The organism is uncultured Maricaulis sp., assembly GCF_963975345.1.
Taxonomy (GTDB): domain Bacteria; phylum Pseudomonadota; class Alphaproteobacteria; order Caulobacterales; family Maricaulaceae; genus Maricaulis.
This window is the reverse complement of record NZ_CAXBGE010000017.1, coordinates 1-41,405: the sequence shown is the minus strand read 5'-3', so window position 1 is coordinate 41,405 and position 41,405 is coordinate 1. Positions and strand designations below refer to the sequence as shown.

The following is a 41,405-nucleotide window of genomic DNA, read 5'->3' as shown; positions in this document are numbered from 1 at the left end:
TGCGTGTCGACCATGATCTCACGGGCTTTGTCGTAGTTCATCTCGATTCCCTCTCGGGCTTTGTTATAGCGCGCTTTCCCTGCCCTTTAACATGGGTTTTCGGGGGCGCAATGCGCGATAAACGCACGCCGCATGAAAAGGACAGATTGCAAGCTACGAAGTTCGTTGCTAAGTGACGCGCCTTCTGGGACGGCTCTGTGGCGGAGTGGTTACGCAGCGGATTGCAAATCCGTGTACGCCGGTTCGATTCCGGCCGGAGCCTCCAGACTTTCAAATGACCACTCCTATCCGCCACACGCCTGACCAGCGCGCCCCCACAGGTGCGCCAGCACCCCGACGCCCATGATTTCGGAGTCGTAAACGCGATCCGGCAAATTTTCCCTCACACATTTGCAAACCGTTTACAGCCCGTTAACCAATTTGAGGGATTGTGTACCTGTCTTCTCATGGAGACACCCACCATCACCCAACGCCTCGGCGGGAGCTTGTCTCCCGCCTTTTTTTTGCGGAATCTGCAAGTTTTTATGACTTCGCAGCATGTGGGGGCTTGAACGGGTATTCGGGTCTGCTATTCACCCGTCTCCGGCTGTTCCGCGATAGCTCAGTTGGTAGAGCAGGCGACTGTTAATCGCCCGGTCGTAGGTTCGAGTCCTACTCGCGGAGCCACTACACCCTTATAAGCTCTTGTTATTGTTGTATTTTTACGGTGATTGAGCGCACTCACCCACCATAAAACCCACCAACGATTTTAAACGCCGGACGCTGCGAAGGAACAAACTGCATCATACTAGGTGTCAGCCTTTGCGCGGCTGTTCAAAAAAGAAGCGCGCTCGTCAGGCGACGCTTGAACGCGTCTTCGTTCTCCAAATCAGCGGGAAGGACGGAGAAAACCGGTCCAACACTATCACGCAAATGCGCTGCGATAGAAGCATCCTCGTATTGCGCCTCTACAAACAGGGACGTCGTTCGCACTTCTCCGGTTATTGTGGAAGAAACCTCTATCATGATGTCGGGGCGGACAGGACCGCCTGATGTTTCTAGAGCAAATAGCGGCATCTCCAACGAAATGCGCAAATCAGACCTTCGCTTCGCCAGCGACCATCGTATGGAATTCAAGGATTTCACAAGCGATCTGCCGAGCGTCGTCATTACCGGCATGAATTGGGTCGCACTATAAATCGGCTGCGCATACGCCCGCAGCGCGGCTAGACCGCCCTGCCCGGCACGATCCCCAATCACCGCTAGGATCAGGAAGGGGCCATCATCCACCAAGCCAATGCCCGGCGCGGTTACGACCCCGCCTTCAAGCTGAATATCCGCCCCTTCCGCGCCATGTATCGTTTCCTGTGAGGCAGACCGGGCAAACAGCGCCAGAAACCCTTGCAGTGGTGCCTCGTTGCTTGACGCTCTTTGGACCTGGCGGATCTGCGCGAACAACCGATTGCTGGTATACGCTTCCGGATGCGTCCCCAGAACCCGGGCAAGAGGAACACCTTTCGAAACCAGGACGTTCTCAGCGGCCGCGCGCAATCGCGAGAATTCCGCGGAGATGGACGGCGGCGCAGATGATTGTACCGGCGGCAGGTGATTAAGACGGGCCAATCTCATGAGACGCCAAAGCTGGCGCGCAAGCGGCGGCGGTGTGTATTGGCGTACTGAAGTGATCGACCTTAGTTGATCTCTGCCACCTGCAACCTTCCTGGCAGCCTCGTGATCTATGACCGAAAAGAACCCATCCGGTGGCCTGGCTGATGACGGTGCCCCTCGGACGCGACCTAATCCCGGTTCGGGGCGTTCCCTGAAAAACGGGCAGCTCACGGCGTGGAGCGGTCGTTTCGGCCCGACCAGTCGGCGTAAGTAATAAGTCTTGGCCGATGTTAGGTAGGCGGGTGCAATAAGCGGATAGATGTTTTCATCTGCGCGGCAATCGCACGCAAACCACTGATGGCTCTCTCGCGCGCTGCGGACTGCTTCAATGGCGCGCGTCATCTCCTCGTCGCTTGCTATTCCGGCATAGGCAGACCGAAGGGCGTTCGCCGTCTCTGCGGAGATCTCAAGATCGCCAGAAACGAGCGATCCGATATCGCGATCGATCAGACGCATGACCCATGGGCCGCGCGGAAGGAAAAATAAAGTTTCATCTTTTGATCGGCAAGCAACGTGCGCGCCAAATCCTAAGTGGCAGACCTATTTCACCTTGAATCTCGGCTCGTCTTCGTCGTCCGCGTTCTGGTCGGCAACGCGCACACGACCATCTGCGCGCATTTGGAAACATTCAAGTCCAGCCGCATCCTCAACGGTGAGGTCGTAGGTTTCGGCGATATGCCTCAAAAACTGGAGTGCGACCACGACGCCATGATAAACAGTCGGCAGTTGATATCGCTTGGTCAGCTCGGTCACCATGGGATCGGCGAGAACATGTTTCTGCATACTGGTCGCCCAATCAGCGAGCCCATCAACCCGGTTGGCGCTGTCCTGAGCTTGCACGAAATAGTCGATGGCGGCGATCTGGTCCTCAGTCAGCCAAACTTCGATTGGGCGCAGGCCCTTTTGACGCAGATGCTGTCGGCGTTCTTTAGCATGGGTTTTCGCCCGTCTGATTTCTGGCCGTTCTTCGGACATGAGGCACACCAATAGGTCGTGTTCTGCAATGGAATTTCGCCATCACCGCGCATTAACTAAACGCAATAAATGAAAGCGTCCATGCAATCATACTAAAAACTGTATCAGAATATGACATCTTATTGGAGCGCGCCGCGCAGATATCTTACCCCCTACGAAACGCCCCCATGACGGAAGAGACGAAAACCTTCGCGGTAAACACGGCCTCAAGTGCTTGGTTCACCAACCGGCCGCCCATAACCAATGGCGGGCAGCGCCTCGACCCAAGCCTCGACCTCTTCGCTCTTCCAGCGCGTCGCATTCGCACTGAGCGCGATGGGCGCCGGGAATTCACCGGATTTGACCCTTCGCCACAAAGTGGTGCGGCTTTTATATCCGGTCATCACCAGAACTTCTTTCGCGGTCAGTAACTTTACTTGCCCAGTCATCACTCATTCTCCTTGTTTGGACGGGCTCAGTGTGACGCCATGGACAAGGATGTGTCGCGCTAAAACGGAGGTAATTCGGGGGTAATGGTCTATAAACACAGGGTACTGGCAACATTCATAAGATCGCTGGCTCGATCGCTTCCAATAGTTTGTTGAGCGGCGCATATCGACCCTGATCGATTTGGCGAACTTGTTCTTTGCTGACGCCCTGCTGCTCAGCAACATGACTGCGGCGCAGTTCGGCTTTCGGGAAAGCCCGGCGATCCACAGCGCGCAAACTTGCGATTATTTCAAACCAACGCCGGACCCGGGTCTCATCATTGTTGCTTGGATCTAGTGTTTTCAAACAGGCCGCTTCAATGGCTCCTAACGCCATGTCGCTGGCTTCGGTAATGATCCAGACGCCATTGACCGTTTCCTGTGTGCGCAGCTCTGCCATGCCGTCCAGGTCCAGCACCTGTTGAACGGCGCTCATCTCTGCGCGTGTGGACGTGCTGCGCACCTCAGGCTCTTGAACCGCGCACGCCATTGTCTTGGCCTCTACCGCTTTGGGTAAAACAATCTGTCCTCTTTCGCTGGTGCATGCTTGGTGCCCAGAGGAGACGAATTCATCCGAACCATGAGCATGCGGGTCGCTGGCGAGCTCTGGATTTCCGGATACGTATCGTAAAGCCAATGCTGCGATCCCAAGACAGATCGCATAGCCCATAAGCACTGCCCCGCCGCCCGCGCCTATGCCATATAACAGTCCGAGCGCGCCGGCGCTTGCACTCATAATAAGCGAAAGGATGAGGATGCAGCGGATATTCATGCTAGCATTCCGACTAGGCCAATCCCTGCTAGATTGAAGAGGCCATGAGCGATGAGGGCGATCGCAAAGACGAGCCAGACGCCCGCGCCGCGTCGCTGCCGGGCCGCCGTCCAAAAGGTCAGCGCGATATGGAGCGCGGCTCCACTGGTCAAGGCGACAAGCAATAGTATGATCGCCAATTGATCGCCGACTTCAGCCCGTGCCGCAGGAAAGAGTGAGAGATCATACAAGAGCTCTCCAATGACGAACACCGCGGCCAAGGATAGAACAACCCGTCGCCGCCGTCCGCGATCCCCCAAATAGAAGAGATAGCTCGACCGGATGGCTTCCTCACAGAAGGCCGGCACCAAAGCGCTTGCGAGAAATCCGGTCGGCATCAGCTTATCCCCCCTTTCGCCGCTTTCAGCTTTAGGGTTCCGATCACGCCCCAGACAATGGCTGCGGGGAGCGCGATCAGCATGCCTGGAAGAGACACGACGAAAGACAAAGCGCCAGTGATTGGGGTCAACCAGGATGGAACACGGTCAGCCAACCTCCCTTCAGTGAGGAAATCCTGACGCGATGGGACAAGATGAAAAACGCTGAACGCCATCAGAGCCGGCAGGACATAATCATCGGTCATCGTCCAGCTCAGCCAGATCAGAGCCATCAGGGTCGCGAGAATTAGGGTCTGCATGAGCGTGACGAGCCGTAAATCCTCGACTTTGGGCGGGCTTTCACTGTCCATGAAATAGAGCCCATATGTTCGGGCAATGGTTCTTGAACTCACTTCAGTGAGCGAGACTGAGAATCTCTCACGCAGCCAATCTGATCCGTGAACATGGCGAAACGGCCAGCGCGCCACATAGGCCGTCATGGCAGCGATCGCGGCCAAAGGGCGATCTGGCGGATGCGAGGTGTCGGTCATAAGGGGCTCCTTTGCGTGAGCGTTGCGGGAAGGCATGGCGAAGACAGGCGTGGGGAACGGGTCATGAGGCGTCCCCGCTCGAAGCGCTGCGAAGGACGAGCACGCGCGCGACATAGTCCTGTGTTTCAGGATAGCTCGGCACGCAGCGGCATCGATCGACCGCAGGCTCGCCGGCATTATAGGCGGCGAGCGCGAGGCGTTCATCGCCGCGATATTTGCTCAGCAGAACACGTAAGTGCCTGGCGGCGCAGTCAATGTTCTGGACGCGGTGGAAGCGATTTGTGACCCCGCACCAATTGGCGACGACGGGCATCAGCTGACCAAGCCCGATCGCGCCGTCTTCTGAAACCGCGCCTGGATCATAGGCGCTTTCCTGAGCGACGAGCGCGCGCAATAGATCAGCATCAACGCCATGCAAGTCAGCAGCGCGCTGAATAAGCGTGAGCACCGATGGCAATCGTTCTGGCAATGCTGCTGGCTGCGCGCTGGGCCGGGACAATGGCGCAAGGTCAGCAGAGGCGAACGCCCCCTCCACCCACCACGGCCTGATCGGTTCAGCGAATGCCTGAGCGGCGCTCATCCAGAGAGCGAGAGTGATCAAAAGCACTTTCAATCTCCCACCTCCCGATCAGGCTGCAGGTCCGGGGTGACTTCGTCTTCAAGTTCGAGTTCGTGATCGCGGTCGAGATCGGCGGGCCGCTCCTCCGACATGGGCGTCTCAGACGCGCCGCCGCCGGGTGTGCCCTCCGCTCTATCTTCGCGGACACGAGCGCCCATGTCCGGCTCTGCCGGTGATTCGTCGAAATCGGGGTTGGCGTGTTGGCGCGCCGCGTCCATTTCGGTCCGGGCCCGGTCGATAAAGTGTTCGACTTCGAGATGATCCATAGCCGTATGGGCGCTCATCTGGATGCCGGGATTGTGCGCCACGGCGTCCATCGCGCGCTCAAGGCTGTCCGTGATGATACTGAGCGCTTCTTTGGCGCGCGATCCAATGACGTAGAGATTGGCGAAAGAGGTCATGATGGACTGGCTATGAAAGCCCGCCAAAACGCGGAGCGCGCTGAGGCCCTGAGCGGCATAGACGGTGCGCGAATAATCATGATCGATCATCATGGCGGTGGTGGACCCGGCTTGCAGACGCAGCGTCCGGGTCTCTCCAGCGGTGTCCTCGCCCGGCTCGGACACCCGCCCGGTGACTTCCAGGCCGCGCCCGTCTTCGCCAGTGATCGTCAAATCGGTCAGCCCGTCAGCGAGATTGCGGGGATCGCCGGGAAGAATTCGGATACGGTCACCGATTGCGAACGCGGCGCTGGTTTCACGAAAGACTTCAAATCGAGGCAGCTTTGAACGGCCATCCGACAGGGACAGCGTATGAGGCTCGCCCTTCGTATCGCGCAAAGCCAGCTGGTTCGCGTCCCGGTCGACCTGGTCCACGCTGAAGCGGGCGCCAGGCCGCGCCCCGATACGTCTCACCATTTGGGAAAAGACAAGCACATCCCCGCTGGAATAGTTTCCGGCGCGGTCTTTTTCAGCCTGCCCCATGGGTTTGGGCCTTAAGACCTGCCGGTCTTTGTCCTCGCCAATGATTTCGCCTTCTTGCTTGAGCGTTTGGCGAACTTCATCATGAAAGAGCGCCCGCAATTCATGGGTTGGAAACACGACGAGGGTTTCGGCGCGCTCTTGTGGCGACAGCGCCTGCCATTTCCCGGCAACGCTGGCCGCGATGGCTTGAAGCTGCTCCGCGCGGCTGTCTTTATCCCTTGCCCGCTCAAGTCCGAGATCTGTAATCGCATCGGCTTTTGTCCAAGCTGCGACCGCTTTGGAAAGCCGTGTCGTCACATCACGCGGTCCGCCGATTGGCTTATAGGTATTCGGCGCGCCCGAAACGGGCTTCGCCCCAACCAACTGTTCAATCGCCTCGCGAAGATCTGGATTTGTCTGGCGAACAATGTCGGACAGGGTGACGGTAAAGCCATGGCTCAGCTTAGAAATAAGATCGGGCACATTGCCTGCGGGAATGGCGGGTAATTGATCGCGGTCGCCTTGGGCCACAAAGCCGCGCACGCCTAACTTATCAGCGATCGCCATGGCGGCTTCCATGTCGGCGTTCCCGGCAAAGGACGCTTCATCAAACAGCAAGACCGTGTTTTCCCAATCGGCCTTGTCTTCGCCTGTCGGAAGCACGCCGGTATGAAAGTAGCGGGTGAAGCGCGACAGGAAGGAGGCTGTGGTGCGCGCTTCAATCCCCTGCGCGCGGACTTCGTCACGGGCGGATTTGGTATTGGCGACGCCGTAGAGGCGCACATGGCCAGTCGCCTTTGTATTACTTTTCAGGATGCTTTGCGCCGCCCGCAGCGCGGTTGTCTTGCCCGTGCCAGCAACGCCTTGGACCGAGACGAACCGATCTTTGGAGGACAAGATCGCGGTGACCAGCTGGCGCTGCCCATCTGTCAGCTTGTGGGCATCCGCCTCATAGGCATGGATGGCCCGTTGAGCGGGGTCTGGCGCAAGCACCGGAACCGACTGGCCTTTGCCCCTTTCAGTATGTTCGTGAATCCTTTGCTCGCGTTCCAGCTCGAGACCGGTTGCGGTGTAGAGGGATTTACGATCCCGCCCGACGACAAGCAGGCCTTCGGAAACAAAGTCTCGCGCCGCACCTAGAACTTGCGTCTCAGTCACGCCGGGCAAGTCTTCATTCAGGCCCGAGATCAAAGTCGGCAAGACCACATCGTGCAAAGTGAAAGCGGCCTGGCGTTCAGAAACCCTACGGATTTGATAAGCGAGTTCATGGCGCGCCGCGAGGCGTGTGGCAGGATAGTCTTCGGGGGGCCGAAAAACATCGGGGCGCGGTCTGCTATCTGAGAGCTGAGGCGCCGGATAGCCGGTCCGGGCGTATTTGTCGGTGCTGCGCGACTGATCGCTCAGCTGCGCCCAGATCTCGGTGATCGCGGCGCCTGCGAGCCGCACCAAGCGCTTCGCAAAGCCCGGCGCGTCGCCCGGTGGCGTTGATGACGGCTCTCCGGGCGTTTTGCCCGACTGCTCCGCGAGCGTCTTGGCGACAAAACCCAGCAAGGCGCCATCGACGCGGGCGGCCATGGCGTCTTTCAAAGAGAGATGCGTATCTGGCACCAGAGCACGGATTTGATCCGGCCCAAATCCTTTGGCCTCGGCAACGGCTTTGGCATGGGTGAGAAGATCAGCTGTATCGGGCGATTTGGCCTCGCGTGTCGCCCGCACCACAGCGACCTCCCCCTGGCGCGTCGCAACGCCGAGCCGATCGATTTCCGAGCGAACTTCGTCGCGGCGGGTCGACAGGGCCTCGCTGACCGCGCCTAGGCCCTCGGGCGCGTTCTCCAACACGGCCATGCCTTTATCATCAAGTCCAACCTGATACCCGTCGCGCCGCGCCGTATGCGCAAAATTGGCATGCACATATTGGCCAATCAGTTTGGCGTGCTTGTAGGCGTGCTGGAGATCGACCGCGCGCAGCTTGCCCCGCTTGGTCACCCCGATGGCGGACGCCACCATATGGACATGGATGGACGGCTCATTGTTGCGATTGGCATCATGCAGGAACGCTCCTCCAATTAGTCTCGCGCCGACCACATCGCGCGTGACGCCTTTCACGGTCTCTCGATAGGTGGCGAACCGTTCGACATAATCAAAGGCGCGCTTTGCGGCGGTCTGCCAATGGGCGGCAAGACGTTTGTCCTCACCGAGCGTGATCAGAACTGACGCCCATTTTGGCGCTGAAATGGTCATGTCCCAGCCTTTGCGCACGCCGGATAGCACACGGACAGGATCGCTGCCCGGCTTTGGCACCTCGCCATTCATCAACTGTGTGAACGCTGCCGGATCGACCGGCCCTTTCAAACCGATCGCCGCCGCGCCTTGCCCGACCCAATTTGAAGGCGCTTCGCCGCCGAGATAGTAATTGGCCTGGGTGCCATAATAGCCCCCGGCATCATCTCCTTTGACCTGAACGATATTGAACATGCCGATAGCCTTCTCAGAGATCCGGCTCATCAGGCTCAAGCGCGATGTCGATCTGATCGCGCCCCACACTGTCTCGCATATGACGCGCCGCCATCAGCTCGCGTTCACGCTCCAACCTTGCTTCATGGGCTTGGCGTCGCTTCTCTTCAGCCGCTTCATCCTCTTCCAGAATGGATTGAAGGATTTGCGGATCATCCGACAGGGTCAGCGTTTCACCAGCTTCTTGCGCCATGCCGCCGCTCGCAGCTGCGTCGCCCTCGTGTTGCTCCTCAGAGGCGTCCTCAGGGGTCCCGCGCGCGCCCTGTTGAGACAGGCACGCTTCAGGGCCTGAAGCGCTTCCCGCCCGTCTCAGGCGATGTAGACGGCGTTGATGGGCGGCGTCATGGGAAAGCAATGCGGCGGCAGCAGGATCGAGTGGTGCCTGGGCGTCCGACTCTGAGGGTTGCGGCCCGGATGGTCCCTCATCTAACGGAGCCGGACCGACCTCGCTGCCATGCTCGGGGCCCGGGTCTTCTGGCAGCGAAGGGAGCACCAAAGTGCCATCCGATGCCACATCCACACCACCTGGCGGCGTGACCGGCGACGGCGGGGTTTTGCGCAAGAGGAAACCCGGTGCGCAGGGGTCGCCCTGAAAGGGCGCGATCGTGATCGAGGCCACTGGAAAGGCTTCCGGATAGGACAGGAAGCCGTGCAGGTCGGGGAGCTTAAAGATTTGTTCTGGCAGCACGATATGGGTGAGCTCGGTCCGAGAATGCACGCCGATGGCGTCACGGACATCATTGGGGCCATAGGTCATCGATTGTTCGGCGCGCAGGGTTTCGGCCTGACCAATCCAATCTGCACAGTCGCGGGCATTGTGATAATTGCCGGTGCCATAGATCACTTTGGTTCGGCAGAGCCCGGTAATCGCTTGAGTGAGGTCGGCGCCATAACGATCCCGCACCAGAGCCGGGTCCTGCACACCAAGCACGAAGGCGCCGCCATATTGACGCGCTTCCTGAAGGCCCTCGACCAGCGAAGGGATCGCGTGCAACGCGGCGAACTCGTCCAAAATGAACCAGATCGTCCGGCCGGGTTTTCGTTCCTGGCTGAGCAGTGATTTGATCGCGGTATCAAACCAGAGCGTGATCAGACCGCGCATGGCTTTCATCTGATCGGACCGGGCCGAGAGGAAGAGACAATTCTCGGCATGATCATCGCCAATCCATTCGCGGATTGAGAAGGGGTTTTTGTTGGCCACCGGCAAAAGCGTCAGGGGCCGGATGCTGGGCGCGAGTACGGCCATAATGTTGCCGCTGGTCTTGCCAAGATCGCCTGAGATCGAGCGCGCCGCGAGTGTGCCGGCGAAGAAGGCGTTGAGCTGGCGTTGATTGGCCTTGAGCAAAAAGTCGATCACTGTGCGCGTCTCCGTCACGCCTTTCGCCTTGAACTTAGCGAGCGCGGTGGCGAGGACTGAGCGGGCGCTTTCTGGCCAGAACCGGTCTTGCGATTTGTCGTCGGGAATAATGGCATGGGCCATCGTGTCGAAATCGGTATCAACCTCTGCTTCGGCAATCATGGACCAGGGCGCGCAGCGGGCATCCAGCGGGTTTAGAATCCGGTCGTCAGAGCGCTCATTGTAGAAGCGTTCAATGAAGGCGCCGGTCTTGTCAAAGATGATGGCGCGGTCACTATTCGCCCGGATCTGCGCCATTAAGTCGAAAAGGAATTGGCTCTTTCCGGTGCCCGTCGTGCCAGCGACCATGACATGGCGGTGATGTGCCCCGAGCGGCATTGCTACCCCGGCGAGACGATAGGGTTTGTTGCCTGCAAAAAACGGCTTGGTGGCGAGTTTGGCATTCGATCGCGAGACCAGGTGATCCAAGTCCTTGGCGCTGACCACTTCCGCGCCGCGTGTGCGACGTTCCTTGATCAAATCTTGGCCAAACTTTTTGAACCAGATGAAAAGGAAAATCATCGCCGTCACGGCAAGGCCGAGCGACACCCAGAACGCGTCCGTGGCGGCGCTCGCCACCCGTCGCCAGCCGGCGCTGACAGACGGGTCGGCGAGGCACCATTTCAGTTCGATATTGATGCGGCTGCCATCGGGTTTGGGACAGGAGAAAATCTGGTCCGGATTGGCATTCATGGCTTCCAGGATTTTGATATGGGTGAAGCTCAGAAAGCTATTCCGGTCGACGCCATCTGTCGTCCAGAGCACCCAGGCGGTGAACACCACAAAGCCAAGCCCAAGCGAGACCAAGAGCATGATCTTGACCAGATGGATGGTCTCGCGGACTTGTAGATTGATGGTCTGGCCGCCGCGCACAAACCGGTCCATCGGCGTGCGCATCCAATTGTTGGTCGTGTCATGTCTCGGGGAGTGACGGTTACTCATCGGATCAACGCCTCGCCTTGTGCTCAATCGCGCGCAACCTGGCAAAGTGCTCGGCCTCGCCGATCCGCTCCGCTTCGACGTCGGAGAGCATCATACGAACGAGTTCATCCAAGATGAGCAGCCGATCGACGACGAGATCTAAAGTCTCCTCGACCGAACCCTTATGGATCGCCTCGTCGAGGATCCGGCGAGCCACCACAGACGGTGACAGACCTTGCTGGGCGGCATAGCGCGCCAGCACCGAATAGGTCTTCGCCGAGGCGCGAAACATGATGCGATTGGCGTTCCCCGCCGGGATTTCCTGGACCGCCATTACATAGACCGCCCACTGTTTTTATTAAGTTTTTTATTGCTATGCAAAGTCGTCGACAGACCGTCGACACTGCCCAAAACGTCTAATGTTTTGATTTCGCAACAAAAACAGGCCCGAAAGGGCACTGTGTCTTGTGCATTCCTCCAGACACCGCGACGGCGGCAACCCACTCGGCGCTGCAAAACAACGCACTGAGTCGAGGGTTTTTCAAAGCGTTTCAAAGATATTGGAAAGGTAATTGTCTGGGTCATCTACAGTTCTCCTCAAAGGTGAGAACCGGATGGAAAGCCCGCGACGTCAGCCCCCTTAAGATGCCGACGGGGCCGGATTTGTCAACTCTATAGTCAGGGCGCACCCGGCGAGCGACCGAAAAAGAAAAGCGCGGCGCAGCCCTGATCGGGCCACGCCGCGCCTAGTCTGCGAGGGTGATTTCAGCTCGCCAATCCGCATCGTTTGACGGGCAATCCCATCTTGCGTGCGGTCTCTACGGCATGCCGTGTGAAGGCCGATTTTTCACTGAAGACCAAGACCCCTTTGGGGGCTTCAGACAGCATGCGCTCGTTGCGCCGGAAGTAGCGGTCAGAGGCATGACCTTCGAGTTTATAGATCACCACATCCACGCCGTTTGCCTTAGCCCAGGACATGGCGCAGGCATCCGCGCCGGTCTTCTGACCGGTCAGCAAAAGCGCCATACGCCCATGCTTGTTTTTGACCTTGTCGAGCACGGTAGCAACCTTGGTATAGTCACTGTCATTTCGGTCCCCGAACAGGGCGATTTTCGCGCCCTCAATGACCCGGCCTTCGGCGGCCAAGATCTTCCGAGACCGGGAGAAATCCCGGGCGTCAATCATGGCCGATGTGATGATCTTTGAGGACGGCCTGGACCCGTGCATGGGACGCCATAATGTGGCGCATCTCGCCTCGTAGGTTGAGGCCCCCGCATCGCGCATCACCGACACCGCCTCCACCGCGTTTTGCAGCGCGCGAAGTCGGTCTGTTTTGCGTTCCAGTTCGACGCTCATGACTTCTGAATAGTCCTGCGCCGCGGCCGCCTCTTTCATGTCAAGCTCGGCCCGATCGGCCTGCTTTTCCAGACCTTCAATCGTGCGGTGAAGCACGTCTGTCCAGCCTTTCAAAATCCGCTCCAGCGACCCAGCCAGCGGGCCGTCTTCGAGCGCATCTGCAAGTTCGCCATAGGCGGCGCTGACAATATGGATCAGCGCCTCATCGGGCGGGATCGCCCCGGCGAAGTCTTCTATGCCTGGCGGGTTTTGCATCGCTGCCAGCACGCCGACCAGGACATCATTTTGCGTTTCCATTGGACATCTCCTTTTAGTTGGAAAACACCCCGTCTTCGGATTTCGAAAACAGTGGACACCCCTCACCCAAGTGCGCAGACAGCCGGGTCAAGGACGCGCCAAAGGCGCGCTTCGCTGTGGGGGAAACGATTTTTGGGAGCCTCCGCCGATCGCGCCGCCAGGCCCTGTTATCTCCTGCAGGCGCGTATCCTAAGTCCGCGCTGATCAGGCTGATCGGAGGATCACAAAAATGGTGGGGCCCCGCAGTCCTTGAGGCGGCGCTGCTGCACCTTGGTAGACTACCACCACAGTTGAGAGAGAGACCATCCGATGGGCCCGCGCCCGGGACTTGGGCCGCATGGCCCAGCCCGGTTAACAGCGCGGAAGCAGCCCGTCGGATTCAGTTGAAAAAAGCCGCGTCTGCGGCTTGTCAGTGTCACTCACAATCCTTGTGCGTGGCCTTCACAGGCTTTGCCGGTCTGCGCCACGCGCCCGCGCCAGCCGAGGCAAAGCCGAGGGCATGATCGTTACCCGCAGGGACAAGACCCGCGCAGGCGGGGCTTGGGGCGCGTCAGCGCCTAGAGCACGGCCCGGAGCGAAGCGCAGGGAGGCGTCCAGCCCATGATGGAGATGCACGAGGCAACCACGCTATGAATGAACCGCAGCGCTCATCACCAATTTGGCACCCCGCTAAGACCAACCTACCCTCAGCTCAAAAAGCGGGCGAACCCGTCAGACCATGTGCACGAGCCGGGCGGGCTACCGTTTGGTTATACGCGCGGTTCGTGTTTAACTGAGTGGGCCAGTCTCAAGGCGCTCATGCCAGATCAGCGCAGCCTGATCGAGGCGGTCCATGTCGCCCTCTTTCAAGAGATCGATCACATGCCTGAGGCCGTCTTCATCCGGAACCGGCTGGATCAGGAACAGCCAGGCGAGATTGTGATAACCCTTGCAAATCTCATTGATCACATGGGCCATGCCGGGGATGGCGGCGCGCCGGTCCATAAGCGTATCGACGGGAATACGAAACTGATGGGCTGAATTGCGCAAGGCGAGCAATTTGCCTTCCCCGATCCATTGCAAGATCACCGTCTGCGGCAGGCAGAGCAAGATGGCGGCATCCTTGATGTCCAGGAGCGTAAGGCCTGGATAGATATCCGCCCAATCGCCTGTTTTGATCAGACGGGCGGCTTTCTCCTCCAAAGGGCCCATCTGTTCAATGCCCATCACTTGCCCCGCCTCCGTGTCTACATGCGCCCATTCGTAGACCTGACATGCCCGCCGCGTCGACTTAACTCCGGTTCAGTATCGCAAAAAGGCTCAATGCCTAGATGATAGAGATCGCAAAAGATGAAGACGCCCATTCAGCCATGAAAAACTCATATCCACTCCACGCAAAGAGCAGACCAAAAGCACCGGTGACACCTCGGTATCTGAGCGGCTAATCAGTTTTGTAATGCTCGTCCAAGCGCGCTAAAATGCGCAAGCGCTCAGCCGCATTTCCGCGCGCTGCGCGGGCTCTGAAGCGCACTTCGGTATCGGCTTCAGCGATCACCCGAGCGGTGAGTTCTTCAAGCAATTTATTTAGACTGACGCCTTTGGCGGCGGCGAGGTCTTTCAGACGCTCATGTTGGGTGTCAGGCAGACGTAATGTAATTGTGCTCATGATTGGCTCCTAGTCTCCAGATAGCCGCCCGCGGTGACGACATTTAGGCCTTCAAAGACGAGGTCTGCGCGGGCGAAATCCTTTGTGTTCGCCGTTATGATGGCTTCGGCGTTTGCAGCGACGGCAAGTTCGATCAAATGATTGTCTCCTTCATCAGGCAGGTTTGGGCGCCACAAATAGTATATGCTCCGCCATTCAGAAACGCTGAGCAAGGCATCAAGAAGCGTGTCGATATCGCCTCGCGTGGCCGGGGCTGACGCAAAAAGTCGGTCTCGCGAGAGGACGTCTTCATATTCCCGCAAAAGCGCATTGCCAAACACAGGAACAATCTGACGCTCCAATGCAAGGCGTAATACCGCTCGCGGCGCGCCGCGAGCATTCATCCGCGCAGGCACGAAGATATTCGCATCAATGACAACGCGATCCATAAAAATCGACGGCATATACGACGGCAATCATCAAACAAAAGTTCCATGCGAGCAGCCGCCCGCGAAAGCGGGCGGCTGCCTTAGGGTGTTAGGGACTAGAACGGAATTTCGTCGTAATAGTCCGACGTCGAACTTGCGGCCTCGTTGGTTTCGGTACCGGACGTGGAATCATCGCCGGGCAGATCTTCGGATCCGTAGGATGAACCCGCGCCCACCTTGTCGAGCAGGTCGATCCGATCGGCGACGATTTCGACGCCGAACCGTTCAATGCCGTCCTGATCGGTCCAGCGGGTGTTTTGCACCCGCCCCATGATTTGAAGGAAAGACCCCTTCTTCACATAAGGCTGAACGAGTTTTTCGACATAGGCCTCGCCCCAACAGATCACAGAGAACCATTCGGTATATTCTACGATCTCCCCGCTTTCCTTCTGGAATTTGCGGGTTGTGGCGATCCGGAACCGGGCGCGTGTGGCTTTCTGTTCCGGAGCGATACTGATTTGCGGATCTGCGCCGACATAGCCGTCGACGACGAAGACATTAATATCACCAGACATGGGTGATCTCCTCTTGAGTTGAATTGGGTTGAAAAGCGGGATGCAGCGATCTCACGCCGCATCCTGGTCGGTTGAGCTGCGCGTCATTGGCGCGGGCCGCTCCAGCAGTCTCAGATCGTCAATAACGACTTCAGTGCTGTAACGGGTGACCTTGTTCTGATCTTCCCAGCTACGGGTCTGCAGCCGGCCACGGATGCGCAGCCGCTTGCCCTTAGAGCAAAAGGGCTGGATCACCCGCGTGATCAGCTTTTCATTGAAAGTGACGAGATCGAAGCCTTCGACCTCCTCCACCCAATCCTCGCCTTTGCGATAGCCCCGCGTTTGCAGCACCCGCAAATTGGCGACAGGGGTTCCTGCGAGGGTGGACCGGATATCCGGGTCCCGCGCCAAGCGCCCTGAGAGGATGAATTCTTGAGACATGGTGTCTTCTCCTAGTGTTGTGGCCGGAAGGGACTGTTCCCCGCCGATCCACTTCCAAAAGGCGAAGCCCTTTCCTGTTGGATGGTGCCGCCATCATTTAAACCGGCGGCGGCTCCGAACGCTTGAAGGCGGGCCTGACGGCGATGATTGCGAATACCAGGTGACCTGTCAGATGGAACGCGGCGACCATCGGGTCGCAGGAGCGCTCACGCGTCAGCGTGAAGCTCGGGTCTTTCCCCTCCCCCACGCTCCGGCGGGCATCCCCATCACTCAGAGAGGCGATTTTCATCAGCGACTGCGTGTTTTTCTCTGCCGGCTCTGGACCGTTTCTGAGCCCTTATTATCCGTTGCCATCTCTTTTCTTTCGCCAACAAAATCGCTCGGTCTTACTTGCTTCTACCACGCAAAAGCACAAAGAGTGAACATTTTTCACCACCAGGTCTTGTATGAGAAGGTATGTGAAACCACATCATATTGCGGCATACGTAAGGGAAACTGCTGATGGCGATTTCGAGTTCAGTCTCTGGTTCTCCAGAATCTGCTGCAACAGATATTGAGCCACCTTGCGTAACGCCAACTCGTGCCATTTCACACCGCACCAGCACCATTCTCTTCGTTCGCGCCGGCGGTCGTTGCCAGCGCCGGGGCTGCAATGCACGTCTATTTGAACATCACCTCTCCAAACAACCTGGCAACTTTGCTGACCGTGCGCACATTGTCGCCTTCTCTGAAGGCGGTCCCAGAGGAAATGACGGTCCAAGACCTCCTGATATAAATGAAGTCGATAACCTCATGGCCTTGTGCAAGGCCTGTCACAAGGAGATCGATGATCACCCTGAATGGTTTTCTCGGCACGATCTGAGAGCGATGAAAGACGAACACGAACGCCGTGTCGACGCCGCGCTTGATGCATCACCAGATCTTGCTTCCCACATCATTTCGTTCGCTGCGCCGATTCGTGGATTCCGGATCGCAATTCCCCGGCAGGATATGTTTTCGGCTATTCTTCCGCGTCATGCGTTTGATGGCTTGCAGACCTCAATCGATCTTGGGGCATTGACCGGATTGGATGAGCAAGAAGATTTGCTATCTATCGCCTGCCGACGCATCGATCGGGCGGTCTCTTCCGCTTACGGCACCGCCGGTCCTGTAGAAGCGGCGGGACATGTCTCACTCTTCGCGATCGGCCCAATTCCCTTGCTCACCTTTCTGGGAGCGCAGCTCGGAGATAAAGTAGCGGTAGACTTATATCAGCGCCACCGCGACACTGAGGATTGGCGCTGGAAGCCAGACACTGCATTCGATCCGATTGGCTACTGTCTGGAATATCTGGAAGATCGAGGCGAAGATGCGCCTGTGGCCATTCTGCTCTCCCTGAGTGGCAAGATCGATATGGGGACGCTACCGGCCGAAATCTCTGAAACTCACACAATCTATGAGATATCCCTGAAGGATGTGGATCCCACGCCCACCTTCCTCAACTGCGCGCGGGACCTCATCGCGTTTCGAACCTTTTGGCACGAGACGCAGTCCAAGATCGCCGCCCGGCATGGCGATGACCAACCCATCTCCATTTTCCCGGCGGTCCCAGCGCCCATTGCTGTATCGATCGGCAAAGATCGTCTGCCGAAAGCCCGCGCGCCACTTCGCCTTTATGACAATGACACCGCCAAAGGCGGATTCACATTCCAGATGGAGATAGACTAAATGAGCAGGACGTCAGACCTACAAGCCTTATTGGAGGCGCAGCATATTTCGCCAGACAGCCGCGAAATGGCTGAGCTTCAGAATCACCGAGCGGGTGTCGAAGCGGCTATTCGCGCGGCATTCCACGGAGCCAGTATTTCGATCCAATATGGTGGATCTAAGAAGAAAGGCACGATGATCAAAGAGAGCTATGATCTCGACATCATCGTGTATGCTTATCATGACGAAACCCGCTTAGGCGAGAATCTTTCCGACATTTACAACAATGTCGCTACGGCGTTGTCGCCGGACTATTTCGTTCATCCCAAGACAAGTGCGCTACGTCTCTATGCCAAAGCCGATGGCGCGCGGGGCGACCGTTTGCACATCGATGTGGTTCCTGGGCGATATGTGGATGAGAGTCGAGGCGACGCCTATCTGCATCAGAATAGCGGCCAGAAATCGCGTCTGAAAACCAATCTCCAAACCCATGTCGATCATATCAAGACTAGCGGCGTTATCGGTACGTTGAAACTCGGCAAGCTCGCGCGTGTGCGCTACGATCTCGATATCAAACAGTTTGCGCTCGATCTCGTCCTTATCGAACTCTTGAAAGGCAAAACCGCAGAATCTCTAGATCAACAGTTTACCCATGTGCTCCAGATCATCGCTGACCGGTCGACCCCAATCACGATTGAAGATCCCGCCAACCCTGCTGGAAATGATCTGTCAGGATTGTTGGACACACAAGTGTGGTCAGAGCTCAGAAATGTCGCGACCACCATGTTGAACCAGGCCGACTCGGGCGGATGGGGGCTTGCTTTTGGCGAAGCCGAAAATCTCGGTCCCGCAAGTGCGGCTATCATAACCCGAGCGGCAGAGACCGTTGATGCGCCGACAAAACCTTGGGCGAGATAATCGCCCCCGGCGATGGTGGAAGATACGCCCGAGCGCCCTCGACGACATTACCACCGCTTTAAGCGCTCAGCCCTTGCTGAGGCTGACAGAGGTCGATGGCAAATTAATACTAAAGGGCATGTTCGGTGTAAAAAGCGAGGGACAGACCGTCGATAGTTTCCCGGTTCGCATCCACTTTCCCGGCAACTATCCACACGGGTTGCCGATCGTAGAAGTTTTGGGTGAGCGCATTCCAACTTCGCCAGATCGACACATAAACTCCGATCGTTCTGCGTGTCTGTATGTTCCCGAAGAGTGGCTTGCCCACCGGCCTGATGATCGTTTCCTCACCTTTCTTAGAATTCCCGTGCGAAACTTTTTCCTCGGGCAGCTCTATTACGAAACGCACAAACGGTTTCCACCGACTGGAGAGCGCCAGCATTATGGCGCGGGTCTGATTGATGCATATTCAGATATCCTGGGTGTTCCTGCCAAGATCAACGAGATTCATTATTGGCTCCGTATCCTGGCCAGCAATCGCTCAAAAGGTCATTGGAAATGCCCTTGTGGATCTGGAAAAATCGTTCGGCAGTGCTGTAGACAGCTTGTTTTCGACAAGCAGCAAAACACCCCTGTTTGGCTGGCGAAACGTATGAAACGTGAAATATTAAAAGAGCTTGAGCACCGAAGGCAAAAACGCACTCGTCGGCGGGTTGATGACCAGAAGCGCGACGTCAGAGAGGCTGCGTAGAATATGAGGGTTGAACGAAGAGGAAAAATTGAGCCGCTTACGCCGCGTTGGATATTATTCCTGCGCGAGGCCATGGGCGGCGTCGACTTGGACGCCATTCAATCCTCCGAGGTTCTGCGCGCGGACTTTGCCTGTCTGTCTGGCTTGATCGCACTGGAGATCAAATCCCTTGAAGAAGACGGGACCGAGCGCATGGACAACCTGACGGATGAACTTCGTCAGCGTCCCGATTGGCCGGAATTCCTTGGAAGCGCACCGGTTCAAGCCATGACCCGTCATATGGATGACCCAGAAGCGGTGAACGCAAAATTCGTAAACCGGATCGGCCGAGCGATCGTGAACCATCTAAAAAAGGCCAACAAACAATTGGGGGCGCATCAGAACAATTTCCCGCGCAAGAACCTTGTCCGACTGATGCTGCTCATCAACGAAGATCATGAACTGTATGAACCCGCGCTCATTGCGCACATCGTACAGCGCGCATTGAAGCGGACAAAGGATGGACGCCCGCTATACCCCAATATTGATACGGTAATTTTCACAAGTGAACGACATGCGACGGTCAAGAATGGCCAAGTCGTCTTTCCGCTCATCGCGGTTGAGGGTTCTGGACTCGAAACAGACATTTGGAAAAGAACGATTGTCGATCATTTGTTCGAGCGCTGGGCGAACTGGACACATACGCCAACCTACAAAGGCAATCCTAAAGACGTAGCCTTCACCACCCTGGATCACGTTCCCGAAAAGATGGCGCGCCAAGATTTGTGGCGACTTCAATATCGCCGCCGCCCATACATGGCGCATATAAGTGATGAAGACCTGAGAGACCGCTTCGATGAAGCAATGGCGACGTCGATGCTCACCATGCACAAGCATGCGCCTGTCAAACCCTCAATCGCGGTAAGAGACCAAGCGATCATTTTGTTCACCCATGTGATGATGGAAATGAGCGAACGGGGCATAACCGCCCCGAAATTTGCACTCGAATCTAAACGATTGGTCGCCGCCGCAGGGCGGCTTAACATGCCGCCCCCGGTTGTGACTTGGTTTGAAAGCATGGACAGACGTTGAAGACTTCTGTCTTTGCAAAAATAGGCCAAGGTAAGCGCATCGGCTTGCTATGCCTTACCGCACCAACTCTCCTTCCAGCATTTTGGCATGCGCCCACTCAGCTGCCGCCTGGCTCGCAAACAGATGATAGCAGCCCGCCACGAGCACGCACCACGCCCCGACATCGCCCGGCTCAAGCCCAGCGCGGCGGACGTCTTCAGACGTTAATCGGAAAGGATCAGAGACGCTCATGCTGCCACCTCTTTCCCCTGAGTCGCAATTTTCGGCGAGATCAAGCCTTTGCCCACTGAGAAGGCCAGAATGTAAGTGACCGCTTTGTCGGCATGCGACGCAGCGCTCAAAAGCGCGTTCGGATGGGACCGAATCGTTTCGGCCCAATGGCCAATATAGGCAGCGTGAGAATGCAGGTGTTCAGGCTTCAGCGCAAAGCGCGCGCAGAGCAACACTGATCCAAGCTCAGCAACGAGCTCTTCAATGGCATACCCTTCATCGCCCCAGCGTTTAGATTCGAAATTCCGATCCAGGCGTTTTTCATGGCCTGTCGCATGAATTTGCTCATGCGCTTTGGTCGTCAGATACGTCTCGGGGCTCTCAAACGCCTCTGGCATGGGCAGCTGGATGAAGTCACTGCTCGGCTGATAGAAGGCCCGGTCGCCGCCATGGCGAAGCTCAACCGGAAACGCGTCGAGCACCTTATCAACTGGCGCGTTGTCGACCTGGTCTTTTCTGACCGGATAAAAGGCGTCAGGAAGCCCGTCGCATTGGTCGGCGCAGAACACCGGATAGCATTTAAGATATCTCAGAACCCGCGCGTCCTCATCGTCGTCGCTGTCTTCAACGATGCGCGTCTTGTAAAGTATGGCTGGCATAGATCGCTCGCCTTTGCGCACTTGACCGCCCGCGCGCTTGGCTTGGGCGTAAGTCAGCCAAAAGGGCGAGGCATATCCTCCAGCCGCGCCCGCCATTAAGAGCGTGATGGCATTCATACCGCCAAAGGGCTGTCCATCGGCGCGAAGCGGCAAATGCACCTCTCCGCAGCTTCTTGCGTCCCAGGGTTTTCGCCATGGACGAACGCCTGTTTCCAACGCCGCCACGATTTGATCGACAATCCGGTCGATCGGTTTCTCACCGGCCATTTTGGCCTCCATGTTTTAAATAGTTTCAGGGTTGAGGAGAGCGATCGAGCGCCCTTAAAAAATGCGCGGCCGCTAGGACATTTGCCCCGGCGGCCGCCAGTCAGGAGGAGACGCCCGTCTGGGCTCAGGTGCCGGCGTCGCCGAGGCGCACAATGGGGTGTACCCAGGCCTGCTCTGCCGTCATGTCTTCGACTTGGCTGACGAGGCTCATCTTCTTCTGGCTCTCATCAAGCACGCTGCCGAGATCGGCCGCGATATCGACTAGAGCACCCTTAGTGAACCCGGTCAGGGTCACAGTGTCGGGCGTCCAGTGCTTGGACGCCTCCGCGCCAATCTTGGCCGCGACGGCGCCGGCAAAGCCGAGATCAGGGCTCCCGACATAAGCCTGCCGCGGCTCGGTCAGGTCGACGCATTGGGCGACCAGGACGGCGAGGCAGGCCAGTCTGTCGGTATCCTTGAGCCCAAGGAGATGTTCGATCAGATCTTTGCCGTCTGGAGGCGTCACCAATCGATCTACTTCTTCTGTGGTAGCTGCCCAGCTCGTATCCTCTTTGACCACGTCATTCCCGATCCCGGTGCTAAACACCGTTGGTGAGATCTTAAGCGGACTTGCGCCCTGACAGGTGTCACGCAGACGGCCCGAAAGCTGGGCAATGAGAAGCGCGATTGCGACATCGGGACGAGCTGCAAGATCCTTGGCGAAGACCCGCGTGCGGATTTCGCTGAGGCGCTGTTTAAGCGCGCCGGACGGATTGAGGTGACGCTTGCCGATGTCGTCTTGCATACGAACTGCTTCGTCGGCCTTTTTGGCATCAACATCCTCAGCAGCATCCAAATCAGTACCGGATCCGGTGCCGGCGGTTTCAGTCTCCACGTCAGGCAGCTTATAGGTCACCACCGGCATGGACCCAAACGCGATGCGCGCGGTCATGCGGGCGCGAATGTCGCCTGAAATGGCGCTCAGCAGAAACGTATGAAGCGCTTCGAGCGCCGCGATGACAGCGGACCGGCTTTCCAAAGTACCGGTGTCGACATGGTCTCGCCATGCTTCATAAACCGCGCTTTCGAGCGTTTCCCATGTCGTATCGAAATCGACTTCACCTGGCTCATCGCCCAGTTCAACGAGATCTTCGAGATCGACGCAGTCTGCGGGATCGTCGGTCTCCACCACAACTTCAACATCGGCGAGGCCCCTGCCCGCAATGGCTTTGAAAAGCGGCTCAACCGCGTCGGCGAACGCTGTTTTCACGGCTTCGCCGGTTATCCAGAACGTATAGTCATCGAAAAGATCGCCCTCGATCTTCCCGCCAGCCTTGGTGTAGGCGGTCTCGGTTATGAATTGGGGGAGATGCTCATCAGAGCGACGCTTTTCAGCTTTGAGAAGATTGCGAAGCTGCCAGTTTTGAAGTTCGCCCGCCAAAGCCTGCTCGATAAACCCAGCGCGCCGGTCCAAATCCGTAATCTGACACAGGGTCTTCGCCATATCGAAACTGACCTCTCGGTTTTCCAAAGCGGTGAGGAAGTCGGCCGGCAAGGCGCCAAGCGCCTGGTATTGGCGGACGGTTCGGGCTTCGACGCCTAAAACGCCAGCGATTCGGTCCGGGCTCTTGATGGATTTGGAGAGCGCGGAGACGGCTTTGAAGATCTCCACGGGCGTCATGGCCCGCCGTTGGATGTTTGCCACCAGACCCGCCGCCATATGTTTCTGGGTGACATGCATGACGGCGATCGATTGATCACTGGACAGGCGACCATCGTTTTCCAGCCGCTTGAGAGCGAGAAAACGCCGGCGGCCTTCAATGACCTCGAAGCCGCCGCCGCGTTTGATCACGATCAGGGGTTGGACCAGCCCGATCGCAGCGATCGATGTGGCGAGCGCTGCAACGTCTTCATCTTCAGCCACGTCTGCACGAGGATTATCTTTGCCAATTGAAAGCTGGCTGAGCGGAAGGGATAGCGCCTTATGCTCGGGCGCTGCGAGGGTTTGAGTATCGGCCATGGGGGCCTCCTTCTGGTTTTAAAGTATCGCCTGGCCGCACCGGCCAAGCCCCCAAAAGGCGGAGCCCTTTCCTGTTAGCGCGATGTCTTTGAGATCGCTTTTCCGACAATCCATGCGGCTATGGCGCATCCGGCAGGCGGTCATCATCGTTCCAATCGGCGCCTGGTCTTGTCGGCGCGCGCAGCTCGCAGCGAACGCCTCGTCCACGATTGAGAGCGGCGCAGGCTTGCGCGGCTTTAAGCCCCGGAGCGTCATGATCATGGGCAATTACGAGCCGGTCTATGCCGGGCGGCGCCTGGAACACAGCGAGATTTCCGGTGTTCAGGAGCGCCCAGGCGGGCATCTGGAACCTTCGCGCTGCTGAGGCCGTGCTCTCCAAGCCCTCTCCGACCAGAAGTTGATTGGTCGGCTTTGCCAGATGGATTGCGAAACCTTTCTGCCGACCGAAGACAAGCCGTCGCTTCGTGAGCGTTCTACCCTCAAAGAAGAACGTCGCTTGAACGCCTTCAAACCCGCCACGTGCATTCGAGATCCGAGCGATAAGACAAGGATGCATGGCAGAGCCCGGTTTCATCGACATGGGCCACCTCGGCAGGAACCCAAGGCTTGGGTTAGAACTGAGACTGTCCAGTCCACGTTGTTTCAAATAGCGCTCTGCAAGCGCACCCCGTGCAGGCCGGCGCGACACCCAGGCCCGCCGGGCATGGTTGGTACTTTCGGGGCGGACGTTTTTGTGGGCTGTTTGCGGATCATGGCGCTTTACGCCAAACGAGCGACGGTCGCTGTTTCCGACGAAATCGCCTTCGCCGGCAATACCGTCTCTTAAAAAGGCGGCCTTTACATCTCGCCAATCGGTATCGGAAAAGCAGTGGATCAAGAGTTTTCCATCTGCATTCAGACGAAGTGAAACGGATCGATCACGTTTAGAATGACCTGGCGCGGGTATCGCGCCGCTCTGACGGTCGCAGGCCAACCGGCCTCCATACCGGGACACTATGATTTGTATGAGGCTCATGGACGGGGCTCCTGTACGCTGCCGGCTCGCCCGGCGGGCGTCGCCCTTTCCTGTTCGATTGCCTGAACGTGCAATCGACCTTTTGATAGCTCTGAAAACCGGACGGGGCGGGCCCGCATTTGCTAGAGCAAGCGTGCCGATAGGCTCACCCCTTAAGAGTTGAAATTCTTAAGGGGGACATGATGTCCGCGCGTACTATGGCTGCGGCTGCTATTCTCGCCGCAAGTCTGTGATAAGGGGATCTCGCCATGAAACTAAAACACATGTTCGCACTCAGCTTTCCAGCTTTACTCCTTTTCGGGGCCGCCGCTTGTACCAACAGCCCTAACCCAGTTGAAGAGAAGGCACCTGCCGCCAGCGAGGTGGTGAGCGACACGCCTCATGTTGCGCGCGCTTTTGGCTCTGTGCTGCAGCGCGATCTCGATACGCGCATTCTGGAAATTACACATAGCCCGGTACCAGAAGCAGACTGGCCCATCATGCAAATGGAATTCTACGTCTCGAACGAGATTGAGTTAGCGGATTATCGGGCGGGCGACGCCGTTGAATTCATTTTCAATTTCGCGGCCGAGCAAACGCCTGTCATTATCGCCATGCGGCGGACGAGCGCTCAGGAACTAATAGGCGCGTTGTGGCCCGAGGCGTTCCCAGAAGACGACACAGAAACAGAATAAGATCTGGTCTGAGGGCTAAAACGCCCGGTCGCGTATCAGAAACTTCACCCCACTTGGAGTTTATTTATGCTATCTCGACGATCGCTCATCAAAACCACGCTTGGCGCCGGCACCGCTCTTGGAACCGCCGCTCTGCTGCCAGCGTGGGCGCGTTCAGCTGAACAAGGTAATCTTGGCCTTCCGACCCTGACCGGGACGCAATTTGACCTGACAATCGATCAATTTCCCGTCCGGCTAGACGGCCGCGCCGGACTGGCAACTGGGATCAATGGCACCCTGCCCGGTCCACTGGTTCGCTTTCGCGAAGGCGACGATATCACGATCAATGTCACCAACAATCTCGAAGAAGACACATCAATCCACTGGCATGGCTTGCTGGTCCCGTTCTATATGGACGGCGTGCCAGGCGTGGCGTTTCCTGGAATCAAGCCTGGCGAGACCTTTACCTATCGCTGGAACCTGAACCATAGCGGCACCTATTGGTACCACTCCCATTCCGGCCTGCAGGAACAGCTTGGCCATTATGGTCCGCTGATCATTGATCCGAAATCACCCGATCCATTTGCGTATGACCGCGAATACGTTCTGGTCCTCTCTGATTGGAGCTTTGAGAGCCCGCACCGCATCTTCTCCAAACTCAAGAAGATGAGTGATTCCTATAATTACAATCAGCGCACCCTACCGGACTTTTTGGCAGATGCCTCCGATAAGGGGCTCGGCGCAGCGCTAGATCAGCGTATGATGTGGGGGGCTATGCGTATGTCGCCGCGCGATCTCTCCGATGTCACGGGCGCAACCTATACTTATTTGATAAATGGCCATGCGACGGCCGACAATTGGAACGCCATATTCCAACCGGGCGAAAAAATCCGCCTACGCATCATCAATGCATCGGCCATGACGCTTTTCAACTTCCGCATTCCTGGCTTGCCGATGAAGGTCGTGGCGGCGGACGGCCTCAACCTGCAACCCGTCGAGACTGACGAGTTCCAGATCGGGGTTGCCGAAACCTATGATGTGATTGTCGCGCCCGAGACCAGCGATACTTTTGCGATGGTCGCGGAATCGATCGACCGCTCTGGTCAAGCCGTAGCGACCCTCGCGCCGCGCGCTGGAATGCAGGCAAGCGCGCCAGCGCTGCGCCCCGTACCAACTCTGACCATGGCTGACATGGGAATGGCCGGTCATGGCGACATGAATATGAGCGCGTCTGAAGATATGACCGGTATGGATCACAGCGCGATGGGCCATGGCACCAACGCGCAAACGTCCACCATGGATCATGGCGCGCATAGTATGGATGGCGGGCCTGCACCCGAAATCACGCGTGGCCCGGGTGTCGCCAATGTTGCGATGATGCCAATGAGCCGGCTCGATGAGCCCGGCATCGGCCTAGACGATCAGCCACACCGAACCCTGAGCTACAGTCAGCTGCGCAGCAAGGACGCCAATCCGGATCTGCGCCTGCCGGAGCGCGAGATCGAACTTCACCTCACCTCCAACATGGAACGCTACATGTGGTCATTCGATGGCGTGAAGTTTTCCGAAGTTACCGAACCAATCAAATTCTATGAAGGCGAACGCGTTCGTCTAACCATGATCAATGATACGATGATGCCACATCCGATCCATTTGCACGGCATGTTCTTTGACCTTGTGAATGGCGGCGGTCACCACAAACCCCGTAAACACACTGTCATCGTCAAACCTGGCGAGAAGCTCTCGATTGATATCACAGCCAATCATGTTGGCGATTGGGCGTTTCACTGCCACCTCCTTTATCACATGCATGCTGGCATGATGCAGGTCGTCTCGGTCATCGGTGCTGATGACGCCCCAATGCACCGGCAGATGGATCATGACGGCATGGATCACGGCGATATGGGAAAGGCCCCGCCGCCCGAACCTCAGATCGGCGACGACATGATGGGGCATGGTCATGGCGAACATGATGGCATGACCCATGGGGAGAAAAGCTGATGCGAAAGCTTTCAAAGACACTCCTCCTCGCCATGGCGGCAACGCTCGCAATCACGCCGGCATTTGCTGAAGAAGACGATGGAACCTCACCGCCCTGGTCACAAGCCGACGAATATTATGGCCGCGAAGCGATGAGCAAAGCCCGCGCTGATGTGCAACACGAAGCCGGCGGCCAAACCAATTGGTTTGTCATGGCTGACCGCTTTGAAACTCAGATTTTTGATGATGAAGAGGCATTGGTGTTTGACGCCCAGGGGTGGTATGGCGGCGATATCAACAAACTCTGGGTCAAGGCTGAAGCTGAATACAGTTTTGAGGATGAAGACCTTGAAGACGCGGAGATCCAAGCCCTCTGGTCGCGCGCAATCGCGCCCTATTTCGATGTGCAGGCAGGTTTGCGATATGATCTGGAACCCAAGGGCCGCACCCATGCCGTGCTCGGCGTGCAAGGATTGGCACCCTATTGGTTTGAAGTTGACGCTGCTGCCTTTGTAAGCACCGAAGGCGACGTCACGGCACGGCTCGAGGCCGAATATGAATTGCTGCTCACCCAACGTCTGATCCTTCAACCCCGCTTAGAAGCGAGCCTCTCCGCTCAGGATATTCCTGACCTGCAGCTCGGTTCAGGTTTGACCAGCGTCGATGCCGGCCTGCGCCTTCGCTACGAAATTGTTCGCGAATTCGCGCCATATATTGGCGTCGAATGGCAAAGCGCTATTGGCGATACCGCAGACTTCATTGAGGCGTCTGGAGGCGAAAAAGATCAAACGGCATTGCTCGTCGGTGTGCGAACCTGGTTCTAAACATGATGGAGATCTAAATTGGCCGATATGGGGCATATGATTTTCGGCAATCTTGGCGCGCTGATTTTTTGGGGCGTCCTGGCATTGCTGATCTATGTCGCTGTGCGTGCGACCATCAATCGGGTCGGGTCGGACTCCAAGTCCAACGACCCGGTCGATATCCTCCGGCGACGATATGCGCGCGGCGAAATAGACAAGGAAGAATTTGATCGTCGTATGAAAGACCTGACCTAACGCCGCTTGCAGACCCCACAATTCTTGAGGGGTCGGGCAAGTGTCCGGCGTATCACCCAGACAATGCCAGTCGCTGAAGACAGCGACGCTCACGCAAATGGCCAACTGGGAGGCGCTCTTGGGCGATTTAATTGAACCGAACCTGCATCCAATTCTGGTGCATTTTGCCTATGCGCTCAGCCTCACGGCTTTTGCTTCTTATGTGTTGGCGGCCGTCTCGCCTGTCGAGCGATGGCGAGAGACCCTGCGGCCGGCTGCGGACTGGATGCTGGCCTTTGGTGCGATCGCGATCGTGTTGACCATAGCAGCAGGGTTTCAGGCCTATTACACGGTAGCTCATGATGCGCCGTCGCATGCAGCGATGACCACGCACCGTAACTGGGCTGTACCATCCGGCCTCGCCATCCTGCTATTTGCGGCCTGGCGCTGGACGGGAAGAACAAAAGCCGCCTCTGGCATTTTTGTCACAGGCTTGGCTGCGGCCGCGCTCGGCTTAACCGTCACAGCCTGGTGGGGCGGTAAAATCGTCTATGGCTACGGTCTTGGCGTCAAAAGCCTGCCGCAGGTAACCGGAGATGGCCACGACCATGATCATGGCGGCGGCGTCGCCGCGGCAGATCATGATATGGATCCCATGCCAGACTCGGCACCGACCGCGGATGTCCATGACAATGCCGACGGCCATCACGACACCGCCCCAACCAGCCATGACAATAGTGATGGGCACCACGACGAAGACAGCCCGTCCGCGATACCTGCGCCACAAGCCGGTTCGCCGGCGAGCGTCGCTGACGCTTTCGGCGAAGCGCTAAAAGCAGGGGATGAGGCGGCGCTGCGCGCGCTGTTTGCGCCCGGCGCTGTGATCGCAGAAGGCGGCGGCGCAGAGCGTTCATTCGAAGAGTATGCTGGCCACCATATGTCTAATGATATGGCCTATGCGGCGGCGGTTTCATTCGATCTCAAAGACCGAAACATTCTCGAGAATGGCAATATCGCTACGGTGATCTCTCAATCGGAGATTAACGGCGCCTATAGAGGCGAGCCCGTGCACCGCCAAGCTATGGAAACCATGGTTCTCAAACGCGACGCTGGGGTCTGGAAGATTCACCATGTCCATTGGTCATCCGCGCCGATCACCGAAGATCACGAGCACTGATAAATGGCTGGGGGTGGCCAAACACAGCTTGCGGACCCGCTGATGGGTCAAAACCACTTCACCGCGGTGCGGTGGGTGTTGGCGATCGCTGTAGTCCTCGGTCATATCTGGCTCCTCACGACAGGGTTCGAACCGTTCCGCATCCACGAATGGACTGCCAGCTATATGGCCGTGAACGGGTTCTTCGTCCTGTCAGGCCTCTTGATTGCCAAGAGTCTTCATACAAGGCGCGATATGAAGGCTTATGCAGTTTCACGGTTTCTGCGGATCTACCCGGCTCTGGTGATTATACTTGCAGCTTTTGTCCTCGTCTTCGCGCCTGTCTATTCGGCCGAGGGCGGCGGATCACTGTTTCAGCCGGAGACCTGGCAATACACCTACAAAGTCTTGGCGCTTGGCGATCCCGACAGCGCGCCCGCACAGATATTCTCTCAGAATTTGGAAACCGACTTTAACGGGCCGCTCTGGACCATTCGGTTCGAGCTAGCAGCGTACATCCTAGCGGGCATCGCGTTCATGTTTGGCGCCGTCAACGGCCCATGGCGTGTTCTTAGCGTCTTCTTGCTTGTGCAATCGGTCTATCTTGGCGCGCCTGTGTTCATCGATACGAGTGCGCTCCCGCCGAGCGTGATGTCCTTGCTCCGCCTCTCATCGGCCTTTCTGCTCGGAATGACGCTTTGGCAGTGGCCTATTTTGCGCAGGCCGCCCATGTTGGCGGTCGCAGGTCTGATTGCAGCGTTCGCGCTCCTTGGCGGCGGCCCCCTCGGCGAATTGTTTGCGACCCTTGCCCTCACAAGCCTAATGCTTCGAGCTGGATTGCCAAAACGTGCGTCCGTCCGCATCGCCAAAATTCCGGACTATTCGTACGGGATTTATATCTGGCACTATCCGCTTTTACAGGTATTTTTGGTTGGACAACCAGATCTTAGCCCCGCTGTCCTGGCTATAATGACCGCGCCGCTCATTCTGCTCGTCGCGGCTACTTCGTGGCATGTCATCGAAAAGCCAGTGCTTGCTCTGAAGCTGCGCGCCCGCCCGATAAACCAAAAAACCGTATCGCCGGAGGTGGCCGCATGATTTCCGCGCCGCTTTCGCTGACTGAAACATTGCTTCGGGCTCAAAGCCAATTTGAGAAGCTTATAAGCGGCGCATCTGAAAACACACCCGCAACTAAGTTTGCAGAAATGGCATTCATGACGGCCGAGGTGTGCATTCTTCTCTCTGAGGCATTTGCGAAGTCGATCGAACACCGCCGAGAAAATCTCCTCAGGGCACTACGAGCGATGGCAGGTATTTTCAGAGGCCTTGAAAGAGCCTCGCTGGAAACGACGCGCAACAGCCCGAACACGCTCGGGACCGTATGCGGTCAATGCGAAACAGCGATCTACGCTTTTCTTGAAGCAACCGAGCCTGACACTCAGGGGAGATTGAAATGAGCGCGGCGCCCTGGTCTGGCGCGTTGGCCATCGGATTGGGCTGGGCCGCGCTCGACGCTCGCCTTGGCAAGAACACGGCACATGCTCACTTGGCACATCAGGTCATACTCGGGCTGGATGGCGCAGTCGTGGTGACGACAAACTCAGACATAATAGCCCCGAAAGGCAAGGCTATTCAAATCCCTGCTGGGCAGACCCATTCCATCGGTCCTGAGGGACGCCTGACGCGCTCGATCTATATTGACCCGCGCTTTTCCGGAATTCGAAACGATCAGCAATGCAATCAGCCTGCCTGCCTTTCGGATGATCTATCAGCCACTCTAGAGCACATCACTGACACTAATCAGGCGCGCGATTGGGCGAAAAGGTTCGCGGGCCGGTTGCCTGGTTCGGCCATAGATTCACGCCTGCAAAAAGCCCTTGGCAACGTTCGCGCACTCGCCAATCCCGCCGCTCTGGCGCGCGAGCTCACGCTGTCTCCAACTCGGCTGCGAGAGATCGTCAAGGCGGACTTCGGTGTTCCGCCCAGTAAGCTATTGCAATGGTTGCAATTGCTCGGTGCCGCTAAGGCAATGGAGGCGTCGTCCAGTCTCGCTGATGCAGCGGCCGCGGGCGGTTTTGCAGACCAGGCGCATTTCACACGCCGACTGCAACAATGGTTCGGGGTGACCCCTAAAATTGGCCTTTCGGGTTTGGAGGTGTCCGTCGATGATCTCAGCTGATCCCTCACCCAACGCGGATTGGTCGGCGCGCTTGTCTTGCTCAAAACAAGCGATGCGGGCCCTAAGTATATATACGGAGTTACCAATACCCCCTATGGGTATTAACTCATTTTCGAAGCAACGCATCGCTTTCGCACAAATTATGTGGCGGCAACAACCAAAGAGAAGGAAAACACCATGCGCCTCATCCCCACTGGGCACGCCCTATCTATTTTTCTAGCCATCACGTTTACGCTCTGTATCGCATGGGGGTTGGTCGCACCGCCTAGTCTCCACATGCACGGTGCGTGGGAACAGCTCCTACCCGGATTTGAATTCATTTCGGTTTCAAGCTTCTTCCTCGGCCTCATCGAGTCCTACGTTTACGGCTGGTATATCGCGCTTGTCTTCGTACCGCTCTACCGGCTGTTCAATCGCCAAAAAGCCTAATGCCAGAACTCCATTAGAGATCAGCCGCCCAACCCGGGCGCTGACCTTTAAGAGTGACACTGAAGCCAAACCCCGGAGGGACGGATATGACCAATACCGATCATAAACATCACGACCATGGACATCATGATCACCACCACGGGGATGATCATGATTGTTGCCATGGTGGCGGAGACGCCGATGCCGGCGCGGACGGCAAATATGATCTCGTCCCGCAGGGCTACACAGGCACGGTCTATACATGCCCGATGCATCCAAACGTTCGCGACGTCCGAAACTCCGGATGCCCGATATGCGGCATGGCGCTGGAGCCCGAAGGTGTTGTTGTCGGCGAAGAAGACACCTCAGAACTCGACGACATGACCCGTAGATTCTGGATCAGCGCCATCTTCACCATCCCACTTGCCATTTACGCCATGGGTGACCTGATCCCTGGCAAACCCCTCGAAGGGCTCTTGCCCGCCGGTTGGTCCCAATGGGCTCAATTCGCGCTGGCCGTTCCTGTCGTCCTCTGGGGCGGATGGCCCTTCTTTGTGCGCGGCGTTCGGTCGGTACGCACGATGAACCTCAACATGTTCACCCTCATCTCGCTTGGCGTCGGCGTTGCTTTTGTCTTCTCGCTTGTTGCAACCGCTTTGCCAGGCATTTTTCCGCACGCCTTTCGCAATGAGGCCGGCGAAGTCGCTGTATATTATGAAGCCGCTGCGGTGATCACAACGCTCGTATTGCTCGGGCAGGTCCTGGAGCTACGAGCCCGAAGCGCGACATCGGGTGCCATCCGCGCGCTCCTTGAACTCACGCCGCCAACCGCAAACCGGATCATGGCTGACGGCCAAGAAGAAGAGGTTTCCGTCGACGATGTCCAGAGCGGTGACCGGCTACGGGTCCGGCCAGGCGAAAAAGTACCTGTCGACGGAGAGGTTGTTGAAGGGCGTTCGAATGTCGACGAGTCCATGATCACTGGAGAACCTATTCCAGTCGAGAAAGCAGCAGGGGATCCAATTACCGGCGGCACAGTTAACGGCACCGGATCACTCGTTATGGCCGCGACGCGCGTCGGCGAAGATACAATGCTATCGCAAATCGTACGCATGGTCGCCGAAGCCCAGCGCTCACGCGCGCCCATCCAGAAGCTCGCCGACACAGTGGCCGGCCTGTTTGTCCCGGCCGTCGTCGTGATCGCGATTATCACATTCATCGTCTGGGCGATTTTTGGGCCGCACCCGGCCATGGCTTTTGCGATCGTCAACGCCGTGGCTGTGTTAATTATTGCGTGTCCCTGCGCACTTGGTCTTGCAACCCCGATGTCAATTATGGTCGCCACAGGAAAGGGCGCACAGAGCGGCATTCTGATCAAAAATGCTGAAGCGCTCGAGACGTTTGAAAAAGTCGACACGATCGTCGTCGATAAGACCGGCACTTTGACAGAGGGCCACCCCAAACTTGTGACAGTCGAGCCTGCGAGTGGTCTCGGAGAAGCAGACTTCCTGGCTTACGCTGCCGCGATTGAACGCGGGAGCGAGCACCCTCTTGCGCAAGCCATCGTCAACGGGGCCGAAGAGCGCGGCGCAGCGCGCCTCGAGTCTACCGATTTTGAATCAGTCACCGGAGAAGGCGCGCAGGGCCGGGTCGATGGAAAGCTTTTCGCCATCGGCAACGCCAAGATGATGCGCCGAGTCGGTGCTTTTGACGAAACTCTGAAAGCCCATGCTGAAACCTATCGCCGCGACGGCCAGACGGTGATGTTCGCCGCTCTGGACGGCAAACCGGCGGGCCTGATTGGGGTCGCCGATCCAATCAAAGAAACGACCCCTGAAGCCATAGCCGCCTTGCACAAGGCGGGCATGAAAGTCGTCATGCTGACGGGCGACAGCCTGGCAACAGCGCAAGCGGTTGCACGCCAAATCGGCATTGATGAGGTGGAGGCCGATGTGTCACCAGAAGACAAAAACCGGATCGTGCGCGAGCTCCAATCGAATGGTGCGGTCGTCGCCATGTGCGGCGACGGCATCAATGACGCGCCTGCCCTTGCTCAAGCGGATATCGGAATAGCCATGGGAACCGGTACAGATGTGGCGATGGAGAGCGCCAGTGTCACCCTGGTCAAAGGCGATCTTCGCGGTGTCGCCCGCGCGCAGCGGCTGAGCCGCGCGACGATGGGTAATATTCGCGAAAACCTGTTCTTTGCCTTTATCTATAATTCGCTCGGCGTGCCGGTTGCTGCCGGCGTCCTCTATCCGTTCTTTGGACTGCTTCTCAGTCCAATTATCGCCGCCGCCGCGATGAGCCTCAGCTCATTCTCGGTCATCGCGAATGCGCTGCGACTTCGCTCCGTCAAACTATAATTTCGAAGGAAACTCTTATGTCAAAATGGATTCTTGCCGCCTTGGCCACCGCCCTTTTTGCGCTTGCCGCTGGGTTTTTCGTCTCGGGCGGTTTGGCGAGCCCTGCAAATGCGCAAACCATTACCGTCTATAAAACACCCTGGTGTGGATGCTGTACGGCCTGGATAAAACACCTTCAGCGCGATGGTCTTGAAGTACGTGTTATCGAACGCGAAGACCTTGCGCCTGTGCGGGCCTCGCTGAACGTGCCCGATGAGCTTGCCTCCTGCCACACTGCGTCGGTTGATGGCTACGCGATTGAGGGCCATGTCCCAGCCTCGGAAATTCGTAAGCTTCTGGAAACCCGGCCAGATGCGGCGGGGCTTTCGGTGCCCGGCATGCCAATGGGCTCTCCCGGAATGGAAACGACAAGCCCGCCTGACGCCTATGATGTCATTCTGTTTAGTGCGAATCAGCAAAGCGTATTCGCGAGCTATGTCGGCCGCTTCCCAGCTGAACAGGCGGTCGGGCAATGAAATCCGAAACCTATAAAAAAGGCTCGCTAAGTCTCGCAGGAACCGTTGCGATGGGCACCGGTGTCATGATTGGCGCCGGGATCTTCGCACTGACCGGGCAAGTCGCGCAATTCTCAGGACCGGCGTTTCCGCTCGCCTTTTTGCTTGCGGCCGTGGTCAGCGGGTTCAGCGCCTACACCTACATCAAAATGTCGAACAAATATCCGTCGGCCGGCGGCATCGCGATGATCCTTCAAAAAGCCTATGGGCCAACGACAATTGCCGCCGCCAGCGCGCTGCTCATGACTATGTCGATGATTATCAATGAGAGCCTCGTCGCTCGCACATTCGGCGCCTACACATTGCAACTCTTTGATGTTTCGAAAGACAGTATTCTGGTACCCGTTCTGGCCGTCGGATTGATCGTTTTTGCGTTTATAATCAACATATCCGGAAACAAAATCATTGGCGGCGTATCCAAAATTGCTGCGGTCCTGAAAGTTGGCGGCATTCTGATCTTTGCTGGCGCGGCGCTCTGGGCGTCCGGCCTTTCTTTTGAAGCAGCCTCCTCGGCCACAACAAATGAGACTGGACCTGCGGGATTCCTCGCCGGCGTCGCCCTCGCCATTCTTGCTTTTAAAGGGTTCACCACGATCACCAATAGCGGCGATGAAGTCAAAGACCCCAATAAGAATGTCGGCCGCGCGATCATTTGGTCGCTGGCGATCTGCCTTGTTGTCTACATGGCTGTCGCTCTGGCGGTGGGGTCCTCACTGACACTTGAAGAAATTGTCGCAGCCAAGGATTTCTCGCTCGCAGAAGCCTCGCGCCCGGCCTTTGGTGATTTTGGCGTGGCGTTTACCGTGATCATCGCAATCATTGCCACCGCGTCGGGACTACTCGCCAGTGTCTTCGCGGTTTCGCGCATGCTCGCCATGCTGACGAATATGAACCTGATCCCCCACAAGCATTTTGGCATGCCCGGCGGCATCCAGAAACACACGCTTGTCTATACTGTTGTTTTGGCTGCCTTCCTGGCCGCTTTCTTCGATCTTGGGCGGATCGCTTCACTCGGCGCGATTTATTATCTCGTAATGGATATTATTATCCACTACGGCGTGCTGCGCTATTTACGCGAAGATGTCGGCGCCCGCGCCTCTATTCTAGTCGCCGCCATATTATTCGACCTGATTGCCCTTGGCGCCTTCCTGTTCATCAAAGCGACCGCAGACCCGATGATCGTCATCATCGCGATTGGGTCAATGGCTGCAATCTTTGCTTTCGAAGCGCTCTATCTCGGCCGGATCCGCGACAAGGAGGCGCCCGATCATGCGCACTCTCACTCATGATGTAACTGGTCCGCCGAGGGTAAACCTGATCGAGTTCTGCGAGCGAGCGGTGAGCAGGACTGGGATCCTTATTGGTTTAAAAGCGATGGCGCACCCTATCGCGGGGCGTATGACAACGCTTTCGCGGCCCCGGCACACCGCGAGGTTCGCGCCATGATCCTGGCGATTGTCATCTCCGCAGTCACCTTCGTGCTATCCGGCGCGCTTCACTATGCGATTGTCTCAGGCGCATTCCGCCACCTCGGAGCGGCCAGCTATCATCGCGGCCGCAAACTGGTCACTGCGCTTTGCGTCTCGGGGATTGCGCATCTCGCGGCGGCCAGTCTTTACGCCCTCGCTTATGGCCTGGGCCGCGCCCTAGAGATAGGTGATCTAAGCGGTGATACGCCGACGACAGCCATGGACGTCTTTTACTTTTCGCTCGTCAGTTACACCTCACTCGGTCTTGGCGACATTGTTCCAACCGGCCATTTGCGCTTCGTCGCCGGTGTCGAGGCGCTGAATGGTTTTCTGCTCATCAGTTGCTCGGCGGCGATGCTGTTTCTGTTCATGACGGAGCAGAGCGAGGAACGCAGGCAATGAGCCCCCCCACACACGCTTCAATACAGTTGCACCTGAAATGTTTGGCGCGCGCCTGCGCCTATCAGGGAAAGAACTCGGCCACGCGTATTATTGAGGAATGGGGGCACAAATGACCAATCTGGTAAAACGCTATGGTCTGATCGGCATCGCCATCGTCTTCCTCGCTGCCGCGATTGTCGGCTGGACACAGCTACGCAACCCCCATGAAGAGCGCGGCCATATCGAAGTGTTCGGTAATGTCGATGTGCGCCAGGTCAATCTGGGTTTCAAAGTTCCCGGGCGCCTCGCCGAAATGATGGTCGATGAAGGCGACAAGGTCGCTGCAGGTGCAGTTGTCGCAAAACTCGAGCCGGTTGACTATGAAAATGAAGTGAAACTCGCGCAAGCGCGGGTCGCACGGTCTCAAGCTGCGCTCAGCGTTCTGCTCGCCGGCTCCAGGCCCCAGGAAATCGCCCAAGCTGAAGCGCAGCTCGCCGCAGCAGAAGCGGCTCTAACCGTTGCTGAAACCACCCTGTCGCGGCAGGAGTTTCTTGCCGAGCGAGATATCGCCTCACACCAGGCACATGAGGAAGCCGAAGCGCGGCAGGGCGCGGCCATTGCGCAGCGTGATGCCGCCGCAAAAGGCTTGGAGCTGGCGCGCATCGGACCGCGCTCTGAGGATATCGATCAGGCGCGTTCGGTGCTGGCCGCCGAGCAAGCCGCTCTCGCCCTGGCAGAGCAACGCGTCGCCGATACGATGCTGACCGCCCCAAATGAAGGCATCATTCTGACACGTGTTCGCGAGCCGGGCGCAATCATCGGCGCAGGCGAAACCATTTATACCTTAACCTTGACCTCGCCGGTCTGGGTGCGCGCCTATATTGAAGAGCCAGATCTTGATTTAATCCAGGCCGGTATGGACGCCGAGGTGCGCACCGACTCCGGACGCGTCTACACAGGGCAAATCGGGTTCATTTCGCCGGTCGCCGAGTTCACGCCAAAGACGGTCGAAACCCGGTCATTGCGAACCAGCCTTGTCTACCGCGTGCGCATCATCGTTGAAGATCCAGAACACCGCCTGAAACAAGGCATGCCGGTTACAGTCATGCTCAGCCCCGACCGGGATGTTTGAGCGTGCCGGGCCCGCTGATCCAGATAGATCAACTCAGCAAGCGCTTTGATAAGGGCGCCCTTGCGGCGCTCGATTCTGTTACGGCCCATGTCAATGCAGGGGAAGTCACTGGTCTGGTTGGTCCCGATGGGGCTGGAAAAACCACATTGCTGCGTCTGATCGCAGGCTTACTGGTTCCCTCAACCGGTAAGATCACTGTCAACGGTCTGGATCCTGTCACGGATAGCGGAGCGGTTCACCGGATTGTGTCCTATATGCCCCAGCGGTTTGGGCTCTACGAAGATCTGAGCGTCCAGGAAAACCTGACGCTGTACGCTGATCTGCGGTCAGTTCTCGGGTCAGACCGCGAAGAGGCCTTCGAGCGGCTTTTGGGATTTACAGGCCTCGCACCGTTCACAAATCGGCTGGCTGGAGCGCTTTCCGGCGGCATGAAGCAAAAGCTTGGCCTTGCCTGCGCCCTCATCAAGAAACCCGACTTGCTGTTGCTTGACGAACCAAGCGTTGGCGTCGATCCGATCTCCCGGCGAGAGCTTTGGCGCATGGTCTATGAACTGGTCGATCAGGGGATTGGCGTCGTCTGGAGCACGGCCTATTTGGATGAAGCTGAACAATGCGCCCACGTGCTGCTCCTGAATGAAGGCGCCTTGCTTTATGCAGGCTCGCCGCAAGACCTCACAGACCGGGTCGCCGGCCGCACCTACCAGATCCGGCATATCGACACCGATCGCCGCGAAGTCCTAAGCGAAGCAACAAAGCTGGCCACCGTGATTGACGGCGTTATCCAGGGAAGCCGCGTGCGTCTGGTCATGGCCGAAGGGGCCGATCCGCCAAATCTCGCACCGCTGAACGCGGGCGTAGCAGCTGAAATCTCGCAAACCCAGCCGCGGTTTGAAGATGCCTTCATGGATCTGATCGGCGGTGGATTTCGGGCGACCTCACCTTTTGCCAATCGAGAGGATAGCGCCGCACATACTATGAATCAGGTGGTCGAGGCGCGCGCGCTAACGCGGCGGTTCGGGGATTTCACAGCTGCTGACAATATCAGCTTCGAAGTGGGGCGCGGTGAAATCTTTGGCCTGATTGGACCCAATGGCGCTGGCAAGTCGACCACGTTCAAAATGCTGTGCGGTTTGCTCCAGCCGAGCGAGGGCTCGGCCCGTGTGGTTGGCCTTGATTTGCAAAACGCCCCAAGCAAGGCGCGCGGCCGGATCGGCTATATGGCTCAAAAATTCTCGCTCTATGGCGATCTTAGCGTACAGCAGAACCTCGATTTTTTCGCTGGTGTTTATGGCCTGACGGGCAAATCCCGCAAAGACGCCATCTCTCAAATGATTGAGACGTTCGGGTTTGCTGACAGGCTGGATGTCAACGCTATGGGGCTGCCGCTTGGCTATAAGCAACGCCTGGCGCTCGCCTGCGCGGTTATGCACGAACCGGATGTCCTTTTTCTTGATGAGCCGACATCCGGTGTTGATCCACGCACGCGGCGAGAGTTCTGGACCCATATCAATGCGATGGTCGCCAATGGCGTCACGATCATGGTGACAACGCACTTCCTGGATGAGGCGGAATATTGCGATCGGATGGCGCTTATTTATCGCAGCAAGATGATCGCCAGTGGCTCACCTGATGAGTTGAAAGACCGCGCCCGCGCAAGCGGCATGATGGACCCAACGCTTGAGGACGCGTTCATTGCGCTGGTTGAGCAGAGTGATCGAGAGCGCGAGGCGGCATGAAGGACCGCGAACCCCTTGCGCTGCGGTGGCGACGTCTGACCGGCCTGATCGTAAAGGAGTCGCGCCAGGTTCTGCGCGACCCGAGTTCCGTCTTGATCGCGGGCGTGATGCCGCTCTTGCTTCTCTTCCTGTTCGGCTATGGCGTAACCTTTGATCCACGCCAACTTGATGTCGCATTGGTGGTTGAGCAGCAGTCATCGGAAACTGCGAGCTTCCAAGCCTCGCTTGAAAACTCAACCCTGTTCGAGGTCGAAACGGGCCCGGATCGTCGCCTGTTCGAGCGCGCGCTGACACTTGGCGAATTGGACGGATTAATCGTGCTGCAAGCTGATTTCGCGGAGAAAGCGTTTCGGGCCGAAGGCGCGCCTATTCAGGTTATCGTGGACGGCGGTGATCCGAACACGGCATATCTGGTCAGTGGTTATGTCGAGCTCCTATGGGCCAACTGGCTGGAACAGGAATGGATCAGCCGGGGACGACCGGCCCTGGTGCCAAGTGTGCAGCTGGAACCGCAAGTCTGGTTCAATCCGGAGATTTCGAGCCGAAACTATCTCGTGCCAGGATCGATTGCGATCATTCTGACAACGATTGGCGCGCTCCTCACCGCCCTGGTCGTCGCACGCGAATGGGAGCGTGGCACGATGGAGGCATTGCTCGCGACGCCGGTTGGTATCTTGGAGCTGCTGATTGGCAAACTGGTGCCCTACTTCCTGCTCGGGCTGGGCTCCATGGCGCTCGCGGTCATCACAGCCGTGCTTTTGTTTGGCGTGCCGTTTCGGGGTTCGCTCGCCGTCCTCATTCTGTCCTCATCGGTCTTCATGCTGTGCTCGCTCGGTCAGGGCCTTCTGATCTCTACCTTGACCCGCAACCAACTGGTCGCCGCGCAAACCTCAGTTTTAACCGCGTTCCTACCGGCTTTCTATTTTTCGAACTTCGTATTCGAAATTGACAGTATGCCGCTCGCACTGCGCCTGATCAGCTATGGCGTCCCCGCCCGATACTATGTCTCGACCTTGCAAACTGAGTTTCTCGCAGGCGACGTCTGGAGCGTTATCGGTCCGGATCTGATTGGGCTCGGCGTGTTTGCGCTCATCATCTTCGCTCTGACGGCGCTGACCACGCGCACGCGTCTGGAATAGCGTCATGTTTCAGCGCATCTGGTCTCTCATTATCAAGGAGCTTCTCGCCAGCGCCCGCGACCCGCAAACCCGCTGGGTCGTGCTGTTTTCGCCACCTTTCCTTCTGGTGATTTACGCCTTCGCCATCACCCAGGAAATCTCCAGCGTCACGCTCGGCGTGTACACCCAGGATCGCGGCGTCGAGGCGCGAGAACTGATCAGCAGATTCGAGGGTTCACCGACGTTTGAAGAAATTCTCTATCTGCGTCGCGACGCCGATATCGCCGCGGCAATTGATTCTCGTTCGGTCGATTTGGTCTTGAGGATCGGTCCGGACTTTTCCCGGCAATTAGAGCGCGGTGAACCAGCGAACGTACAGCTCATTCTGGATGGCCGCGCCTCCAACGCCGCCCAAATCCTCGCAGGTTATTCTGGGCGGATCGTTCAGGATTTCAACGAGGATCAAGCGACCGCGCTCGGTGTGCCGACCCTCACCAAGGTCGTGACCCGTGTTTGGTACAATCCAAATCTCGATCCGCTTTGGTCAGCCGTACCAGCGCTGTTTGCCGTCCTGACCGCGATTGTCGGGTTCATGGTCTCGGCCCTGTCCATCGCACGCGAGCGCGAACTTGGTACATTCGAGCAGCTGCTTGTGTCGCCGCTCAGGCCAACAGAGATTCTGATCGGCAAGGCGGTGCCGGCTCTGATGATCGCTTTGGCAAGCGCGACAGCAATGCTGATCCTTGGCTGGCTGGTTCTGAATGTTCCCCTGCGCGGGTCTCTGCTTCTGCTTTATGCCAGTATGATCATCTATCTCGCCGCGATCATCGGGATTGGTCTGTTTATCTCTTCGCTCGCAGC

42 protein-coding genes and 2 tRNA genes are annotated in these 41,405 nt (G+C 57.5%); 23 read left to right on the top strand and 21 right to left on the bottom strand.

Annotated features, from left to right (window positions below):
• The first annotated feature begins 191 nt into the window (after positions 1–191).
• A tRNA-Cys gene (locus tag AAC029_RS15310) sits at positions 192–265 on the top strand.
• Positions 266–590: 325 nt separating this feature from the next.
• A tRNA-Asn gene (locus AAC029_RS15305) sits at positions 591–666 on the top strand.
• Between the two features lie 147 nt (positions 667–813).
• Here the strand turns inward: AAC029_RS15305 and AAC029_RS15300 are convergent.
• The 17 genes from AAC029_RS15300 to AAC029_RS15220 form a co-directional block, all read right to left on the bottom strand.
• Positions 814–2,103, bottom strand: coding sequence for a hypothetical protein (locus AAC029_RS15300; RefSeq protein ID WP_158535325.1), 1,290 nt, complete (start codon positions 2,101–2,103; stop codon positions 814–816).
• 84 nt (positions 2,104–2,187) lie between these two features.
• A complete protein-coding gene (locus AAC029_RS15295; RefSeq protein WP_035552414.1) occupies positions 2,188–2,622 on the bottom strand; it encodes a DUF3018 family protein in 435 nt (144 codons plus the stop codon).
• A gap of 206 nt (positions 2,623–2,828) precedes the next feature.
• Positions 2,829–3,050: an AlpA family phage regulatory protein gene (locus AAC029_RS15290; RefSeq protein WP_290479179.1), complete on the bottom strand. Its 222-nt coding sequence runs from the start codon at positions 3,048–3,050 to the stop codon at positions 2,829–2,831.
• Positions 3,051–3,165: 115 nt separating this feature from the next.
• Positions 3,166–3,861: a hypothetical protein gene (locus AAC029_RS15285; RefSeq protein WP_035552417.1), complete on the bottom strand. Its 696-nt coding sequence runs from the start codon at positions 3,859–3,861 to the stop codon at positions 3,166–3,168.
• On the bottom strand, positions 3,858–4,238 hold the full coding sequence (locus tag AAC029_RS15280) for a hypothetical protein (protein ID WP_035552419.1): 381 nt from the start codon (positions 4,236–4,238) through the stop codon (positions 3,858–3,860). Before AAC029_RS15280 ends, AAC029_RS15285 begins: the two co-directional genes overlap by 4 nt.
• On the bottom strand, positions 4,238–4,735 hold the full coding sequence (locus AAC029_RS15275; protein WP_339749481.1) for a hypothetical protein: 498 nt from the start codon (positions 4,733–4,735) through the stop codon (positions 4,238–4,240). The genes AAC029_RS15280 and AAC029_RS15275 overlap by 1 nt, the downstream gene beginning before the upstream one ends.
• A gap of 94 nt (positions 4,736–4,829) precedes the next feature.
• Positions 4,830–5,348 (bottom strand): lytic transglycosylase domain-containing protein, encoded by a 519-nt coding sequence (locus AAC029_RS15270; protein ID WP_339749479.1) that lies wholly within the window; start codon positions 5,346–5,348, stop codon positions 4,830–4,832.
• Between the two features lie 29 nt (positions 5,349–5,377).
• Positions 5,378–8,764, bottom strand: a complete 3,387-nt coding sequence (mobF, locus tag AAC029_RS15265; protein WP_290481865.1) for a MobF family relaxase — start codon at positions 8,762–8,764, stop codon at positions 5,378–5,380.
• A gap of 13 nt (positions 8,765–8,777) precedes the next feature.
• Positions 8,778–11,141 (bottom strand): type IV secretion system DNA-binding domain-containing protein, encoded by a 2,364-nt coding sequence (locus AAC029_RS15260; protein ID WP_339749476.1) that lies wholly within the window; start codon positions 11,139–11,141, stop codon positions 8,778–8,780.
• Positions 11,142–11,145: 4 nt separating this feature from the next.
• On the bottom strand, positions 11,146–11,454 hold the full coding sequence (locus tag AAC029_RS15255; RefSeq protein WP_035552430.1) for a hypothetical protein: 309 nt from the start codon (positions 11,452–11,454) through the stop codon (positions 11,146–11,148).
• A gap of 431 nt (positions 11,455–11,885) precedes the next feature.
• On the bottom strand, positions 11,886–12,773 hold the full coding sequence (locus AAC029_RS15250) for a DUF2493 domain-containing protein (RefSeq protein ID WP_339749473.1): 888 nt from the start codon (positions 12,771–12,773) through the stop codon (positions 11,886–11,888).
• A gap of 768 nt (positions 12,774–13,541) precedes the next feature.
• Positions 13,542–13,982, bottom strand: coding sequence for a hypothetical protein (locus AAC029_RS15245; protein ID WP_339749469.1), 441 nt, complete (start codon positions 13,980–13,982; stop codon positions 13,542–13,544).
• Positions 13,983–14,193: 211 nt separating this feature from the next.
• Entirely contained in the window at positions 14,194–14,418 is a 225-nt protein-coding gene (locus AAC029_RS15240) for a toxin-antitoxin system HicB family antitoxin (protein ID WP_035552436.1), read from the bottom strand.
• On the bottom strand, positions 14,415–14,861 hold the full coding sequence (locus AAC029_RS15235; protein ID WP_273279171.1) for a putative toxin-antitoxin system toxin component, PIN family: 447 nt from the start codon (positions 14,859–14,861) through the stop codon (positions 14,415–14,417). Before AAC029_RS15235 ends, AAC029_RS15240 begins: the two co-directional genes overlap by 4 nt.
• 80 nt (positions 14,862–14,941) lie before the next feature.
• Positions 14,942–15,400 carry a single-stranded DNA-binding protein gene (gene ssb / locus AAC029_RS15230; RefSeq protein WP_051602718.1) on the bottom strand — a complete coding sequence of 153 codons (459 nt, stop codon included), beginning with the start codon at positions 15,398–15,400 and terminating at the stop codon, positions 14,942–14,944.
• A gap of 51 nt (positions 15,401–15,451) precedes the next feature.
• Positions 15,452–15,820: a single-stranded DNA-binding protein gene (locus tag AAC029_RS15225; RefSeq protein WP_051602719.1), complete on the bottom strand. Its 369-nt coding sequence runs from the start codon at positions 15,818–15,820 to the stop codon at positions 15,452–15,454.
• A 97-nt stretch (positions 15,821–15,917) separates the two neighbouring features.
• Positions 15,918–16,109 carry a hypothetical protein gene (locus AAC029_RS15220; RefSeq protein ID WP_035552438.1) on the bottom strand — a complete coding sequence of 64 codons (192 nt, stop codon included), beginning with the start codon at positions 16,107–16,109 and terminating at the stop codon, positions 15,918–15,920.
• Positions 16,110–16,321: 212 nt separating this feature from the next.
• Between AAC029_RS15220 and AAC029_RS15215 the strand changes: the two genes are divergently transcribed.
• The 4 genes from AAC029_RS15215 to AAC029_RS15200 are packed head-to-tail and all read left to right on the top strand — an operon-like array spanning position 16,322 to position 20,225.
• Positions 16,322–17,527, top strand: a complete 1,206-nt coding sequence (locus AAC029_RS15215; RefSeq protein WP_112061875.1) for an SAVED domain-containing protein — start codon at positions 16,322–16,324, stop codon at positions 17,525–17,527.
• On the top strand, positions 17,528–18,424 hold the full coding sequence (locus AAC029_RS15210) for a hypothetical protein (protein ID WP_146739683.1): 897 nt from the start codon (positions 17,528–17,530) through the stop codon (positions 18,422–18,424).
• The gene (locus AAC029_RS15205) at positions 18,396–19,154 is read left to right on the top strand and encodes a hypothetical protein (RefSeq protein WP_155841860.1); all 759 of its coding nucleotides are present in this window, start codon (positions 18,396–18,398) and stop codon (positions 19,152–19,154) included. The genes AAC029_RS15210 and AAC029_RS15205 overlap by 29 nt, the downstream gene beginning before the upstream one ends.
• Positions 19,155–19,157: 3 nt before the next feature.
• The gene (locus AAC029_RS15200) at positions 19,158–20,225 is read left to right on the top strand and encodes a hypothetical protein (RefSeq protein ID WP_146739685.1); all 1,068 of its coding nucleotides are present in this window, start codon (positions 19,158–19,160) and stop codon (positions 20,223–20,225) included.
• Positions 20,226–20,279: 54 nt separating this feature from the next.
• Here the strand turns inward: AAC029_RS15200 and AAC029_RS15195 are convergent, their stop codons facing one another.
• The 4 genes from AAC029_RS15195 to AAC029_RS15180 form a co-directional block, all read right to left on the bottom strand.
• Positions 20,280–20,456 (bottom strand): hypothetical protein, encoded by a 177-nt coding sequence (locus AAC029_RS15195; protein WP_155841864.1) that lies wholly within the window; start codon positions 20,454–20,456, stop codon positions 20,280–20,282.
• On the bottom strand, positions 20,453–21,361 hold the full coding sequence (locus AAC029_RS15190; RefSeq protein ID WP_035552639.1) for a zincin-like metallopeptidase domain-containing protein: 909 nt from the start codon (positions 21,359–21,361) through the stop codon (positions 20,453–20,455). Before AAC029_RS15190 ends, AAC029_RS15195 begins: the two co-directional genes overlap by 4 nt.
• Before the next feature lie 124 nt (positions 21,362–21,485).
• Complete coding sequence (locus AAC029_RS15185) at positions 21,486–23,360, bottom strand: ParB/RepB/Spo0J family partition protein (protein WP_339749449.1); 1,875 nt, start codon at positions 23,358–23,360, stop codon at positions 21,486–21,488.
• Positions 23,361–23,478: 118 nt separating this feature from the next.
• Positions 23,479–24,375 carry a toprim domain-containing protein gene (locus AAC029_RS15180; RefSeq protein WP_035552455.1) on the bottom strand — a complete coding sequence of 299 codons (897 nt, stop codon included), beginning with the start codon at positions 24,373–24,375 and terminating at the stop codon, positions 23,479–23,481.
• 248 nt (positions 24,376–24,623) lie between these two features.
• Here AAC029_RS15180 and AAC029_RS15175 point away from each other — a divergent pair, with 248 nt between their 5' ends.
• The 17 genes from AAC029_RS15175 to AAC029_RS15095 all read left to right on the top strand — a co-directional run.
• A complete protein-coding gene (locus AAC029_RS15175; RefSeq protein ID WP_339749445.1) occupies positions 24,624–25,049 on the top strand; it encodes a copper-binding protein in 426 nt (141 codons plus the stop codon).
• Positions 25,050–25,115: 66 nt separating this feature from the next.
• Positions 25,116–27,029 carry a copper resistance system multicopper oxidase gene (locus tag AAC029_RS15170; RefSeq protein WP_081806155.1) on the top strand — a complete coding sequence of 638 codons (1,914 nt, stop codon included), beginning with the start codon at positions 25,116–25,118 and terminating at the stop codon, positions 27,027–27,029.
• A gap of 131 nt (positions 27,030–27,160) precedes the next feature.
• Complete coding sequence (locus AAC029_RS15165) at positions 27,161–27,832, top strand: copper resistance protein B (RefSeq protein WP_339749441.1); 672 nt, start codon at positions 27,161–27,163, stop codon at positions 27,830–27,832.
• Between the two features lie 27 nt (positions 27,833–27,859).
• The gene (locus tag AAC029_RS15160; RefSeq protein WP_035552463.1) at positions 27,860–28,066 is read left to right on the top strand and encodes an SHOCT domain-containing protein; all 207 of its coding nucleotides are present in this window, start codon (positions 27,860–27,862) and stop codon (positions 28,064–28,066) included.
• Positions 28,067–28,106: 40 nt separating this feature from the next.
• A complete protein-coding gene (locus tag AAC029_RS15155) occupies positions 28,107–29,222 on the top strand; it encodes a nuclear transport factor 2 family protein (protein WP_146739718.1) in 1,116 nt (371 codons plus the stop codon).
• A gap of 42 nt (positions 29,223–29,264) precedes the next feature.
• A complete protein-coding gene (locus AAC029_RS15150; RefSeq protein ID WP_233346315.1) occupies positions 29,265–30,299 on the top strand; it encodes an acyltransferase in 1,035 nt (344 codons plus the stop codon).
• Positions 30,296–30,658, top strand: coding sequence for a hypothetical protein (locus AAC029_RS15145; protein ID WP_035552469.1), 363 nt, complete (start codon positions 30,296–30,298; stop codon positions 30,656–30,658). Before AAC029_RS15150 ends, AAC029_RS15145 begins: the two co-directional genes overlap by 4 nt.
• Positions 30,655–31,380, top strand: a complete 726-nt coding sequence (locus tag AAC029_RS15140; RefSeq protein ID WP_035552472.1) for a helix-turn-helix domain-containing protein — start codon at positions 30,655–30,657, stop codon at positions 31,378–31,380. Before AAC029_RS15145 ends, AAC029_RS15140 begins: the two co-directional genes overlap by 4 nt.
• 177 nt (positions 31,381–31,557) lie before the next feature.
• Positions 31,558–31,809 carry a DUF5676 family membrane protein gene (locus tag AAC029_RS15135; protein WP_035552474.1) on the top strand — a complete coding sequence of 84 codons (252 nt, stop codon included), beginning with the start codon at positions 31,558–31,560 and terminating at the stop codon, positions 31,807–31,809.
• Between the two features lie 86 nt (positions 31,810–31,895).
• On the top strand, positions 31,896–34,154 hold the full coding sequence (locus AAC029_RS15130; RefSeq protein ID WP_035552476.1) for a copper-translocating P-type ATPase: 2,259 nt from the start codon (positions 31,896–31,898) through the stop codon (positions 34,152–34,154).
• 41 nt (positions 34,155–34,195) lie between these two features.
• Positions 34,196–34,669, top strand: a complete 474-nt coding sequence (locus tag AAC029_RS15125) for a DUF411 domain-containing protein (protein ID WP_339749432.1) — start codon at positions 34,196–34,198, stop codon at positions 34,667–34,669.
• Positions 34,666–35,997 (top strand): APC family permease, encoded by a 1,332-nt coding sequence (locus AAC029_RS15120; RefSeq protein WP_035552484.1) that lies wholly within the window; start codon positions 34,666–34,668, stop codon positions 35,995–35,997. The genes AAC029_RS15125 and AAC029_RS15120 overlap by 4 nt, the downstream gene beginning before the upstream one ends.
• A 153-nt stretch (positions 35,998–36,150) precedes the next feature.
• Positions 36,151–36,579 (top strand): potassium channel family protein, encoded by a 429-nt coding sequence (locus AAC029_RS15115; protein ID WP_339749428.1) that lies wholly within the window; start codon positions 36,151–36,153, stop codon positions 36,577–36,579.
• Positions 36,580–36,688: 109 nt separating this feature from the next.
• Positions 36,689–37,690, top strand: a complete 1,002-nt coding sequence (locus tag AAC029_RS15110) for an efflux RND transporter periplasmic adaptor subunit (protein ID WP_035552490.1) — start codon at positions 36,689–36,691, stop codon at positions 37,688–37,690.
• A gap of 2 nt (positions 37,691–37,692) precedes the next feature.
• Positions 37,693–39,426 carry an ATP-binding cassette domain-containing protein gene (locus AAC029_RS15105; RefSeq protein ID WP_300270266.1) on the top strand — a complete coding sequence of 578 codons (1,734 nt, stop codon included), beginning with the start codon at positions 37,693–37,695 and terminating at the stop codon, positions 39,424–39,426.
• Positions 39,423–40,565 carry an ABC transporter permease gene (locus tag AAC029_RS15100; RefSeq protein WP_300270263.1) on the top strand — a complete coding sequence of 381 codons (1,143 nt, stop codon included), beginning with the start codon at positions 39,423–39,425 and terminating at the stop codon, positions 40,563–40,565. Before AAC029_RS15105 ends, AAC029_RS15100 begins: the two co-directional genes overlap by 4 nt.
• Before the next feature lie 4 nt (positions 40,566–40,569).
• The coding region (locus AAC029_RS15095) for an ABC transporter permease (protein WP_339749423.1) at positions 40,570–41,405 on the top strand (836 nt) is incomplete at its 3' end.

Excerpts from the sequence above, each read along its gene's own strand:
- AAC029_RS15300 (WP_158535325.1), bottom strand. The coding sequence starts at position 2,103 with ATGCGTCTGATCGATCGCGATATCGGATCGCTCGTTTCTGGCGATCTT.
- AAC029_RS15295 (WP_035552414.1), bottom strand. The coding sequence starts at position 2,622 with ATGTCCGAAGAACGGCCAGAAATCAGACGGGCGAAAACCCATGCTAAA.
- AAC029_RS15290 (WP_290479179.1), bottom strand. The coding sequence starts at position 3,050 with ATGACTGGGCAAGTAAAGTTACTGACCGCGAAAGAAGTTCTGGTGATG.
- AAC029_RS15285 (WP_035552417.1), bottom strand. The coding sequence starts at position 3,861 with ATGAATATCCGCTGCATCCTCATCCTTTCGCTTATTATGAGTGCAAGC.
- AAC029_RS15280 (WP_035552419.1), bottom strand. The coding sequence starts at position 4,238 with ATGCCGACCGGATTTCTCGCAAGCGCTTTGGTGCCGGCCTTCTGTGAG.
- AAC029_RS15270 (WP_339749479.1), bottom strand. The coding sequence starts at position 5,348 with ATGAGCGCCGCTCAGGCATTCGCTGAACCGATCAGGCCGTGGTGGGTG.
- mobF (WP_290481865.1), bottom strand. The coding sequence starts at position 8,764 with ATGTTCAATATCGTTCAGGTCAAAGGAGATGATGCCGGGGGCTATTAT.
- AAC029_RS15260 (WP_339749476.1), bottom strand. The coding sequence starts at position 11,141 with ATGAGTAACCGTCACTCCCCGAGACATGACACGACCAACAATTGGATG.
- AAC029_RS15255 (WP_035552430.1), bottom strand. The coding sequence starts at position 11,454 with ATGGCGGTCCAGGAAATCCCGGCGGGGAACGCCAATCGCATCATGTTT.
- AAC029_RS15250 (WP_339749473.1), bottom strand. The coding sequence starts at position 12,773 with ATGGAAACGCAAAATGATGTCCTGGTCGGCGTGCTGGCAGCGATGCAA.
- AAC029_RS15240 (WP_035552436.1), bottom strand. The coding sequence starts at position 14,418 with ATGAGCACAATTACATTACGTCTGCCTGACACCCAACATGAGCGTCTG.
- AAC029_RS15235 (WP_273279171.1), bottom strand. The coding sequence starts at position 14,861 with ATGCCGTCGATTTTTATGGATCGCGTTGTCATTGATGCGAATATCTTC.
- ssb (WP_051602718.1), bottom strand. The coding sequence starts at position 15,400 with ATGTCTGGTGATATTAATGTCTTCGTCGTCGACGGCTATGTCGGCGCA.
- AAC029_RS15225 (WP_051602719.1), bottom strand. The coding sequence starts at position 15,820 with ATGTCTCAAGAATTCATCCTCTCAGGGCGCTTGGCGCGGGACCCGGAT.
- AAC029_RS15220 (WP_035552438.1), bottom strand. The coding sequence starts at position 16,109 with ATGAAAATCGCCTCTCTGAGTGATGGGGATGCCCGCCGGAGCGTGGGG.
- AAC029_RS15215 (WP_112061875.1), top strand. The coding sequence starts at position 16,322 with ATGGCGATTTCGAGTTCAGTCTCTGGTTCTCCAGAATCTGCTGCAACA.
- AAC029_RS15210 (WP_146739683.1), top strand. The coding sequence starts at position 17,528 with ATGAGCAGGACGTCAGACCTACAAGCCTTATTGGAGGCGCAGCATATT.
- AAC029_RS15205 (WP_155841860.1), top strand. The coding sequence starts at position 18,396 with ATGCGCCGACAAAACCTTGGGCGAGATAATCGCCCCCGGCGATGGTGG.
- AAC029_RS15200 (WP_146739685.1), top strand. The coding sequence starts at position 19,158 with ATGAGGGTTGAACGAAGAGGAAAAATTGAGCCGCTTACGCCGCGTTGG.
- AAC029_RS15195 (WP_155841864.1), bottom strand. The coding sequence starts at position 20,456 with ATGAGCGTCTCTGATCCTTTCCGATTAACGTCTGAAGACGTCCGCCGC.
- AAC029_RS15190 (WP_035552639.1), bottom strand. The coding sequence starts at position 21,361 with ATGGCCGGTGAGAAACCGATCGACCGGATTGTCGATCAAATCGTGGCG.
- AAC029_RS15185 (WP_339749449.1), bottom strand. The coding sequence starts at position 23,360 with ATGGCCGATACTCAAACCCTCGCAGCGCCCGAGCATAAGGCGCTATCC.
- AAC029_RS15180 (WP_035552455.1), bottom strand. The coding sequence starts at position 24,375 with ATGAGCCTCATACAAATCATAGTGTCCCGGTATGGAGGCCGGTTGGCC.
- AAC029_RS15175 (WP_339749445.1), top strand. The coding sequence starts at position 24,624 with ATGAAACTAAAACACATGTTCGCACTCAGCTTTCCAGCTTTACTCCTT.
- AAC029_RS15170 (WP_081806155.1), top strand. The coding sequence starts at position 25,116 with ATGCTATCTCGACGATCGCTCATCAAAACCACGCTTGGCGCCGGCACC.
- AAC029_RS15165 (WP_339749441.1), top strand. The coding sequence starts at position 27,161 with ATGAGCAAAGCCCGCGCTGATGTGCAACACGAAGCCGGCGGCCAAACC.
- AAC029_RS15160 (WP_035552463.1), top strand. The coding sequence starts at position 27,860 with ATGGGGCATATGATTTTCGGCAATCTTGGCGCGCTGATTTTTTGGGGC.
- AAC029_RS15150 (WP_233346315.1), top strand. The coding sequence starts at position 29,265 with ATGGGTCAAAACCACTTCACCGCGGTGCGGTGGGTGTTGGCGATCGCT.
- AAC029_RS15145 (WP_035552469.1), top strand. The coding sequence starts at position 30,296 with ATGATTTCCGCGCCGCTTTCGCTGACTGAAACATTGCTTCGGGCTCAA.
- AAC029_RS15140 (WP_035552472.1), top strand. The coding sequence starts at position 30,655 with ATGAGCGCGGCGCCCTGGTCTGGCGCGTTGGCCATCGGATTGGGCTGG.
- AAC029_RS15135 (WP_035552474.1), top strand. The coding sequence starts at position 31,558 with ATGCGCCTCATCCCCACTGGGCACGCCCTATCTATTTTTCTAGCCATC.
- AAC029_RS15130 (WP_035552476.1), top strand. The coding sequence starts at position 31,896 with ATGACCAATACCGATCATAAACATCACGACCATGGACATCATGATCAC.
- AAC029_RS15120 (WP_035552484.1), top strand. The coding sequence starts at position 34,666 with ATGAAATCCGAAACCTATAAAAAAGGCTCGCTAAGTCTCGCAGGAACC.
- AAC029_RS15115 (WP_339749428.1), top strand. The coding sequence starts at position 36,151 with ATGATCCTGGCGATTGTCATCTCCGCAGTCACCTTCGTGCTATCCGGC.
- AAC029_RS15110 (WP_035552490.1), top strand. The coding sequence starts at position 36,689 with ATGACCAATCTGGTAAAACGCTATGGTCTGATCGGCATCGCCATCGTC.
- AAC029_RS15100 (WP_300270263.1), top strand. The coding sequence starts at position 39,423 with ATGAAGGACCGCGAACCCCTTGCGCTGCGGTGGCGACGTCTGACCGGC.